The organism is Streptomyces sp. NPDC015130, assembly GCF_043080005.1.
Classification (GTDB): domain Bacteria; phylum Actinomycetota; class Actinomycetes; order Streptomycetales; family Streptomycetaceae; genus Streptomyces.
This window is the reverse complement of the sequence record NZ_JBIBVC010000028.1, coordinates 1-56,170: the sequence shown is the minus strand read 5'-3', so window position 1 is coordinate 56,170 and position 56,170 is coordinate 1. Positions and strand designations below refer to the sequence as shown.

50 protein-coding genes and 1 riboswitch (1 of these 51 cut by a window edge) are annotated in these 56,170 nt (G+C 73.4%); of the genes, 22 read left to right on the top strand and 28 right to left on the bottom strand.

Translation table 11 applies throughout. The features are described 5' to 3' along the window. Positions 1-2,305 carry the 5' portion of a SpoIIE family protein phosphatase gene (locus tag ACF08F_RS36335; protein WP_392302818.1) on the bottom strand. The gene continues 296 nt to the left of window position 1, outside the view, so 2,305 of the gene's 2,601 nt are visible here — the first part of the coding sequence; the start codon lies at positions 2,303-2,305; its stop codon lies beyond the left edge, outside the window. Between the two features lie 203 nt (positions 2,306-2,508). Here ACF08F_RS36335 and ACF08F_RS36330 point away from each other — a divergent pair, with 203 nt between their 5' ends. From ACF08F_RS36330 to ACF08F_RS36320, 3 genes are all read left to right on the top strand, one after another. Next, on the top strand, positions 2,509-3,273 hold the full coding sequence (locus ACF08F_RS36330) for an alpha/beta fold hydrolase (protein ID WP_392302817.1): 765 nt from the start codon (positions 2,509-2,511) through the stop codon (positions 3,271-3,273). Between the two features lie 221 nt (positions 3,274-3,494). Beyond that, complete coding sequence (locus ACF08F_RS36325) at positions 3,495-4,091, top strand: hypothetical protein (protein ID WP_392302816.1); 597 nt, start codon at positions 3,495-3,497, stop codon at positions 4,089-4,091. Positions 4,092-4,190: 99 nt separating this feature from the next. Continuing rightward, a complete protein-coding gene (locus ACF08F_RS36320; RefSeq protein ID WP_392302815.1) occupies positions 4,191-5,486 on the top strand; it encodes an alpha/beta family hydrolase in 1,296 nt (431 codons plus the stop codon). Between the two features lie 181 nt (positions 5,487-5,667). On the opposite strand, the gene ACF08F_RS36315 is transcribed toward ACF08F_RS36320, so the two are convergent. Next, complete coding sequence (locus ACF08F_RS36315; protein WP_392302814.1) at positions 5,668-6,570, bottom strand: transglycosylase SLT domain-containing protein; 903 nt, start codon at positions 6,568-6,570, stop codon at positions 5,668-5,670. Between the two features lie 4 nt (positions 6,571-6,574). Further along, positions 6,575-6,758: riboswitch (cyclic di-AMP (ydaO/yuaA leader) on the bottom strand. 366 nt (positions 6,759-7,124) lie between these two features. Between ACF08F_RS36315 and ACF08F_RS36310 the strand changes: the two genes are divergently transcribed. Next, a complete protein-coding gene (locus tag ACF08F_RS36310; protein ID WP_392302813.1) occupies positions 7,125-7,781 on the top strand; it encodes a hypothetical protein in 657 nt (218 codons plus the stop codon). Positions 7,782-7,788: 7 nt separating this feature from the next. Here ACF08F_RS36310 and ACF08F_RS36305 read toward each other — a convergent pair whose 3' ends face one another. Further along, positions 7,789-9,816 (bottom strand): phosphocholine-specific phospholipase C, encoded by a 2,028-nt coding sequence (locus ACF08F_RS36305; RefSeq protein WP_392302812.1) that lies wholly within the window; start codon positions 9,814-9,816, stop codon positions 7,789-7,791. A gap of 190 nt (positions 9,817-10,006) precedes the next feature. Further along, positions 10,007-10,810, bottom strand: a complete 804-nt coding sequence (locus ACF08F_RS36300; RefSeq protein ID WP_392302811.1) for a DeoR/GlpR family DNA-binding transcription regulator — start codon at positions 10,808-10,810, stop codon at positions 10,007-10,009. 150 nt (positions 10,811-10,960) lie between these two features. Between ACF08F_RS36300 and ACF08F_RS36295 the strand changes: the two genes are divergently transcribed. Together ACF08F_RS36295 and ACF08F_RS36290 are read left to right on the top strand one after the other, a co-directional pair. After that, positions 10,961-11,884 (top strand): SIS domain-containing protein, encoded by a 924-nt coding sequence (locus ACF08F_RS36295; RefSeq protein ID WP_392302810.1) that lies wholly within the window; start codon positions 10,961-10,963, stop codon positions 11,882-11,884. 96 nt (positions 11,885-11,980) lie between these two features. Beyond that, positions 11,981-12,817 (top strand): ketose-bisphosphate aldolase, encoded by an 837-nt coding sequence (locus ACF08F_RS36290; RefSeq protein WP_392302809.1) that lies wholly within the window; start codon positions 11,981-11,983, stop codon positions 12,815-12,817. A gap of 95 nt (positions 12,818-12,912) precedes the next feature. Here ACF08F_RS36290 and ACF08F_RS36285 read toward each other — a convergent pair whose 3' ends face one another. Then, positions 12,913-12,981 carry an excalibur calcium-binding domain-containing protein gene (locus ACF08F_RS36285; RefSeq protein ID WP_392302842.1) on the bottom strand — a complete coding sequence of 23 codons (69 nt, stop codon included), beginning with the start codon at positions 12,979-12,981 and terminating at the stop codon, positions 12,913-12,915. A gap of 269 nt (positions 12,982-13,250) precedes the next feature. On the opposite strand from ACF08F_RS36285, the gene ACF08F_RS36280 reads away from it, so the two are divergent. After that, positions 13,251-13,784 (top strand): GNAT family N-acetyltransferase, encoded by a 534-nt coding sequence (locus ACF08F_RS36280; RefSeq protein ID WP_392302808.1) that lies wholly within the window; start codon positions 13,251-13,253, stop codon positions 13,782-13,784. A gap of 40 nt (positions 13,785-13,824) precedes the next feature. Here ACF08F_RS36280 and ACF08F_RS36275 read toward each other — a convergent pair whose 3' ends face one another. After that, positions 13,825-15,081: a serine hydrolase domain-containing protein gene (locus ACF08F_RS36275; protein WP_392302807.1), complete on the bottom strand. Its 1,257-nt coding sequence runs from the start codon at positions 15,079-15,081 to the stop codon at positions 13,825-13,827. A 293-nt stretch (positions 15,082-15,374) separates the two neighbouring features. On the opposite strand from ACF08F_RS36275, the gene ACF08F_RS36270 reads away from it, so the two are divergent. The 3 genes from ACF08F_RS36270 (at position 15,375) to ACF08F_RS36260 (ending at position 18,621) form a co-directional block, all read left to right on the top strand. Next, a complete protein-coding gene (locus tag ACF08F_RS36270; RefSeq protein WP_392302806.1) occupies positions 15,375-16,331 on the top strand; it encodes a GlxA family transcriptional regulator in 957 nt (318 codons plus the stop codon). A gap of 142 nt (positions 16,332-16,473) precedes the next feature. Continuing rightward, on the top strand, positions 16,474-17,472 hold the full coding sequence (gap, locus tag ACF08F_RS36265; protein ID WP_392302805.1) for a type I glyceraldehyde-3-phosphate dehydrogenase: 999 nt from the start codon (positions 16,474-16,476) through the stop codon (positions 17,470-17,472). A 300-nt stretch (positions 17,473-17,772) separates the two neighbouring features. Further along, positions 17,773-18,621 (top strand): acetylxylan esterase, encoded by an 849-nt coding sequence (locus ACF08F_RS36260; RefSeq protein ID WP_392302804.1) that lies wholly within the window; start codon positions 17,773-17,775, stop codon positions 18,619-18,621. Between the two features lie 59 nt (positions 18,622-18,680). Here the strand turns inward: ACF08F_RS36260 and ACF08F_RS36255 are convergent, their stop codons facing one another. The 3 genes from ACF08F_RS36255 to ACF08F_RS36245 are packed head-to-tail and all read right to left on the bottom strand — an operon-like array spanning position 18,681 to position 21,423. After that, a complete protein-coding gene (locus ACF08F_RS36255; protein ID WP_392302803.1) occupies positions 18,681-19,181 on the bottom strand; it encodes a hypothetical protein in 501 nt (166 codons plus the stop codon). Next, positions 19,178-20,698, bottom strand: coding sequence for an ATP-binding protein (locus ACF08F_RS36250; protein WP_392302841.1), 1,521 nt, complete (start codon positions 20,696-20,698; stop codon positions 19,178-19,180). The genes ACF08F_RS36255 and ACF08F_RS36250 overlap by 4 nt, the downstream gene beginning before the upstream one ends. Before the next feature lie 29 nt (positions 20,699-20,727). Further along, a complete protein-coding gene (locus ACF08F_RS36245) occupies positions 20,728-21,423 on the bottom strand; it encodes a response regulator transcription factor (protein ID WP_392302802.1) in 696 nt (231 codons plus the stop codon). A 134-nt stretch (positions 21,424-21,557) separates the two neighbouring features. On the opposite strand from ACF08F_RS36245, the gene ACF08F_RS36240 reads away from it, so the two are divergent. Genes ACF08F_RS36240 through ACF08F_RS36225 form a run of 4 tightly spaced genes read left to right on the top strand, consistent with a single transcriptional unit; the run spans position 21,558 to position 25,175 of the window. Continuing rightward, positions 21,558-22,211 carry a hypothetical protein gene (locus ACF08F_RS36240; RefSeq protein ID WP_392302801.1) on the top strand — a complete coding sequence of 218 codons (654 nt, stop codon included), beginning with the start codon at positions 21,558-21,560 and terminating at the stop codon, positions 22,209-22,211. Continuing rightward, positions 22,208-23,284, top strand: coding sequence for a peptidoglycan-binding protein (locus tag ACF08F_RS36235; RefSeq protein ID WP_392302800.1), 1,077 nt, complete (start codon positions 22,208-22,210; stop codon positions 23,282-23,284). The genes ACF08F_RS36240 and ACF08F_RS36235 overlap by 4 nt, the downstream gene beginning before the upstream one ends. After that, the gene (locus tag ACF08F_RS36230; protein WP_392302799.1) at positions 23,281-23,985 is read left to right on the top strand and encodes an ABC transporter ATP-binding protein; all 705 of its coding nucleotides are present in this window, start codon (positions 23,281-23,283) and stop codon (positions 23,983-23,985) included. Before ACF08F_RS36235 ends, ACF08F_RS36230 begins: the two co-directional genes overlap by 4 nt. Then, entirely contained in the window at positions 23,982-25,175 is a 1,194-nt protein-coding gene (locus ACF08F_RS36225; RefSeq protein WP_392302798.1) for an ABC transporter permease, read from the top strand. Before ACF08F_RS36230 ends, ACF08F_RS36225 begins: the two co-directional genes overlap by 4 nt. A gap of 74 nt (positions 25,176-25,249) precedes the next feature. Here the strand turns inward: ACF08F_RS36225 and katG are convergent, their stop codons facing one another. Further along, positions 25,250-27,475, bottom strand: coding sequence for a catalase/peroxidase HPI (gene katG / locus ACF08F_RS36220; RefSeq protein WP_392302797.1), 2,226 nt, complete (start codon positions 27,473-27,475; stop codon positions 25,250-25,252). A 208-nt stretch (positions 27,476-27,683) separates the two neighbouring features. Here katG and ACF08F_RS36215 point away from each other — a divergent pair, with 208 nt between their 5' ends. After that, positions 27,684-28,094, top strand: coding sequence for a Fur family transcriptional regulator (locus ACF08F_RS36215; protein ID WP_055639589.1), 411 nt, complete (start codon positions 27,684-27,686; stop codon positions 28,092-28,094). 75 nt (positions 28,095-28,169) lie between these two features. Here the strand turns inward: ACF08F_RS36215 and tpx are convergent, their stop codons facing one another. Beyond that, positions 28,170-28,670, bottom strand: coding sequence for a thiol peroxidase (gene tpx, locus ACF08F_RS36210; RefSeq protein WP_150263860.1), 501 nt, complete (start codon positions 28,668-28,670; stop codon positions 28,170-28,172). A gap of 360 nt (positions 28,671-29,030) precedes the next feature. On the opposite strand from tpx, the gene ACF08F_RS36205 reads away from it, so the two are divergent. Next, on the top strand, positions 29,031-30,188 hold the full coding sequence (locus ACF08F_RS36205) for an alginate lyase family protein (protein WP_392302840.1): 1,158 nt from the start codon (positions 29,031-29,033) through the stop codon (positions 30,186-30,188). 41 nt (positions 30,189-30,229) lie between these two features. Here the strand turns inward: ACF08F_RS36205 and ACF08F_RS36200 are convergent, their stop codons facing one another. The 9 genes from ACF08F_RS36200 to ACF08F_RS36160 all read right to left on the bottom strand — a co-directional run bounded on the left by ACF08F_RS36200 (position 30,230) and on the right by ACF08F_RS36160 (position 39,072). Beyond that, complete coding sequence (locus ACF08F_RS36200) at positions 30,230-30,811, bottom strand: hypothetical protein (protein ID WP_392302796.1); 582 nt, start codon at positions 30,809-30,811, stop codon at positions 30,230-30,232. Between the two features lie 147 nt (positions 30,812-30,958). Next, positions 30,959-32,152 carry an NADase-type glycan-binding domain-containing protein gene (locus ACF08F_RS36195; protein ID WP_392302795.1) on the bottom strand — a complete coding sequence of 398 codons (1,194 nt, stop codon included), beginning with the start codon at positions 32,150-32,152 and terminating at the stop codon, positions 30,959-30,961. Between the two features lie 4 nt (positions 32,153-32,156). Further along, a complete protein-coding gene (locus tag ACF08F_RS36190; protein WP_392302794.1) occupies positions 32,157-32,726 on the bottom strand; it encodes a phage tail protein in 570 nt (189 codons plus the stop codon). Beyond that, positions 32,723-34,714: a putative baseplate assembly protein gene (locus ACF08F_RS36185; RefSeq protein ID WP_392302793.1), complete on the bottom strand. Its 1,992-nt coding sequence runs from the start codon at positions 34,712-34,714 to the stop codon at positions 32,723-32,725. Before ACF08F_RS36185 ends, ACF08F_RS36190 begins: the two co-directional genes overlap by 4 nt. An 11-nt stretch (positions 34,715-34,725) precedes the next feature. Further along, positions 34,726-35,124 carry a GPW/gp25 family protein gene (locus ACF08F_RS36180; protein ID WP_392302792.1) on the bottom strand — a complete coding sequence of 133 codons (399 nt, stop codon included), beginning with the start codon at positions 35,122-35,124 and terminating at the stop codon, positions 34,726-34,728. Between the two features lie 13 nt (positions 35,125-35,137). Continuing rightward, complete coding sequence (locus ACF08F_RS36175; RefSeq protein WP_392302791.1) at positions 35,138-36,979, bottom strand: VgrG-related protein; 1,842 nt, start codon at positions 36,977-36,979, stop codon at positions 35,138-35,140. Further along, positions 36,976-37,716, bottom strand: a complete 741-nt coding sequence (locus ACF08F_RS36170; protein ID WP_392302790.1) for a LysM peptidoglycan-binding domain-containing protein — start codon at positions 37,714-37,716, stop codon at positions 36,976-36,978. The genes ACF08F_RS36175 and ACF08F_RS36170 overlap by 4 nt, the downstream gene beginning before the upstream one ends. Before the next feature lies 1 nt (position 37,717). Continuing rightward, entirely contained in the window at positions 37,718-38,155 is a 438-nt protein-coding gene (locus tag ACF08F_RS36165; RefSeq protein ID WP_150263851.1) for a phage tail protein, read from the bottom strand. A gap of 86 nt (positions 38,156-38,241) precedes the next feature. Beyond that, the gene (locus ACF08F_RS36160; protein ID WP_392302789.1) at positions 38,242-39,072 is read right to left on the bottom strand and encodes a hypothetical protein; all 831 of its coding nucleotides are present in this window, start codon (positions 39,070-39,072) and stop codon (positions 38,242-38,244) included. A 442-nt stretch (positions 39,073-39,514) separates the two neighbouring features. Here ACF08F_RS36160 and ACF08F_RS36155 point away from each other — a divergent pair, with 442 nt between their 5' ends. Both ACF08F_RS36155 and ACF08F_RS36150 read left to right on the top strand, forming a co-directional pair. Beyond that, entirely contained in the window at positions 39,515-39,643 is a 129-nt protein-coding gene (locus ACF08F_RS36155; RefSeq protein ID WP_392302788.1) for a hypothetical protein, read from the top strand. A 276-nt stretch (positions 39,644-39,919) separates the two neighbouring features. Then, positions 39,920-40,645 (top strand): hypothetical protein, encoded by a 726-nt coding sequence (locus ACF08F_RS36150; RefSeq protein ID WP_392302787.1) that lies wholly within the window; start codon positions 39,920-39,922, stop codon positions 40,643-40,645. A gap of 702 nt (positions 40,646-41,347) precedes the next feature. Here ACF08F_RS36150 and ACF08F_RS36145 read toward each other — a convergent pair. From ACF08F_RS36145 to ACF08F_RS36130, 4 genes are all read right to left on the bottom strand, one after another. Continuing rightward, entirely contained in the window at positions 41,348-41,500 is a 153-nt protein-coding gene (locus tag ACF08F_RS36145; RefSeq protein WP_017242135.1) for a DUF6760 family protein, read from the bottom strand. After that, entirely contained in the window at positions 41,497-41,916 is a 420-nt protein-coding gene (locus ACF08F_RS36140; RefSeq protein WP_392302786.1) for a hypothetical protein, read from the bottom strand. The genes ACF08F_RS36145 and ACF08F_RS36140 overlap by 4 nt, the downstream gene beginning before the upstream one ends. Next, positions 41,916-42,359, bottom strand: a complete 444-nt coding sequence (locus tag ACF08F_RS36135; RefSeq protein WP_392302785.1) for a phage tail protein — start codon at positions 42,357-42,359, stop codon at positions 41,916-41,918. Before ACF08F_RS36135 ends, ACF08F_RS36140 begins: the two co-directional genes overlap by 1 nt. Positions 42,360-42,445: 86 nt before the next feature. Continuing rightward, positions 42,446-44,026 (bottom strand): phage tail sheath subtilisin-like domain-containing protein, encoded by a 1,581-nt coding sequence (locus ACF08F_RS36130; protein ID WP_392302784.1) that lies wholly within the window; start codon positions 44,024-44,026, stop codon positions 42,446-42,448. 216 nt (positions 44,027-44,242) lie between these two features. Here ACF08F_RS36130 and ACF08F_RS36125 point away from each other — a divergent pair, with 216 nt between their 5' ends. Continuing rightward, complete coding sequence (locus tag ACF08F_RS36125) at positions 44,243-45,943, top strand: hydrolase (RefSeq protein WP_392302783.1); 1,701 nt, start codon at positions 44,243-44,245, stop codon at positions 45,941-45,943. A gap of 112 nt (positions 45,944-46,055) precedes the next feature. Here ACF08F_RS36125 and ACF08F_RS36120 read toward each other — a convergent pair whose 3' ends face one another. The 4 genes from ACF08F_RS36120 to rox form a co-directional block, all read right to left on the bottom strand. After that, positions 46,056-48,056: an AAA family ATPase gene (locus tag ACF08F_RS36120; protein WP_392302782.1), complete on the bottom strand. Its 2,001-nt coding sequence runs from the start codon at positions 48,054-48,056 to the stop codon at positions 46,056-46,058. Positions 48,057-48,060: 4 nt separating this feature from the next. Further along, positions 48,061-48,729 (bottom strand): DUF4255 domain-containing protein, encoded by a 669-nt coding sequence (locus ACF08F_RS36115; RefSeq protein ID WP_392302781.1) that lies wholly within the window; start codon positions 48,727-48,729, stop codon positions 48,061-48,063. Then, on the bottom strand, positions 48,729-49,382 hold the full coding sequence (locus tag ACF08F_RS36110; RefSeq protein ID WP_392302780.1) for a LuxR C-terminal-related transcriptional regulator: 654 nt from the start codon (positions 49,380-49,382) through the stop codon (positions 48,729-48,731). Before ACF08F_RS36110 ends, ACF08F_RS36115 begins: the two co-directional genes overlap by 1 nt. A 292-nt stretch (positions 49,383-49,674) precedes the next feature. Next, positions 49,675-51,105: a rifampin monooxygenase gene (rox, locus tag ACF08F_RS36105; protein WP_392302779.1), complete on the bottom strand. Its 1,431-nt coding sequence runs from the start codon at positions 51,103-51,105 to the stop codon at positions 49,675-49,677. Between the two features lie 220 nt (positions 51,106-51,325). Here rox and ligA point away from each other — a divergent pair, with 220 nt between their 5' ends. The 3 genes from ligA to ACF08F_RS36090 all read left to right on the top strand — a co-directional run bounded on the left by ligA (position 51,326) and on the right by ACF08F_RS36090 (position 55,994). Then, entirely contained in the window at positions 51,326-53,401 is a 2,076-nt protein-coding gene (ligA, locus tag ACF08F_RS36100; protein WP_392302778.1) for an NAD-dependent DNA ligase LigA, read from the top strand. 105 nt (positions 53,402-53,506) lie between these two features. Continuing rightward, the gene (locus ACF08F_RS36095) at positions 53,507-54,217 is read left to right on the top strand and encodes a TetR/AcrR family transcriptional regulator (RefSeq protein WP_392302777.1); all 711 of its coding nucleotides are present in this window, start codon (positions 53,507-53,509) and stop codon (positions 54,215-54,217) included. Positions 54,218-54,371: 154 nt separating this feature from the next. Further along, positions 54,372-55,994, top strand: coding sequence for an MFS transporter (locus ACF08F_RS36090; protein WP_392302776.1), 1,623 nt, complete (start codon positions 54,372-54,374; stop codon positions 55,992-55,994). Positions 55,995-56,170 lie beyond the last annotated feature (176 nt).

Below are 56,170 nucleotides of genomic sequence, written 5' to 3'. Positions count from 1 at the left end.
GCTCCGTCGTGCCGTCCGGGCGCAGCAGCAGCGGCTGGGGGTGTCCGGCCCGCACCGCCCGCACCTCGCCCGAACCCGGGTCGAGGAGGACGTAGCAGCAGCTCGCGAACTGGCCGGGATCCAGGTCGATGAGGAGCCGGTTGGTGCCCCGCATGACGTCCTGCGGCCGGTGGCCGCCCAGCGCGAAGGCGCGCACCGCGCTGCGCAGCTGCCCCATCGTGGCCGCGGCCGCCACCCCGTGCCCCTGGACGTCGCCGATCACGAGCGCCAGCCGGTCGTGACCCGTCTCGATCACGTCGTACCAGTCGCCGCCCACGTCCATGCCCTCGGTGCCCGGCAGATAGCGGCCGACCGTCTCCACCCCGGCCCGCACCGGCAGTTGGTGCGGCAGCAGTGCGTCCTGGAGCCCCCGCGCGACCGCCGACTCCGTGTCGTACCGCTGCGCCCGGGACAGTGCCTGTGCGATCAGGCCCGCGAGGGCGGTGAGCACGGTCCGTTCGTCCGCGGTGAACGTCCGCGGGCGGTCGAAGCCGAGGATGCAGGAGCCGACGGGCCGACCCGAGGCGATCAGGGGCAGGAAGGCCCGGGCTCCCGTGTGGGTGTCGAGCGGGAGCCCCGGGTACGCCGTCCTCAGCTGGTCCATCGACTCGAAGAAGAGCGGCCGGCCCGTCGTCAGCGTCTCCACGCCCGGCATCCGGGAGTCCAGCGAGACCCCGTCGAAGGGTTCGAGGAAGCCCGGCGGGAAGCCGGTCTCCCAGGCGAGGTACAGGCGCCGGTCGCTCAGCAGGTAGATCGCCAGCTGCCGTCCGCCGAAGGCCGGCAGCAGCTCCTCGGTCACCACGGCCGACACCTGGCGCGCCGTCACGGCCTCCGAGAGGGCGATGGCCAGCGCCACCGGCCGGTAGAGGGCAGCCGCCCGGTCGCCCTCGTCCCCGATCCCGTCGTCCGCCTCCCGGTGCGGACGGTCAGGAAGCTCCGCCCCGTCCGGCCCGTCGGCACCGGGCGCCCCGTCCGGGCGGCCCGGCGCCGTGCCGGGTGCGGACCCCGTCGGGTCCTCCTCCGGGACGAGGACCATGGTCACGCCGTCCCGCCCGGGGTGCAGCGAGACCGTGAGCCACCGGCCCCGCTCCGGACGGGCCAGGAAGCGCACCGGCTCGTCGGAGAGCAGCGCGGCGCGCAGCTGCTCCTCGTGGAAGGGGAGGCCGAACCAGGGCAGCGCCTCCCACAGGGGCCGCCCCGCGAGCGCTCCGCGCGGCCGGCCGAGGAGCCGCTCCGTGCGTTCGTTGAGGTACGTGATCCGGCCCAGCCGGTCGATCGCCAGGATCGCCCGGGGCAGCCGGTCCGTCGCGTCCGAGCCGACCAGGCCCGTGCCCAGGTCGACGAGCGTGCCGGTGAGGTGCCCGCCTGCACGGGGCGGATTTCCGGCCTCCTGCGCGTCCCGCCGGGCCGTGGCGGTCACCTCCAGGAGGTGCAGGCCGCCGTCCGGGCCCTTCAGCCGGATCCTGCGCACGGCGGGCCGACCGTCCTCGCCCGTCGCCTGCAGCGCCGCCGCCCACAGCGCGTACGCGTCCTCCGCGTCCAGCCGCGAGGTGAGCACCTCGATCGAGCAGGGCGAGGTCACCCCGGCCCCGAGGATCTCCCGCAGCCCGCCGTCCATGCTGACCGTGCCGGAGTCCAGGTCCCAGTCGAAGGAGCCGAACCGCACGGGCGGAGCGTTGCCGGTGGAGAGCTGTACGCAGATGGGGTCACCGTTCCACTCGGCCGCGGTCCCGTGCGCCGTGAGGGCGGCCAGGTTCTCGCCGAGCCGGACGGCGGCGCTGGTCATCCGGGCCCGGTCGCGCGCGCTCACCCCCTCGCCCCGTCTCGGCGCCCGCAGCACCACGAGGACCCCGAAGCGCTCGCGGCCCGCGACCACGGGCGCGTACAGCGAGGCGAACGGGAACGGCAGGCTCGCCACCAGCTGGGGGAACCGCCGCATCGCGTCCTCGACGTCGTCGAGGTGGACGGCCTGCCCCGAGCGATGGACCTCCGCCACCGGGAACGGCCTGTTGGTGTGCATCCGCCACCAGGGACGGAACAGCGGCCCGGGCAGCCCCACGAGGATCGCGAGCCGCAGCAGACCCGGTGTCTCCGACCGCATGTACACCCCGCCCGCGTACCCGCCGACCGACTCGACGGCCCGCAGCGAGGTGTCCGCGAGGGCTCGTGTCAGCGCGCCCGAAGCGGGCCCGTCGGCAGTCCCGTACCCGGACGGACGCCCGGTACCGCCCGCCGGGCCGGGGCCGGACGTGCCGTGCGAGGTCACACAGCCAGGATGCCCCTGCCGTGAAAGGCGCCGCATCTCGGGCACGGCGCGTGAGACCGCCCGAGCGCCCCGTTCGCGCCCCGTGCGCACCCCGTGTCCGTCCGGCCTTGTTGACCACACGCGCTCGTCCCGTCACACTCGGTCGTCGACCATGGGCGCCGCCGCGGACGCGCGGCGCCACCACCTCGCTGCCAGGGGGCACGATGACGGGCCGGGTTCTTCCGTACGACGTTCAAGGCGAAGGCCCCGGCCGGGCCCTCGTCCTCCACAACTGGTTCGGCGACCGCACCAGCTTCGCCCCGCTGCGGGCCCATCTCGACGACACCGCCGGCACGTACGCCTTCGTCGACTGCCGCGGCTACGGCGAGGCCCGCGACACCGAGGGCGCCTACACCATGGAGGAGGTCGCCGCCGACGCCCTCGCCGTCGCCGACGACCTCGGCTGGGACTCGTTCTCCGTCATCGGGCACTCGATGGGTGGCAAGGCGGCCCAGCTCATGCTCCTCGACGCGCCCGACCGCGTCCGCTCCCTCATCGGCATCTCACCGGTCTCCGCCGCGGGATTCCCGCTCGACGGGGAGACCTGGGAGCTGTTCGCCGGCGCCGCCGGGTCCCCGGCGAACCGGCGGGCGATCATCGACAACACCACCGGCGGCCGGTACGACGACTCCTGGCTGAGCGCCCTCGTCGACCGCTCCGTCAGCCGCTCCTCGGAGACGGCGTTCCGCGCCTACCTGGACTCCTGGTCCAAGCCCGACTTCCACGAGCGCGTCCGCGACAACCCGACCCCCGTGCTCCTCGTCGTCGGCGCCCACGACCCGGCGCTCGGCAGCGAGGCGATGGAGGCGACCTGGCTGCGCTGGTACCCGAACGCGCGCCTCGAAGTGCTCAAGGACGCGGGCCACTACGCCCCCGAGGAGACCCCGCAGGCCCTCGCCGAGGCCATCGAGGCATTCCTCGCCGCCTGACGGGACCGGCCTGGCCGCCTGACGGGACCCTTCGGGCCGCCTGACGGGACCGGTCGGGCCGCCCGACGGACTTGCCGCGCCGGGAACGACCCCATCCGAAGGTCGACGCGGTCCGCGACTTTCGAGGACAGCGGCGGACCGCCGCCGCATCGGATCATCGTGCTCTCATCCCCACGGGACGGTCACCGACCGACCGTCCAGGAACGGCAGGAGCACCACCGATGGGCCTCGCACAGTCGCAGCACCGCTTCCTGGTGCGGCAGAAGGTCACCCTGATGGCCAACCGCTACCTGGTGCACACCATGGGCCCGGACGGGGAGGAGGGAGAACTGGTCGCCTTCGCCCACCAGAAGCGGATGGCCTTCAAGGAGCACGTCACCTTCTACACCGACGAATCCATGCGTCAGGTCCTCTTCACCTTCCGGGCCCGGCAGGTGATCGACCTCGGCGCGACCTACGACGTCCACGGGGCGTCCGGCACGCGGCTGGGCGGCTTCCGCAAGGACTTCGGCCGGTCCCTGCTGCGCAGCACCTGGCACCTGGAGCGGGAGGGCGAGCCGCAGGAGACCACCGGGCAGGAGCGGAACGCGACCGTGGCGATCCTGCGGCGCGGCTGGGAGTTCCTGCCCTTCACGGAACTGCTCCCCTTCGTCGTGCCGTACCACTTCGACTTCGCCGAGGCGGGACGGCACGTCATGTCCGTGGAGAAGCGCCTCTCGGTCGTCGACAAGTACGTCGTGGACATAGCCGACGCGGCGCTCGACCGGCGGCTCGCGATAGCCCAGGCCGTCGCCCTGGACGCCCTGCAGTCGCGCTGACCTGTCCCGTCGCGGCGAGCCGTCTACCCTGGAGAGACGGGCAGGGCGGCGCACACCGTTCCTCCCGCGCCCGGGCCGCGTGCGGAAGGGCGGCGGACCATGGACTTCAGCGATCGCACCGACGCGGGCCGCCGGCTCGCCGCCCGCCTCGGCCACCTCAAGGACCAGGACGTCGTGGTCCTGGGGCTCCCGCGGGGCGGCGTACCGGTGGCGGCCGAGGTCGCCGACGCGCTCGGCGCGCCCCTCGACATCTGCCTCGTGCGCAAACTGGGGGTGCCGGATCAGCCGGAGCTCGCGATGGGCGCACTGGGGGAGGGCGGGGTGCGGGTCCTCAACGAGCGGGTGCTGCGCGAGACCGGCGTGGGCGAGCGGGACCTCGCGGCCGTGGAGGAGCGCGAGCACGTCGAGCTGGAACAGCGCACCCGGCGCTACCGGGGCGACCGTCCGCCCGTTCCGCTCGACGGCAGGACGGTCGTGGTCGTGGACGACGGGCTGGCCACGGGCGCGACGGCGCTGGCCGCCTGCCGGGTGGTCCGCGCCAAGGGTGCCGCACGGATCGTCCTCGCCGTCCCGGTCGCCCCGCCCGGCTGGAACGCCCGCCTCGGGGGAGAGGCCGACGAGACCGTCAGCGTCCGTGAGCCCGACTTCTTCTACGCGATCGGCCAGTTCTACCGCGACTTCACGCAGACGTCCGACGAGGAGGTGCTCGACTGTCTCGCCCGCGGCCGGGCCGCGCGCGGCCCCGTCGTGCGGGACACGGACGTCCGCATCCCGGCGACCGGTGCCACTCTCGCCGGGCGGCTCGCCGTCCCCGACGGCGCGACCGGCATCGTCCTCTTCGCCCACGGGAGCGGCAGCAGCCGGCACAGCCCGCGCAATCGCGCGGTCGCGGATGCCCTGAACCAGGCGGGGCTCGGGACGCTGCTGTTCGACCTGCTGACCGAGGCCGAGGCCACCGACCGGGCACGCGTCTTCGACACCCCGCTGCTCGCCGGACGGCTGACGAGCGCCACGGAGTGGCTGGCCGGACGTCCCGAGGGCGGCGCGCTGCCGCTCGGCTACTTCGGGGCGAGCACGGGCGCGGCCGCCGCCCTGTGGGCGGCGGCCGATCCCGCCTCCGATGTCGCCGCCGTCGTCTCGCGCGGCGGCCGGCCCGACCTGGCGGGCGAGCACCTGGCCCGGGTGCGGGCCCCGACCCTCCTCGTGGTGGGCGGCCGGGACGCGCTCGTCCTGGACCTCAACAAGCGTGCGCAGGCCCTGCTGCGCTGTGAGAACCGGCTGACCCTCGTCGCCGGCGCCACTCACCTCTTCGAGGAGCCCGGGGCCCTGGAAGAGGTGGCGGAGCTGGCCACGGACTGGTTCGCCGAGTGGTTCGGGCGTCGCGAGGTCCGTTGACGTCCTAGGGCGTGTTGCGAAAGTCCCGCCTGCCCGACGGCGTCTGGCACGCACGCTCGCCGCGTTGTCGGGATCACCCCGATACATCCAGTATCGGGGCGACCCTCCGCCTTGCGATCGCACGCACCAGACGCCGTCGGGCCCGCCCTTCGGGCGGCCGGCGCTACTTTCGCAACACGCCCTAGTAGGGGCCGTTGACGTTGTCGATGGAGCCGTAGCGGTCCGCCGCGTAGTTGCAGGCGGCCGTGATGTTGGCGACCGGGTCGAACAGGTCCGTGGACGTGCCCGGCACGTGATAGGCGTCGAAGGTCGGCTGGATCACCTGGAGCAGGCCCTTCGACGGGGTGCCGGCCGCGGCGTTGGAGTCCCAGTTGTTGATGGCCAGCGGGTTGCCGGAGGACTCGCGCATCACGTTGCGGAGGATGCCGTCGTACGAACCGGGGATGCCGTTGCGGGCCATGATGTCCAGCGACTCGCGGATCCAGCCGTCGAGGTTGTCGGCGTACCGGGCGGCGGCGACCGGTGCGGCCTGGACGGCGGGCGCGGCGGCGGAGGCACCCGAGACGGCGGCCGGGGCGGCGGCGCGGCGCTCGGAGCGGCTCGCCCGTTCGGCCGACGCGGAGCTCTTCTTCGGAGCGGTCTTCGGCGCGGTCTTCTGGGCGGTCTTCTTCTGCGCGGCGGCGGGCGCGGGGGCGGACTTCGCGGAATCCCGACGAATCGTCAGTTCCAGACCGGGGTGAATGAGTGACGGATTGTCACCCACGGCGGACTTGTTGACCCGGTAAAGAGACTTCCAGCCGCCCTGAATTCCCTTCTTCTGGGCGATCAGGGAAAGCGAGTCGCCGCTCACCACGGTGTACGTGCGCGCGGCTGCGGGGGCCGAGGGAGCGGCGGCCGGCGCGGCGACGGGCTGTGCGGCGAAGGGCTGCGCGACGGCCTGCGGAGCGGCCGAGACCGTCTCGGCGCCGGCCGTGGCGGGGATGACCAGCGGAAGGGCCAGGGCGACGCCGCCCGTGCCGGCGAGGGCGAGGCCCCGGGAGACGGTGCGGTGTCGGGGGCGGCGGTGCTTACCGTGTGCAGGCATGACGGATTCCTCTCCGGCGCCTGCGGGGTGAGCTGTCGGGTTCGGACGGGAGATGTCCGGCCGCGCACACGCGGCTTCACCCCGAGCCGTTCCGGAATCCGGACCGGCGAATTCGTGGGTCCCCCGCTCCTGCCGTCGGGTGAAAGGGAGGTGTTTCGAACGGCGGCAGGATTAGGCGTTCCGCTCGAATGGGGGTGACCGTAGGCCAGCATTGCGGCGGATAACAAGAGGATCAGTTCGGCCGCTCATGGAATTGGATCTCCGAATTCGGAGAATTCAAGATCGACCTGACCGCGGCCCCGGTGAACTTCCAAGTGCGGTACGGCCTGCGGGCGTGCGGCCGTCCGACGGGGGCCGGGGAAAGTGAACCGCGTCACCACGAGAGCAATGTCCGAATATGGGCTGTAATTCCGTTGGTAAGTAAATGGGTGGAAATTGGCCCCGGTGAGCCGTTCGTCCGCGTCGGGGTGGAAGGGGGCGAGTCGGGTGCGCAAAAGTCGCAAACCAGACATTCATCTTGAAAGATGGAGGCACCCGACACAGGAGTCATCCGCATGCCGACCCCCTCCGCCCCGCTCAGCCCGGACGCCCTCGACCGCGAGGCCGCCGCTCTCTTCGAGAGCGCCACCTGGCAGCGGATCGTCACGGACTGGACCACCCCCGCACCCGCCCCCGCACCCGCCTCTGCTCCGGTCCCGGAGGCCGCCCCTGTGCCCGCACCCGGCCGGCCCGCACCCGCCGACTGGAGGGCCCTGCTCAGCGTGCCCGTGGACCGGCTCGTCTCCGACGCGCTTGACGCGCTGCCGCCGCCGGCCCCCACCGGACGCACGCTCCCCGGCCGGATCGGAGCCGTGCTCCCGGACCGTCTGCACGCCTGGCGCCGGATCGGCAGCCCCGAGCTGCGCCCCTCGGTCCACCTCGGCTACGCGCGGCTGGTGCTCACCGAATGGGGCTGGCAGAACGCCCCGTACAAGCTGCGCGACGTGCGGGGAGCGCGCTGCGTCTGCGGCGCGCTCCTCGCCGCCCACCGCCTCGGCTACGGCAGCGCGGACACCATGAACGAGGCGGCGGCCTGGATCATGGCCGAGCTGCGGTCGCAGGGGTGGCGCGAACTGATCGGTCCCTGGAACCGGGCCCCGGGCCGGACGGCCGCCGAGGCGCTGGGCCTGCTCGACGCGACGATCCGCCGCGCCGAGCAGGCCGGCCGGTGAGCGTCGGTCAGCCGGTGACGCTCGGCGACCCGGTCTCGATGTGGCCGGTGTACCGGCGCGACCAGGTCCCGTCGATGTCGGCGAGGATCGTGAAGTCGTACCAGCCGTTGTTGTGGGCCACCGCGTTGAAGAAGTCCTCGCGGCTGGAGTTCGCCGGGACCGTGTACGTCCACGGCCCGTCCGTGCGGTAGGCGTTCGAGCGGATCGTGAACGTCACCGGTCCGGCCGAGGCGTTGGTCATCCTGAACCACAGGGCCGTCCGGCCCGTTCCCGACTCGGGCGCGAACCGGGCGGCGACCTCCACGGCCTTGCCCGCCTTCGAGGCGTCGCCGATGAACCGCCGCAGGAAGCGGTTGGGGCCCATCATCGAGATGTCGTACTTACCGGAACCCGAGCCGAGGCCGATGTTGAAGTAGTCGGAGGCCGTGCCGCCCGGGTCGACCGTGTACTGCCAGGCGGCCGTGTCGCGGTGCTGGTGCGGGTGGATCGAGAAGTGCGCCGCCCGCTCGGCCTCCGCCCCCTGGTTCGTCATCGAGAACCAGGCCAGGATCTTGCCGGCGGCGCCGAACTCGAACCGGTCCAGATTGCCGTTCACCTGGTACGGCAGGGCGCGCGCCGGACGGCTGCCGGACTCCTGCGCGGGCAGGGCGTTGTTCTGGGGCGCAGGGTTCGGCAGCGGGGCGCAGGTGGCCTGGCCGATCACCTTCGCCGTGGAGGGCAGGCCGGCCGGCACTCCGTACACCGGGTTGGCGAAGTCGAAGACCCCGGTCAGATCACCCGTCACCTTCCTGCGCCAGGCGCTGATGTTCGGGCAGGTGGCCGGTGTGCCGAGGGCCGCCGTCCAGGTCTCCATGAAGCGCAGCACGGAGGTGTGGTCGAAGACCTCGGAGCTCACCCAGCCACCCCGGGTCCACGGGGACATGACAATCATCGGGACGCGGAAGCCCAGCCCGATCGGCACGCCGTCGAGGTACTCGCCCGGTGTCCCCGGCGGGGCGACGGGCGGCGGTACATGGTCGAAGAAGCCGTCGTTCTCGTCGTAGTTGAGGAACAGCACCGTCGAGTCGAAGACCTCGGCGTCGGCGGCGAGCGCACGGTAGACGAGGTCGACGAAGTGGGCGCCGTCCCCGGGCGGCGCGTACGGGTGCTCGGAGAACGCCTCGCTCGCCACCACCCAGGAGACCTGCGGCAGCGTGCCCGCGACGACGTCGGCGCGGATCGCCGCGGCGATGTCGTCCGGCGTCGAGCCGGTGACCCTGGGGACCGAGCCCATGCCCCGGTCGTGCAGCGGATCGCCGGGGCGCGCGTCGGTGAACTTCTTGAAGTAGGCGAGGCCGTTGTCGCCGTAGTTGTCCTGCGCGTTCTGGTAGACCTTCCAGCTGACCCCGGCCCGCTGGAGCGCCTCCGCGTACGTCTCCCAGGTCAGCCCCGACTCCTCGCCCCCGTCCTTGCTGGAGCCGTCGATCTTCCCGCTCCACAGGAACGTCCGGTTCGGGCCGGTGGCGCTGAGCGCCGAGCAGAAGTACGCGTCGCAGATCGTGTAATGGTCGGCGAGCGCGTGATGGAAGGGGATGTCCTCCCGGTCGAGATGGCCGAGCGTCCGGGTGTTGCCCACGCCCATGACCCAGTTGTCCATCCGGCCCTTGTTCCAGGCCGCGTGCTGGGACGTCCAGCTGTGGGGCAGGTCGCCGTTGCACTGCGCGAGCGTCTCGCCGTCGACGCCGCCCGCGGGCGGGGTGTCGCTGAGCTTCCACGGGTAGTGCCGGCCGCCCCAGTTGGGCTGGTTGAACATGCCCCAGCCGCCGGGGAGATTGCCGGCGGCGCGGTCGCCGAAGCCCCGTACGCCGCGCAGCGTGCCGAAGTAGTGGTCGAAGCTGCGGTTCTCCTGCATGAGGATCACCACGTGCCGGACGTCGGTGGTGAGCGTGCCCGTCGCGGCGCGCGCAGCGGCCGACGCCCGGCCGGGCGGCAGTGCGGCCCCGGCGACGAGTCCCGCACCGATCCCGACGAATCCCCTGCGGCTGATGGGAAGCATGCCCCGCCTCTCCTGTCACGGCGTGCCCGCGCGGCACGTCGGGAGACATGATGGGGGAGGGGAGCTTAAAGGTATACAGCCGTGCGGTAATTGCTTGGACAACAGTGCGCGGCCTGAGAAAGTCAACGTGGGGATTGGTCCGACCTCATACCAATACCGATGGTGGTCGGGTTCGGGATCCACCGCCGGGTCAGACGGTGAGGACCTCCACCCCTGCCTCCGTCAGCTGCGCCGTGGCCTCCGCGGAGATGTCCTTGTCGGTGACCAGGAGGTCGATCCGGTCCAGACCGCAGATACGGGCGAACGCGCGGCGGCCCATCTTGGAGGAGTCGGTCACGACGACGACCCGGCTCGACCGCTCGGCGAACAGCCTGCTGATGCTCGCCTCGTCCTCGTGATGGGCCATCACGCCCAGCTCGGGGTCGACCCCGTCGACGCCCAGGACCACCACGTCGAGGACCACCTCGTTGAGCACCCCGACGGTCAGCGGGCCGACCAGCTCGTACGTCTGGGGGCGGGCCACCCCGCCCGTCGTGACGATCTTGATCTGTGGGCGGACCGCCAGCTCGCCGGCGATGTTGAGCGCGTTGGTGACCACGGTCAGCGCGGGCCCGGCCGTGGCCGCGCCCGGCGTCTCCGCGCGGCCGCTCGCGAACCGCAGCGCGAGGGCCCGGGCCACCTCCGTCGTCGTCGTGCCGCCGTTGAGCCCGACGACCTCTCCCGGGGTCACCAGATCGGCGACCGCCGCGGCGATCCGCTGCTTCTCCGAGGCGTGCCGCGCCGACTTGTAGCGGAGCGGGAGCTCGTACGACACGCCGTGCGCGACCGCTCCGCCGCGCGTCCGTACGAGCAGCTGCTGCTCGGCGAGTTCGTCGAGGTCCCGGCGGATGGTGGCGGCGGAGACCTCCAGCATGGTCGCCGCCTCCTCGACCTCGACCTTCCCCGAGGCCGCGAGCAGCTCCAGGAGTGCGTTCCACCGCTCGTGCTTGGACATGGGTCCATCCCCTCCCGATCGTGCGCGCGTCCGATTCTATCCGCCGACACGCGTCAACCCTGGCAGCGGCATGCTCGGATCTGCTTGAATGAGTCCACCTTCACGCATTTTCGAACAAGCATCGCGCACACTTCTTGCAAGGAGTCCCGCATGACCACCTCTCGCACCGCCGTGGAGATCGATTCCCAGCCGGCCACCTGGCGCCAGGCCGCCCGCACCCTTCCCCAGCACGCCGCCGCCCTGCCCCGCCGCGGTGAGCGCGTCGCCGTCATCGGCTGCGGCACCTCCTGGTTCATGGCCCTGGCCTACGCCGAGCTGCGCGAGGCGGGCGGACACGGCGAGACCGACGCCTTCGCCGCCTCCGAGTTCCCCTACGGACGCCGCTACGACCGGGTCGTCGCCATCACCCGTTCCGGCACCACCAGCGAGGTCCTCGCCGTTCTCGCGCGACTGCGCGGCACGGTGCCCACCGGCGCGCTCACCGCCGACCCCACGACCCCCGTGATGGACCTCGCCGACGAGGTCGCCGTCCTCGACTTCGCGGACGAGGAGTCGGTCGTCCAGACCCGCTTCGCGACGACGGCGCTCGCGCTGTTCCGGGCGCACCTGGAGGCCGAGGACGCCCTGCCCGCCGGGGTGCGCTCCCTGGCGGAGGCCGTCGAGGACGCCGAGCGCGCGCTCTCGGTCCCGCTCGACGAAGCGGTCCGCACCGCCGAGCAGTTCACCTTCCTCGGCACCGGCTGGACCTACGGCCTCGCCCTGGAGGCCGGGCTGAAGATGCGGGAGGCGGCCGGGGCGTGGACGGAGTCGTACCCGGCGATGGAGTACCGGCACGGACCGATCAGCATCACCGGCCCGGGGCGTGTCGCCTGGGGCTTCGGCGCCTTCCCGGCGGGGCTCGCGGACGAGGTCCGCAAGGTCGGCGGCACGGTCGTCGAGAGCGACCTCGACCCGCTGGCGGACCTGATCCGGGCGCAGCGCCTCGCGGTCGCGGTGGCCGAGGCGCAGGGCCTTGACCCCGACACCCCCCGGAACCTGACCCGTTCCGTGGTCCTGACCGACCACCATGCCTGACCGCGCCGGAAGCGCCGTCGGCGCGGCCCCCCGCGCCGACGGCTCCGCCCACGTCCCCGCCCGCACCGACCGTTCCGACACCCGCGAAGGAAGACCATGCCGCTGACGCCGACCGATGAGATCGTCCGCCGGGCCCGCGCGGCCGGGGTGGGCGTGGGGGCGTTCAACGTCCTCCAGCTCGAACACGCCCAGGCCATCGTCGCCGGTGCGGAGGCCGCCGACCGCCCGGTGGTCCTCCAGATCAGCGAGAACACGGTTCGCTACCACGGCGCCCTGGAGCCGGTCGCCCTCGCGTCCCTCGCCGTCGCCCGCGCCGCGAAGGTGCCCGTCGCCGTCCACCTCGACCACGCCGAGAACCCCGACCTCGTACGCGAGGCGGTCACGCTCGGTCTGGGCTCGGTGATGTTCGACGCCTCCAGACTGCCGTACGCGGAGAACGTGGCCGCGACCCGCGAGGTCGTCGAGCACTGCCATCAGCACGGCGTCTGGGTGGAGGCCGAGCTGGGGGAGATCGGCGGCAAGGGCGGCGCCCACACCCCGGGCGTGCGCACCGACCCCCAGGAGGCCCTGGCCTTCGTGGCCGCGACCGGCGTCGACGCGCTCGCCGTCGCGGTCGGCAGCGCCCACCAGATGGTGACCAGGGACGCCGTCCTCGACTTCGACCTGATCGCCCGTCTGCGCGCGGCGGTCGACACCCCGCTCGTCCTGCACGGCTCCTCGGGCGTCTCGGACGCCGACCTCGCGGCGGCGATCGCGGCGGGCATGACGAAGGTGAACGTCTCCACCCACCTGAACAAGGCCTTCACACAGGCGATCCGTACCCATCTGGCGGAACATCCCACCGCGTTCGACCCCCGCCACTACCTCACCCCGGCCCGCACGGCGGTGGCCCAGGAGGTCTCCCATCTCCTGACCGTCCTCTCCCCGTCCTGACGGGCCGACAGAGCGCCGAAGCCCCCGCTCGGCGCGGAGCGGCGCGGAGCGGCGCGGAGGGAGGGGGCTTCGGGCCAACACGGGGGATCTGGGTACTACTCGCAGGCCACGCCGTCTCCATCACGGTCGAGATGGGTGCCATAGCCCGGGTCGCCGCGGCGGATCGGATCGGCGCCCGCCGCGCGGACCGCCGAGCAGTTCCGGTAGTAGACGTTTCCGCCCCTTGAGCCGGACGGTCAGATAGACCACAGGGACCATCGACGAGATCGGAGACCGGCGGCCGGGCGCTGGAAGCAGACGCCCCAGCTGTCGTACGCCGAAGGGGGCTCGACGTCCTTGTAGGCGGCGTAGGCGCGGCCCAGTCGCCGTAGCCTCGTCCGGCTGTGTCCGACCGATGGCGTGGGGGTCCCGCTTCATGGGTCAGGATGGGGGCATGACCGAGATCCGTACCCCCCGCCTCATCCTCCGACGCTGGACCGACGACGACCTCGTCCCGCTGGCCGAGATCAACGCCGACCCCGAGGTCATGCGCTGGATCGGCGACGGATCGGTGCGGGACCTGGACGAGACCGCCGGGGACATCGAGCGGTACGAGGAGGAGTGGGACGACGAGGGGTTCGGGCTCTTCGCCGTCGAGCTCCTCGCCTCCGGCGAGCTGATCGGCTTCGCCGGGCTGTCCGTGCCCGAGGGGCTGCCGGACATGGTCCACGAGGTGGAGATCAGCTGGCGGCTCGGCAGGCCCTTCTGGGGCCAGGGGTACGCCTCCGAGGCCACCCACGCGGTCCTGGAGTTCGCACTCCAGGACCGGGGGCTCGACCGGGTCGTCGCCGTGACCCACATCAGCAACACGGCCGCCGAGAACATCCTCGGCAAGCTCGGCATGACCGCCGAGCGCGAGACGAACCACCCGGCCCTGGACGTCCCGCTGCGCGTCCACGCCATCGACCTCACCGAGTACCAGGCCTGACCGCTTTCCTCGGGCCGGTCAGGCCTGGTCCCGGCTTCGGTCAGTGGCGCTCGGGCAGGTCACGCTCCGCCGGCAGGTCCGTGGCCGAGGGCGCGGTCGTCGCGCGGGCGGTCGCCGCCGGCGGCTTCCCGCAGAACGCCGCCTCCAGCGTCCCGCCGAGCGCGGTGTTGGCCGCGCCGTGGTTCGAGGTGTTCGCCACCGCCGAGAGGCTGCGCATGCCGTCACGCGTCGCGAAGGCATACGTGTAGAAGCCCTGAACGGTTCCGGTGTGGCCGAAGATCTGCGTGCCGCACGAGAGGTCGTAACGGCGCAGGCCCAACCCGTAGAAACGGGTGTTGGCGGCATCCGTCGGCGTCACCGTCGTCATCTCCTTCATCATCGCCGGGGACAGCAGCCGGCCGCGCATGAGCGAGATGGTGAACATGTTCAGATCGCCGGGGCTGGAGATGACGGCCCCGGCGGACTGCGCCCACGAGACCGTCTGCTCCGTGGAGTCCACGAGCGGCGCGCCGGCCTCGTCCGGGTGCAGGTAGCCCCGCACGTGCAGCCCCTTGATCTGGGTGGACGGGTGCACGTACGAGGTCTGGCGCAGCTTGAGCGGCGTGATGATGCGGCGCTTGTACGCGTCGGCGACCGGACGGCCCGTGGCCTTCTCGATCAGCATCCCGACCACCACGAAGTTGGCGTTCGAGTACTTGTAGGACACGCCGGGCTCGGTGGTCCGGGGCAGCGCCAGGGACAGGTCGAGCAGCGCCTGGTAGGAGAACACCTTGTTCCGCACCGCTTCGAAGCCGGGCACGGTGCTGTTGAACATGGCGTCCGTGTAGTCGGCGAGACCGCTGCGGTGGGTGAGCAGGTGCCGGACCGTGATGCGGTCGTCGGGGAGCGCTCCGGGGAGGTACTTGTTGACGGGAGCGTCGAGCGCCAGCTTCCCCTCCTGGACCAGCTGGAGCAGGACGACCGTCGAGAACGTCTTGCTGACGCTGCCGATCCGGAAACGGGCGTCGACGTCCATGGACGCGCCCGAGGCGCGGTCACGCACGCCGGCGGTCCGGCTCCGGATCCCGTCGGGGCCGACGTACCGGGCCATGGCGCCGGGGGCGCCGTTGGCCATCGCCGCCTTGAGCGCGGCGGTCACACCCTCCATGTCGGGGGCCGGAGCGGCCGCCGGCGCGACGGCGGGGGCGGGGGCCGCGGGGGCGGCGAAGGCGTTGGTGGCCGGGGCGAGGCCCGCGGCGAGGGCGGCGACCAGGGTGGCGCTCACGGCCAGACGACGGCGGTGGGACGTCAGGGTCACGATGGGTTCCTCGGCTTCTTCCGGTTCTTCCGGATCGTTCGGATCGCGCGGACCGGTGGGATCCGCTCGGATCGGTGGGCTCGTTCGGCGCACGGCGGCGGTGGGCCGCGGGGACCCGGGGCACGCCACCGATGCGGTGCGACCCCTGACGCCCATGGATCATGACTGCCAACGCGCGAGAACGGTTCCTGACACGGGCGACGGGTTTTGGAGGGTGACCTTCCGGGTGCCCCGGGGGCCGGTGGGCCGTGCGGGTACGCGGTCGGCCGAAGGGGCCACGTACCCTCGAACACGTGCCCAGTTCCCATCCGCATCGCGTCGCCGTCCTCGTCCTCGAAGGCGCGAAGCCGCTCGACGTAGGCATCCCGGCGCAGGTGTTCACGACCCGCGCGAGCATGCCGTACGAGGTACGGGTCTGCGGCGCTGAGCCCGGAACCGTCGCGGGCGGCGACGGGCTCTCGTACCACGTCGCCCACGGCCTCTCCGCCCTCGCCTGGGCCGATATCGTCTTCGTCCCCGGCTACCGCTTCCCGGACCGCGAGGACCCGCCGCCGGCCGTCGTGGAGGCGCTGATCGCCGCCCACGAGCGGGGCGCGCGCCTGGCCGCCATCTCGACCGGGGCGTTCGCGCTCGCCGCCACGGGCCTCCTCGACGGCAAGCGCGCGACGACGCACTGGCACTACGCCCGGGCGCTCGCGGCGAAACGCCCCCTCGTCCAGGTCGACGAGAACGTCCTGTTCGTCGACGAGGGCAGCGTCCTGACCTCGGCGGGTGCCGCCTCGGGCATCGACCTGTGCCTGCACATCCTGCGCGGCGACCTCGGAGTGGCCGCCTCGAACCACGCGGCCCGGCGCCTCGTCGCGGCCCCCTACCGCAGCGGCGGCCAGGCGCAGTACGTACCGCGCAGCGTGCCCGAGGCCCTCGGCGAGCGGTTCGCCGCCACCCGCGAGTGGGCGCTGCACCGGCTCGGCGAGCCCCTCACCCTGGAGATACTCGCCCGGCACGCGGCCGTCTCGGCACGGACGCTCTCCCGCCGCTTCGTCGAGGACACCGGGTACACCCCCATGCAGTGGGTGATGCGCGCCCGGATCGACATGGCCCGCGAGCTGCTGGAGCGGTCCGGGCGGGGCGTCGAGCAGATCGCCGCCGACGTCGGCCTCGGCACCGGGGCCAATCTGCGGCTCCACTTCCAGCACATCCTCGGCACCACTCCGAGCGAGTACCGGCGGACCTTCGCGCAGGGCGAGTAGCGGCGGACCTTCGCGCAGGGCCGGCAGCGGCCGCTTCCGCCGCCTGGCGCGATCCTTGCGGACCGTGGCGATCACGCCGCTGTCACAGGCATGTTTCGTGCGCGAGTCTGGGGTCGCAACGGAACGGAAGGGACCCCGCCTCATGACCCGCATCGCCATCAACGGATTCGGTCGCATCGGACGCAACGTGCTGCGCGCACTGCTCGAGCGCGACAGCGACCTCGAGGTCGTGGCCGTCAACGACCTCACCGAGCCCGCCGCCCTCGCCCGGCTGCTCGCCTACGACACGACGTCCGGTCGCCTCGGCCGCCCGGTGACCGTCGAGGGCAACACCCTCGTCGTCGACGGCCGCCGCATCACCGTGCTGGCCGAGCGTGAGCCCGCGCAGCTGCCCTGGGCCGAGCTGGGCGTCGACATCGTCCTCGAGTCGACCGGCCGCTTCACCTCGGCCAAGGCCGCGCGTGCCCACCTCGACGCCGGTGCCAAGAAGGTCCTCGTCAGCGCCCCGGCGGACGGCGCCGACGTCACGCTCGCGTACGGCGTGAACACCGACGCGTACGACCACGAGCTGCACACGATCGTCTCGAACGCCTCCTGCACGACCAACGCGCTCGCGCCGCTGGCCTCGGTCCTCGACGACCTCGCCGGCATCGAGCACGGCTTCATGACGACGGTCCACGCCTACACGCAGGAGCAGAACCTCCTGGACGGCCCGCACCGCGACGCCCGCCGTGCCCGTGCCGCCGCCGTCAACATCGTGCCCACGACGACCGGTGCCGCCAAGGCCATCGGCCTCGTCCTGCCGAACCTCGACGGCAAGCTGTCCGGCGACTCGATCCGCGTCCCGGTCCCGGTCGGTTCGATCGTCGAGCTCAACACCACCGTCTCCCGCGACGTGACCCTCGAGGACGTCCTGGCCGCGTACCGCGCCGCCGCCGAGGGCCCGCTCGCCGGCGTCCTGGAGTACTCGGACGACGCGCTGGTCTCCTCCGACATCGTGGGCAACCCGCACTCGTCGATCTTCGACTCCGCCCTCACCCGCGTCGAAGGCCGCCACGTCAAGGTCGTCGCCTGGTACGACAACGAGTGGGGCTTCTCCAACCGTGTGATCGACTCGCTGGAACTCCTCGCGGGTCGCTGACGGCAGACCTCGGCCGGGCAGGACCGCACACCTGCCAGGCCCTCCCCAGAGCGCTCCGGCCTCCCCCGGCCGGAGCGCTCAGCCGTTTCCCCGCCGTTTCCCTGGGCGGATGCCCAAGCCGGTCGCGGCAGCTCTGGGCTCCTGCCGGGGGACAGCCGCGCCGGGGACCCCGACCATGGGCACGGGTCGCGATTGCGAGGACGCGCAACGCGCCGTATCCGTGGAGGAGTTCCCGTGTCGGAGATGTCAGAGGTACAGCGGAGGCCAGGGAAGTCCGGGGCGCCGGGGAGGCTCGGGCGGGTGCTCGGATCAGCCCTCCTCGCCGTCGTGCTCGCCGCCGTCGCCACGCCCGGTGCCGCCGTCGCCGCGGAGGAGCCGACGGGCCGGATCGCGTCGCTCGGCACCGACTGGGGGCAGACCGGCCCCTACGAGGTGAACGTCGACATCGGCGTCGTGCACACCTTCTACCACCCGCGCGACATGGGCCGGTCGGGCGAGCGGCACCCCGTGGTCATCTGGGGCAACGGCACCGGTGCCGTGCCGGGGATCTACAGCTCGCTGCTGCGGCACTGGGCGAGCCAGGGCTTCATCGTCGCCGCCGCCAACACCCCCACCTCCAACTTCGCCGTCAGCATGCGGGCCGGCATCGACGTGCTGGAGAAGTGGAACGCCGACAGCGGCAGCCCCTTCCACGGCAAGGTGGACCTCGAACACATCGGCTCCGCCGGCCACTCGCAGGGCGGCGCGGCGGCCGTCAACGCAGCGATCGACCCGCGCGTCGACACCGCCGTCCCGATCCAGCCGGGGCCGATCGCCGACCCGGACCTGATGGACGAGCCCGTCTTCTACCTGGCCGGCCAGCGGGACCTCACCGTGTGGCCCGCCCTGGTGAAGGCGCTCCACCGCGACTCCGACCACGTCCCCGCCGTCTACGGCGAGGTCCGCAGTGCCGGACACCTCAGTTCCATCGGCGACGGCGGGGACTTCCGCGCCCCGACCACCGCCTGGCTGCGCTTCTGGCTGATGGGCGACGAGCGGGCCCGGGGCGCCTTCTTCGGCCCCGGCTGCGGCTACTGCCCGGCCGACGACCTCTGGTCCGGCTGGCACCGCAACGCCGAGGCGCTCCGGATCCCCGGCCCCTCCGCCTGACGAGCGCCCCCGCGCCGCACGCCGGCGCGCGCCCGAGGCCCGTCCCTCCCGGGCGCGCCTCAATCGTCGAGGAACTCCGCGCACCGGTACGGCCCCAGCACCGCCCCCTCCGCCGGCCGCACGCTGACCTCGACGTCGTCCGTCCCGACCTCCGGTTCGAGGACGGACTGGGCGCGCGCCAGCGTGCACACCAGTTGCCCCGTGCCCTGGTCGCGCCCCGACAGCGGGTACGGGCCGTCCATGTGGATCGTGACGCGCACCCCCGTCCCGGTCACCGTGTAGCCGCCGATCTCCTGGACCAGGGAGGTGAGCCCGTCACGCCGCTCGGCCTCCCCAGGCCCCTGGGCGAGCAGCTTCATCACGGAGGCGAGGTTCTTCACCCGCGGGTCCAGCAGCGGCACCCCGCGCAGACCGCTGTCCGAGGCGTAGTACAGCCGCATCCCGCGGGTCAGCCCCGACGCGGGCTCGCCCGCGCCTATCACTCCGGTCGGCTGGACGCCGCAGCCGGCGAGGGCGAGCCCCCACAGCGGGACGAGGGCGGTTCTCCGACGGACCTTCACTCCGCGTCCTCTCCGGTGGGCCGGTCGTCCGTATGCGGCAGGGGCAGGCGCAGGGTGAACACCGCACCGCCCTCCGGCCCGTCGCCCGCGTCGATCGTGCCGCCGTGCAGCCGGGCGTTCTCCAGCGCGATCGCCGTGCCGAGGCCGCTGCCCTGCCCGCTGTCGTCGGCCGCGCCCCGCGTACGGGCCGCGTCCGCCTTGTAGAACCGGTCGAAGACCCGCTCCCCGGCACCCGGCGGCAGCCCGGGACCACGGTCGGCGACCTCCAGCGTCACCCACTCCCCGTCCTGTGCGACGGCCGTCCCCAGCGTCACGGTGACCGGCGGGGCCCCGTGCCGCAGCGCGTTCCCCACCAGGTTCGCGACGATCACGTCCAGGCGCCGCCGGTCGACCCTCGCCCGCACACCCTCGGCGAGGTCCGCCCGCACCCGGTCCGTCCAGCCGCGCAGCGCCAGCGACGCCCGTACGGCCTCGGCGAGATCCGTCCCGGTCGCGTGGAGCCGTACCGCCCCCGCGTCGAAGCGGGAGATCTCCATCAGGTCCTCGACCAGCCGGGACAGCCGGGCCGTCTCCGCGCCGACCGTCCGGGCCGCGCGCGCCGCGTCCGGCGGCAGCTGGTCCGCGTCCTCCTCCAGCACCGTCGCCACCATCGTCATCGCCGCCAGGGGCGTGCGCAGCTCGTGCGAGACGTCCGCCACGAACTGCCGCGCCTTCGCCTCCTGCTCGCGCAGCTCCGCGTCGGAGGCCTGGAGGGCGTCGGCGGTGTCGTTGAACGTCCGTGCCAGATCGGCGAGTTCGTCGTGCCCCGTGACGGCGACCCGGCTGCCGAGGTCCCCGGTCGCCAGCTCCCGCGTCGCCCTCCCCAGCTCCCGTACCGGACGGAGCACCGTCCGCGCGGCGAGCAGGGCCAGGACGGCGGCGAGGAGCACCACCGGCACGACACCCGAGCGCACGGAGTCGAGCAGTGCGGCGGTGTCGTCGCGCTCGGCCCGCAGGTCGGTGATCGAGAAGACCTCCAGGCCGGAGGTGCGGCGGTCCCCGTCGGCGTACGTCACCGGCATGCCGACGACCAGATAGGGCTCGCCCCGCCACGTCACCCGCTGGAACAGCGCCCCGGACCCGGTGCGCACTGCGGTGCGCAGCCCGGGGCCGATCCGGCCGTCCGTGTCGGCGAGCGAGTCGGAGACGGCGACCAGGTCCTGGTGGCGGGCGACCACGATGCGGCCGCCGAGACCGTCCGAGACCTTCGCCGCGAAGCGGGACAGGGAACGCTGGTCGGGCGGCACGTCGAAGTCGGCGGCGACCGTGGAGACCCGCTCCCGCAGGTCGTTCACGGCGGCGTTCTGGGTGCGCTGGAGCACGGCGGTCCGCGCGTCCCGGTAGGCGAGCGCGGTCGAGGTCACGGCGCTGAGGAGCGCGACGACGACGAAGGCGACGACGAGCCGCGTGCGCAGCCCGCCCACCAGCCCGCCGAGGAACCGGCCGCGCCGCCGTCCGCTCCGGGCCCCGCCCCGCAGACCGTCGCGCGACCGCCCGGACCGTCGGCTCACAGCGGACCGAAGCGGTAGCCGAAGCCCCGCACCGTCTGCACGTACCGCGGCTTGGCCGGTACGTCCTCCAGCTTGGCGCGCAGCCGCCCGACCGCCGCGTCCACGATCCGCGAGTCGCCGAGGAAGGTGTGGTCCCAGACGGACGCGAGGAGCTGCTCGCGGCTGAACACCCGGCCCGGGGAGGCCGAAAGCTCCAGGAGGAGCCGCAGCTCCGTGGGCGGAAGCGCGATCGGGGCCCCGCGCTTGGTGACGGTCAGTCCCGCGCGGTCGATGACGAGGCCGGCGGGGTCGGACTCCGCCCCGCGCACCGGTCCGGAGGGCTCCGCCCGGCGCAGCGCGGCCCGGATGCGGGCCTCCAGGACGGGCGCCGTGACCGGCTTGACCACGTAGTCGTCGGCGCCCGCCTCCAGCCCCGTCACGATGTCCCGGTCGTCGCCGCGCGCGGTCAGCATGACGACGGGCAGGGTGGCGGTCCGCGCGCGGATCCGGCGGCACACCTCGAAGCCGTCGATGCCCGGCAGCATCAGGTCGAGCACGGCCAGTTCGACCCGCGCGCCGCCCGGGCCGTCCAGCAGGGCGAGCGCCTCCTCGCCGGTGGCCGCCGTGTCGACGTCGTACCCGTGCCGGCGCAGCACGAGCTCCATCCCGTCCCGTACGGACGCGTCGTCCTCGATCAGCAGTACATGCGGCATGGGAACGATTATGTGCACGCCCTTGAGCCCTCACGCGCCGGGGGAAGGGGCGGATTCGCAGGTCGGGGGCATTGTTACGTTCTCATCATGTGGCCATGGACAGGCCATCACGTGGCCTGGCGAGGGTGGGGCCCATGAACCCCACGACGACGTCCCGCGCCACCGCCCGGCTGCGCCTCGCCGCCCTCGCCGCGCTTCCCGTCCTGTTCCTCCCGGCGGCCTGCGGCAGCGGCGAGGACAGCGCCGGCGGTACGGGGAAGAGCGACGAGATCGCCTCCGCGCCGGAGACCGCCCCGGCCTCGCGACCGGCCGACGGCGGCGGCGCCCCGAGCACCGCGCCCGCCGGGAAGAGCGCCTTCTACGACGCCCAGCTGACCTACGTCCGCTGCATGCGCGTCAAGGGCGGCTACAAGGACTACCCGGACCCGAAGCTCAGCGGACACCTCGACTGGACGAAGATCGAGGAGATCTCCTCCCGGCCCGGCCAGAACGAGGCCGCCAAGGGCGGGAAGAACGGCGTCTGCGCCCCCGAACTCATGAAGGCCCTGCAGGCGGAGCCCGAGCGCGACCAGCAGAAGGACTACGAGTCGATGCTCGCGCACGCCAAGTGCATGCGCGACAACGGCGTCTCCCGCTTCACCAACCCGACCATGAGCGGAGGCAACGCCCAGCCGGGCGGCGACCCCGACCCGGCCTCGCCGACGATCGACATGAACTCGCCGGCGTACAAGCAGGCCCGAGAGGCGTGCGCGACGAAGCTGCTCGACGGTCTGGACGGCATGCAGTGAAGCGCCGCCCCGCCCTCCTCGTGCTCGGCGCGACGGCCGTCGCCGCCGCGGTCACCGGGGGCGTCCTCGTCCTCGACCGCGGTGGGCAGGCGGAGGCCTCCGGCAAGGGCGGCGACCTGCCGCCCGCCACCGCGACCGTCGTCCGCACCGACCTCGTACGCTCCAAGACGGTCGACGGAACGCTCGACTTCGCCCAGCGGCGCACGGTCAGGTCGGCCGTCGAGGGCACCGTCACCGTCGCCGCCCCGGAAGGGCGGACCCTCGCCAGGGGAGAGGCCCTGTACGAGCTGAACGACAAGCCCGTCACCCTGCTCTACGGACCGGTCCCCATGTTCCGCGAGATGAAGGAGGGCGACCGCGGCAGCGACGTCCTCCAGCTGGAACGCAACCTCCGCGAGCTCGGCTGGGGAGCCCACCTGTACGTCGACGCGCGGTACGGCAAGGACACCGAGGCCGCCGTCAAGCGGTGGCAGAAGTCCCTCAACCGCGAACCGACCGGCCGGGTCGGGAAGGGGGACGTCGTCTTCCAGCCCGGCAAGGTCAGGGTGGTCTCCGCCGACGCGGCCCTCGCCGACCAGGTCGCCCCGAACGGCGCCGTCCTGACCGTCGCCTCCACCCGGCCCGTCGTACGGGCCCGCCTGGACCAGACCGACGGACCGCTCACCTCGCGCGGCACCAGGGTCGAGGTCACCCTGCCGAGCGGGAGGACCGTGGCCGGACAGGTCGCCGGAACGGTACGCCCCGAGGACACCGAGGCCGGTGCCGGCGCCCAGGACGGCATCACCGTCGAGGTCGTCCTGGACGGCGGGGCGGCGAACGCCGCGAGCGGCGAGGACGCCAAGGCCTCGGCGAGCGTGAGGTTCGTCAGCGAGGCACGCAAGGGCGTCCTCACCGTCCCCGTCGAGGCGGTGATCGCGCTCCGCGGCGAGAACGGCGGCTACGGCCTCCAGATCGTCCGGGGGACCGGCTCGACGACCGTGCGCGTCGAGACGGGCATGACCGCCGACGGACGCATCGAGGTCACGGGCCCGGACCTGCGCGAAGGCCTGAAGGTCGGGGTGGCGGCGTCATGACCCCGGCCGCGGTCGTCGAACTGCGCGACACCGGAAGGACGTACCCCGGCGGCGTCCACGCCCTGCGCGCGGTGAACCTCACCGTCGAGGAGGGCGAACTGCTCGCCGTCGTCGGCCCCTCCGGCTCCGGCAAGTCCACGATGCTCAACGTCATGGGCACCCTCGACAAGCCCACCACCGGCACCGTCCGCGTCGCCGGCCACGACGTGTCCGCGCTCTCCGACTCCCGGCTCTCCGCCCTGCGCGCCCGGCACATCGGCTTCGTCTTCCAGCACTTCCACCTGGCGGCCGGCCGCGACGCGGTCGACAACGTCGCCGACGGACTGCTGTACGCGGGCGTGCCGCTCAGGCAGCGGCGCACGCGCGCGCGTGAAGCCCTCGCCCGGGTACGGCTCGACCACCGCGGCTCGCACACCCCGAACGAGCTCTCCGGTGGCGAGAAGCAGCGCGTGGCCATCGCCCGCGCCCTGGTGAAGGAGCCGAGCCTGCTGCTCGCGGACGAACCGACCGGGGCGCTGGACACCGCGTCCGGCGCGATCGTCATGGAGCTGCTGCACGAGCTCAACGCGGCCGGCACCACGATCTGCGTGATCACCCACGACCACGAGATCGCGGCCTCGCTGCCGCGCCGGGTCCGCTTCAAGGACGGCGAGATCGTCGCGGACACCCGCGGTCCGCAGGGTGTGGAGGCGGGTGCATGACACGCGACCTCAAGCCCTCCCGACTCGCTCCCGGTGACGTCCTCCGCGTCGGCGCGGTCGGCCTCCGCGCCCGCCGCGCGCGCGTGGTCCTCTCCGCGCTCGGCATCGCCATCGGCATCGCGACCATGGTCGCGGTCGTCGGGCTGTCCGAGTCGAGCCGCGCGGACCTCATGGCCCGTCTCGACCGCCTCGGCACCAACCTCCTCACCGCGGAGGCGGGCAAGGACGCGACGGGACAGGAGCTCAAGCTGCCGAAGAACGCGGTCGCGATGGTCGAACGCATCGGGCCCGTCCGGCACGCCACGGCCACCGGCGACGTCGACGCCCGTGTCCGGCGCAGCGACGTCGTCCCCGAGGAGCGGACCGCCGGCGTCACCGTCCAGGCCGCGGGCACCGACCTGCTGGCGGCGCTCGGCGGCGAGGTGGCGAGGGGGGTGTGGCTGGACCCGGCGCGGGAACGGCTCCCGGTGACGGTCCTGGGCGCGGTCGCCGCGGACCGCCTCGGCATCACCCGCACCGGCGAGACGATCATGCTGAACGACACGCGCGTGGTCGTCGTCGGCATCCTCGCGCCGCTCGAACTGGTCCCCACCCTGGACCGGGTGGCCCTGGTCGGGTTCCCCGCCGCCGAGCGCTGGTTCGGCTTCGACGGTCACCCCTCGACCGTCTTCGAGCGCTCCACGGACGCCTCGGTGGAGGACGTACGGGCGGTACTGGCCCGCACCATCAGCCCCGGCCACGAGGGCGGGGTGAAGGTCTCCCGCCCCTCTGACGCGCTGGCCGCCAAGGCCGCCACCGACGAGGGCCTCACGACCCTGATGCTCGGCCTCGGGGCGGTGGCCCTGCTGGTCGGGGGTGTGGGCGTCGCCAACACGATGGTCATCTCGGTCCTGGAACGCCGTCAGGAGATCGGCCTGCGGCGCGCGCTGGGCGCGACCCGGAACGCGATCCGGCTCCAGTTCCTGACCGAGTCGCTGCTCCTGTCGGCGCTGGGCGGCGTCACGGGCGGGCTCCTGGGGGCGGCGGCGACGTACGCCTTCGCCCGGGTCCAGGGCTGGACGGCGGTGGTCCCGCCCTGGTCGCTCGCGGGCGGCCTCGCCGCGACGCTCCTGATCGGCGTGGTCGCGGGCCTCTACCCGGCGGTCCGCGCCTCACGGCTGCACCCGACGGTGGCGCTGAACGCGAGCTGAACGCCGAGACGACGCCCCCGGCAGGCCGGACGAGCCGGTCTGCCGGGGGCGTCGAGAGCGTCACGCCATGCCGATCAGGCGATGTCGAACCGGTCCAGCTCCATCACCTTGTCCCACGCCGCCACGAAGTCGGTCACGAACTTCTCCTTCGCGTCGTCGCTCGCGTAGACCTCGGCCAGCGCGCGCAGCTCGCTGTTGGAGCCGAAGACCAGGTCGGCGCGGGTCCCCGTCCACTTGACGTCACCCGTGGCGGCGTCGCGGCCCTCGAAGAAGGTCGCGTCCTCGGACGTCGCCTTCCAGACCGTGCCCATGTCGAGCAGGTTGACGAAGAAGTCGTTCGTCAGGGAGCCCGGGGTGGTCGTGAGGACGCCGTGCTTCGACTGCTGGTGGTTCGCGCCGAGGACCCGGAGGCCGCCGACGAGGACCGTGAGCTCCGGGGCGCTCAGGGTGAGCAGGTTCGCCCGGTCGACGAGCAGGAACTCGGCCGGGAGACGGTTGCCCTTGCCGAGGTAGTTGCGGAATCCGTCGGCCACCGGCTCGAGCGCGGCGAAGGACTCGACGTCGGTCTGGTCCTGCGCGGCGTCCACCCGGCCCGCCCGGAAGGGGACCTCGACCGCGACGCCGGCGTCCTTCGCGGCCTGCTCGACGCCCGCGGCGCCGGCGAGCACGATCAGGTCGGCGAGCGAGATCCGCTTGCCGCCGCTCTGGGCGCCGTTGAACGTCTCCCGGATGCCCTCCAGGGTGCGGAGCACCGTGGCGAGCTGGTCGGGGTCGTTGACCTCCCAGCCGGCCTGCGGCTGGAGACGGACGCGGGCGCCGTTGGCGCCGCCGCGCTTGTCGCTGCCGCGGAAGGACGAGGCCGACGCCCAGGCGGTGGAGACCAGCTCGGAGACCGTGAGGTCCGAGGCGAGAACGCTGCTCTTGAGGGCGGCGACGTCCGAGGCGTCCACGAGCTCGTGGTCCACCGCGGGCAGCGGGTCCTGCCAGAGCAGGACCTCGGAGGGGACCTCCGGGCCCAGGTAGCGGACCACCGGGCCCATGTCACGGTGCGTGAGCTTGTACCAGGCGCGGGCGAAGGCGTCCGCGAACTGCTCCGGGTTCTCGTAGAAACGACGCGAGATCTGCTCGTACGCCGGGTCGAAGCGCAGCGACAGGTCGGTGGTGAGCATCGTGGGGAGGTGCTTCTTCGACGCGTCGTGCGCGTCGGGGATGATCGCCTCGGCGTTCTTCGCCACCCACTGGTTCGCGCCGGCCGGGCTCTGCGTGAGCTCGTACTCGTACTCGAAGAGGTGCTTGAAGAAGTCGTGGCCCCACTGCGCGGGAGTGGTGGTCCAGGTGACTTCGAGACCACTGGTGATCGCGTCGGCACCCTTGCCGGTGCCGTACGAGTTGGCCCAGCCGAAGCCCTGCGCCTCGAGGGGCGCGGCCTCGGGGTCGGCGCCCACGTTGTCCGCGGGGCCGGCGCCGTGGGTCTTGCCGAAGGTGTGGCCGCCGGCGATGAGGGCGACGGTCTCCTCGTCGTTCATCGCCATGCGACGGAACGTCTCGCGGATGTCGCGGGCCGCGGCGACCGGGTCCGGGTTGCCGTTGGGGCCCTCGGGGTTGACGTAGATGAGGCCCATCTGGACCGCGCCGAGCGGGCTCTCCAGCTCGCGGTCACCGGTGTAGCGCTCGTCGCCGAGCCAGGTGGTCTCGGGGCCCCAGTAGACGTCCTCGTCGGCCTCCCACACGTCGGCGCGGCCGCCGGCGAAGCCGAAGGTCTCGAAGCCCATCGTCTCCAGGGCGACGTTGCCGGTGAGGATCATCAGGTCGGCCCAGGAGATGTTCTGGCCGTACTTCTTCTTCACCGGCCACAGCAGACGGCGGGCCTTGTCCAGGTTGCCGTTGTCCGGCCAGCTGTTGAGCGGCGCGAAGCGCTGCTGACCCGCCCCGGCGCCACCGCGACCGTCGCTGATGCGGTACGTGCCGGCGCTGTGCCAGGCCATCCGGACCATGAGCGGGCCGTAGTGGCCGAAGTCGGCGGGCCACCAGTCCTGCGAGGTGGTGAGCACCTCGGCGATGTCGCGCTTCACGGCAGCGAGGTCGAGGGAGTTGAACGCCTCGGCGTAGTCGAACTCCGCGCCGAGCGGGTTCCCCACGACGGGGTTCGTGGCGAGGATCTTCAGGTTGAGCCGGTTCGGCCACCACTGGCGGTTGCCGCCGCCCTGGGTCGGGTGCGCGGCGCGCGTGTGCGCGACGGGGCAGCCGCCGGCGCCCTCCGCCTTCGCGTCTCCGACGATTGCTTCATGGTTCTCAGACATGCGGAATCCTTCCGGACCTGGCAGATCGCGGTGCTCAGGAAGTGCGACGACACGTGCGGGATGGTCCGTCACGTCGCCGTCTCCCGCCGTGCTGGAGGCTTCCTGTCCCTTGGCCGTCAACAGAACAGATCCTACGATGGACGTAGTCCAAGTCAAGAACGACGCAAAATCCTGTCCGACGGCTGGCGCGCCGAAGAGGTGAGTAGACATGAGTGACCTGCTCGAGCGATTGCGAGCACGAGGCTGGCGGATGACGTCCCAGCGGCGTGTCGTCGCGGAGGTCCTGGCCGGCGACCACGTACATCTCACTGCGGACGAGGTCCACGCCCGGGCCGTTGCCCGGCTGCCCGAGATCGCGCGGGCGACGGTCTACAACACCCTGGGCGAGCTGGTCGCGCTGGGAGAGGTCGTGGAGCTCTCCACGGACGGGCGGGCGAAGCGCTACGACCCGAACGCGCACCGTCCGCACCAGCACCTGGTCTGCTCGGACTGCGGCATCATCCGCGACGTCCACCCGACCGGTGACCCGCTGGCCGTCCTTCCGCCCGGCGAGCGGTTCGGCTTCAGCGTGTCGAAGGCCGACGTGACGTACCGGGGGCTCTGTCCGGCCTGCTCCTGACGCCCTGATGCGACGGGAGACGCAGAGGAGCCCCTCCGCCGGTGTCCGGCGGAGGGGCTCCTCTGACTGCGGGGACTACTTCAGGACCGAGAGGGCCTCGTCGTAGACGGGCTCGTCGGCGATCTCGCCCACGAGCTGCGCGTGCAGGACGGTGTCGTTCTCGTCGAGGACGACGACGGCGCGCGCGGTCAGGCCGGCCAGCGGGCCGTCCGCGATCTCCACGCCGTAGTTGGTGTGGAACTCGCGGCCGCGGAGGGTCGAGAGGTTCTTGACGTTCTCCAGGCCCTCGGCGCCGCAGAAGCGGGCCTGGGCGAAGGGCAGGTCGGCGGAGATGCAGAGCACGACCGTGTTGTCCAGCTGACCGGCCTTCTCGTTGAAGGCGCGGACGGAGGAGGCGCACGTCGGGGTGTCGACGCTCGGGAAGATGTTGAGGATCTTGCGCTGGCCCGCGAAGTCCTTCAGCGACTTGTCGGCCAGACCCTCGGCGACGAGCGTGAAGTCGGGAGCCTGGCTCCCGAGGGGCGGCAGGGCGCCGTTGACCTGTACGGGGCTGCCCTTCAGCGTGACCTGGGCCATGGGAGATCTCCTTCGGACGGTGTGAGTGGCAACGCGGAAGATCGTACGGCGTCCGGGCCTTGAGGAACGACTCGGGCGGTGGGGGCGAGCGCCCGGTCAGAGGGTGGTGACGACTCCAGATCGGTTCATGTATGTGAACTCTAAAGTCGCTCCGAAGTGCTCCGTCGGTGAGGGGGTGATCGCCGTCAGGCTTGCAGCCGCGAAACCTTATGGCTTGGCGCCACTGGTTCAGACCTTTAGGTTCCCGACTCGACGACTATCCCACGTTCACATACATGAAGAAGGGGTAACTCCTTGTCCAGATGGCGCGATGAATCCCGCACGGCACGCATCCGCAGGCGTTCGCTGTTCGCCGCACCCCTGCTGCTCGTCACCCTCCTCGCCGGCCTGCTCGCCGGCCCCGCCGGCGGTCGCGCCGAGGCGGCCCCCGCGACCTTCGTCCACCCCGGTGTCCTGGTCTCCCGGGGCCAGCTCGACTTCACCCGGGAGAAGGTCAACGCCGGGGCGCAGCCCTGGAAGGGGGCCTTCGACCAGATGATGGCGAGCAAGTACGCCTCGCTGTCCCGCGTCCCGAAGCCCCGCTCGGTGGTGGAGTGCGGCTCGTACTCGAACCCGAACCTCGGCTGCACCGACGAGCGCGAGGACGCCATCGCCGCGTACACGCTCTCCCTCGCCTGGTACATCACGCGCGACGGCCGGTACGCCCAGAAGGCCGTCGAGATCATGGACGCCTGGTCCGCCGTGATCACGGACCACACCAACTCCAACGCGCCCCTGCAGACCGGCTGGGCGGGCTCCTCCTGGCCGCGCGCCGCCGAGATCATCCGCCACACCTCCACCGTCTGGCCCCAGGCCCGCGTCGACCGCTTCAGGACGATGCTGCGCACCGTCTACCTCCCCGAGGTGACGAACGGCTCCCACTCCAACGGCAACTGGGAGCTCAGCATGACCGAGGCCGCGATCGGCATCGCCGTCTTCCTGGAGGACCGCGCCGCGTACGACAAGGCCGTGGCCAAGTTCCGCGGCCGGGTCCCCGCGTACATCTACCTCACGAGCGACGGCGCCCTCCCGAAGGCGGCACCCGGCAGCGGACTCGACACCCGCGACGAGCTCGTCCGGTACTGGCAGGGGCAGACCACCTTCGTCGACGGGCTCACCCAGGAGACCTGCCGCGACCTCACCCACACCGGCTACGGCCTGGCCGCGATATCGGACATCGCCGAGACGAGCCGCATCCAGGGCCAGGACCTCTACCCCGAGGTCGCCGACCGGTTGCGCCACGCCCTCGGCCTCCACGCCAGGTACGAACTCGGCGAGCCGGTCCCGGGGTGGCTCTGCGGCGGCACCCTCCGCGACCACCTCGGACCGGTCACCGAGGTCGGCTTCAACGCGCTGAACCACCGCATGGGGTACGCCATGACGAACACGCAGCGGCTCACCGAGGCCAACCGTCCGGCGGGCAGCAACAACCTCTTCGTTGCCTGGGGCACCCTGACCCACGCCGCCAACCCCCGCTGAGGACGGGCCGACGCCGGGCCCGCCCGGCCGCTGACCCGCCGTCAGCAGGCCTCGCGGGCCAGGTCCTCGAACTCCTCCTTCGTCATGGTGCCGCGCAGGGTCAGCACGTCACCCGGGCGCACCTTCGCGAGCTGCCCCGCGTCGAACGTCACCGTGCCGGTGTAGGCGTACGAGTCGTCGGGATCGGCGAACGACAGCTCGTACGAGCGGCCGGGCTGCGGGCTCCGCGGCCCGCGGGCCTCGGCCGCCCATGACGACGGCGGTTCGAACAGCGGAAAGTCCGCGGCCTCGTGCGTTCCCAGGGCCTCCCAGCCGATCCACGGCTCCGCGACGGCGGATTCCTCGGGAGCGGCGCCCTCGGGAGCGGCGCCCTCGGGGGAGGAGACGTCCTCCGAGGTGGGCGTCGGGCGGGGCACCGTGCCGTGCAGCGCGGGGCCCCGCACGCGGCCGTCGTCGTCGCAGGACCTCAGCAGGGCGTGCGCGACGCCCCGCTCGTCCACGTGCACCGCGACGAGGGGGCGCTGCGCGGGGGAGCACCCCGCCGACGCCAGCATGACCGCCCCGCCCAGCAGCGCGGCCAGGCACCCCCGCCGTGTCCTCGCGCTCGTTCCGAACCGTCGCATGTCGCCCCTCCCGTGGCAGCCCGCTCCTCGCACAACCGTCGGCCCGCGTCAGTCTCGCACGCGTGTGCGCGCGTCCGGGCGCGCGTCCGGGCCCACGCCGGGCCGCAGTTGGGCCGGAGCCTGGCCGGAGTCGAGCCGGAGCCTTCGTCAGGAGACGGACCTGCCGAAGAACTCCAGCTCGGCGACGGCCACCTGCTTGCGCGGGTCGGCACGCCACGCCGTGCGGAGCACGAGCCGGACCGACAGGGCGTCGCGCACCCGCAGGTCGACGCGCTGGGTGCCGCCGTCGTTGATGAGGTGGTGCGAGACGCGCGTCTCGCCCGAGGCGTCCTTGACCACGAGGTCGAAGGTGCGCGGGGTCGCCTGACCGTCCGCCTGCGTGGTGTTCTTCGCACTGCCCGGGGTGATGAGCAGGGACAGCAGGTCGGTCGGCTCAGCGAACCCGGCCTCCAGGTACTGGCCCGCCGAGTCGCCCGCGTATCCCGTGCCCCACCAGGTGTTGGAGTACCCGTCGCCCGCCAGCTTCGGGTCCTGCTTCGGCGCGGAGTGGGAGGCCGCCCAGGAGACGGGGTGCACCGGGACGCGGGTGGCGAAGTGGTCCTGGACCGCACGGGCGGCGGGCGGCCCGCCGACGACACCGCCCACGACCACGGCGACGACCGCCGTCGCGATCAGCGCGCGGACCACCCAGCGGCTCCGGTCGCGGCCGAGCCCGGGCCGCCGCCCCGCGTACGGGCCCTCGGCCGTGGAGAGCCGCTCGGGGACCATCGGTGTGGCGCAGTACCGGCAGAAGTGCCGCCCCGGCGTGTTCGCGAGCCGGCAGGCCGGGCAGGGCGTGCCGCCCTCGACGGGAGCGGGCGCCTCCACCGGCCGCGGCGCGGGCCGCGCGGCCTCGGGGCGCGCGGGGAGCACCGGAGCGGCGACGGCCGGCTCGGCGGGGCTGTTCCCCGGCACGGGGACGAGAAGGGAGCGCACGACGGTGTCCGAACGGTCCTCGGACGCCGGGCGCGGCTCCGGCCCCCGCTCGGGCACCGGGGTCTCCTCGGGGGCCGCGGTCGCGGCGGGCAGCGGGGCCGTGACCTCCTCGGAGCGGGCGGCGGGCCGGGCGTCCGCGCCGTCCGGGGTGTCCGGGGTGTCCGGGGCGCTCTCGGCCGGGCGCGCCGGGGACTCGTCCCGCGGCACGGCCGCGGCTTCCTCCGCCCGGTCGGCGGCCGCGTCCGGCACCGCCGCCGGGGCGTCCCAGCGGAGGAATGCCCCGCAGCTGTCGCAGAACGACTGGTCCGCCGCGCGGACCGGGCTCGCGCAGTCCGGGCAGGGACGGGACAGGGGCGCGTCGGTCATGGGGTCAGGCTCCTTCGGCAGTACGGGAAGTGGTCACCGAGACCGTGAACGGCAGGTGCGCGGGGCGGGCCGCGCCCACGACCGCGCGAAGTCGGTGCGGGTCCACGGCGGCCGGGTCGGCGACCCGGAGGACGACGTGCAGCCCCGCCTCGGGCGCCCCGGGGAACGGGCCGAGCGGGCGGGCCGACCAGCTCGCGCCGCCGCTCTCGGTGATCTCCGGCGGGACGCCGAAGGCGAGCCGGACGGCCGCCGCGAGACCCTGCCGGGTGCCCCGGACCCGGTGCAGCGCCACGGCCGAGGCGACCGCGTGACGCCGCAGTGGAAGCGGCTCCGTGCCGTCCAGCTCCGCGCCCACCCAGGTCGCGAGGTAGTCCACGAAGTCGGCCGGCGCGAGGGCGGGCGAGAAGTACGCCTCCAGCGAGTCCAGGACGTTGAAGAGCGGCGCGAGGACCACGTCCAGGCCCGCCACGAACCGCTGCCCGAAGTCGTCCTCGGCGTACACGGCGGGCAGCGCCGCCCCCAGCGGGTACGGGGTCGCGAGCCCCGGCACCGTACCCCGCGCGGACCCGCTCACCGCGCCTCGATGACACGCACGCGGTGGTCGAACGGGAACAGCAGCGCGGACGGCGCCAGCTCGATCCGGTCCGTCGTCTCGCCCCGCCGGCCCGTCAGCGGATCGGCCGGATGCAGCAGGACCTCGTCCACCAGCTCCACCCCCGGCACCCGCTGGAGCGCCGCGAAGACCTCACCGGCCCGCAGCGGGCGCCCGAACGGCCAGCCCTCGCCGTGCGCCCCGCCCGTCAGCGGGTCCAGGTACGCGTACAGCACGTCCAGCGCCTCGGCCCGTACGCGCTCCGCCTCGGCCGCCCGGAAGGAGTGCAGCGTCGCCACCACCGTCACCCCCTGGTAGAACGGCGGCCCCACGGCGAGCCGGGTGCCCAGCGGGCGCCGCTCGTCGAGGAAGCCGGTGACCCGCGACAGGAGCTCGTCGCCCGGCACGAGCTGCTCGAACCGCAGCCGCCCGCCCCGGTCCGGCACCGCCTGCGGGACCACCAGGACCCGGACCGCGTTCTCCCCGGACTCGGCTGCGTCCGCCGCCAGACAGGCGATCCGCGCCGCCTCGGGCGCGGCCCGCCGCGCCAGCTCCTCGTAGTCGCGGGCGGTGACGGCCCGCTCCTGCGCGCGCAGCGTGATCGGCGCCCGGGCCTTGGCCTCCTCGACGGTCTCCCCGTCGACCCCGCCACGCGCCGCCTCGCGGTTCTCGACCCGTGCGATGTACGGGATGGAGCTGCGCAGCACGGTGATCGTGGAGCGGGCCACATTGCCGGCCCGGCCGCCCCCGGTGCCGTACCGGGCCGCGCGGATCGCCGCGCCCTTCGGCGGCACCGCGCCGAACTGCCGCAAGGTGCCGTCCGGTTGCCGCACGCACGGCCCGAAGGCGATCTCGCCGGTCGTCGCGTCCAGCGTGTAGTGCCGGTCACCGGCGCGCGAGGCAGCGAAGTCGCGGACGGCCGTCCACTCCTCCCAGCCGCCCTCGGGGTCCTCGTCGTCCACGCCGCCGCCCGCCGCCCGCTCCGCGACCTGCAGGAGCAGCGGCGGCCGGTCCACGACCGGCGCGTGCGCCAGCCGCACCCGCTGCCCGGGAACGCCCTCGGAGTCGCCGAGACCCTCGCTCCGTACGGTCTCGGAATGCGCGGCGAGGACCGTGCCGCCGATGGTGAAGGCGGCCGCCGCCCGTACGGTCGGCGACTCGCTGTAGGACGGCAGCCCCTCGGCAGCGTCCACGACCCGGCAGCGCACCCAGCCCGCCGTGTGCCCGCCGAGCCGGGACACCGCGTGCCCCGACGGCATGTGCAGCACCACCTCGCCCGGCCGGTTGAGCCCGCCCGTGGAGTCCTCGTCGACCTCGCACACCGTCCAGCCCTCGGCCGCCGACCACGCCTCCCACACCAGCGGAGGCCGACGCGGATCCACCCCGACGCCGTCGACCCGGCTGTCCAGGTCCAGGACGAGGACGCAGTCCGGCACGGCCGCCGACAGCCCCAGGAGCAGCAGATCGCCGACCCGCGGCAGCGGGGAGAACGCGGGGACGTCCGCACCGCCCCGGAGGTCCTGCGAGCGGTCCTCCGGCGTCCCCCCGGCCTCCTGCCGCAGCAGTCGGATCAACTCGCAGGGCACGACGGTCAGATCGGCGCCGGTCGCGAAGACGACGGCCTCCTCCGTCTCCGTACGCCCTGTGGAGACCTCCGTGCCCGCGGGCAGCAGCACCGGCTCGGGCTGCGGAGCCGACAGTCGGAACGTGATCTCGGCACGGGCGGCGGCGGGCGGGAACAGCGTCACCCCCAGCAGGTCCAGGAAGGCCAGGTGGTTCTTCTCCGGGACCCGGTTGAGCCGGTAGACGAGCTGGTCCGCCATGTGCGCGACGGCCTCCACCAGGGTCACCCCGGGGTCCGAGACGTTGTGGTCGGTCCACTCGGGGCACGCCTGCTGGATGTAGCGCTTGGCGTCGTCGACGAACTGCTGGAAGCGGCGGTCGTCGAGATGGGGTGCGGGCAGGGCCATGGGTGGCTCTTTCAGTCCTCGGAGGGGATGACGTAGAAGGGGAAGACGAGATTGCGCGGGTTGTTGGCACCGCGCACCCGGTATCGGACGTCGATGTACAGCGTGGTCGAATCCGTGGGCGCCGGAGCGACCGTGACGTCCTCCACCTCGATGCGCGGCTCCCACCGGTCGAGCGAGGACATCACCTCGTACCGGACCCGCCCCATCGTCGCGTCGTTCACCGGGGAGAACACCAACTCGTGCACCGCGCAGCCGAATTCGGGCCGCATCGGCCGCTCGCCCGGCGCCGTGGCCAGCACCAGCCGCATCGACTCCTCGATCTCGCGGTCACGCCGCACGAGCGCGATGGAACCGCTCGGACCGGTGCGCAGCGGGAAGGCCCAGCCCGCACCGACGAAGTGCTCACTCAAGGGACGGTCCTCCTCAGAACAGCGGCAGGGCCGCGGCGACGGGGTTGAGCAGCGGCGGCGTCGAGGTGTTGAAGACCGGTGTGCTGACGGCGGCCTGGAGCGTCGCCGCGACCTTGAACTTCAATCCTGCCTTGATGTCCACGCCGCGCCCCGCGTCGAGGGTGATGATCCCCTTCGCGGAGAGCGTCAGATCGGTCCCCGACTCGACCGTCACGCCCCGGGCCCCGGAGACGGTGACCCCCTTGGCCCCGGAGATCGTCACCGTGCCGTCGCTCGCGATGGTCAGCTTGGTCCGCGCCTCGTCCAGCTCGACGCTCAGTCCCCCCTTGGCCGTGCGCAGCCGGATGCCGTGCGAGGCGCGCGTCCGGCCGACCTCCTCGCGCAGCTCCACCGTGTGACCCGTACGCGACGTCATGGCCCGCCACTGCGCCCGCCCGCTCGTCGGGTCGACCGGCGGCACCCGGTCGGTCGCCGGGGTGTGCCGGTCGACGCCGTTGTACAGCCCCGCCAGAACGTACGGATGCTCCAACGAGCCCCGGTCGAAGGCGCACAGCACCTCGTCGTCCACCTCGGGCAGGACGAGACCGCCGCCCCCGCGCCCGCCGAGCTGCGCCACCCGGCACCAGCCGCTCTCGTACGTCGCCGAAAGCCACGGGAACCGCAGTCTCACCCGGCCCAGCGACAGCGGGTCCTTGGTGTTCGTGACCAGGGCCACCGCCACACCCGGCATCGGCGGCGCCGGCTCGCCACCGCCGGATGCCGTCCCGTACAGCGACCGGAACTGCCGCCCGGACACGGTCAGCCAGGTGGTGAACTGCCGCCCCGAGGCGAAGACATGACGCACACCCGTCGCCGTGTACCGCCCCTCGAAGGGGAAGCCCGCGCCCTTCACGGCCACCGGCTGCCCCGGCTTCAGCGCCGGGTTGCCGGTGACGGCCACCTCGACCTCCGCGAACGAACCGGTGACGTCGTCCGCCAGCGCCGCGGCGGCCTGCGCCACCTCCGACTGCGTCGTGAACGGCGTTCCCGTCGCGGCCAGTTCGGCCGGACCGAAGGGCCTGACGAGCTCCGCCGGTGTGATGTCGGAGACGATCTCCTTGCTCGCCACGGCGGGGGTCGGCGCGGTCAGCGCCTGCTTCGTACGCGGGTCCCAGCCGCGCACGTCGACCTTCCCGACCTGCCCGGCGGCCGTGACCGACACCCGGCTGTGCAGCGTGTTGGAGCCGAAGTCCAGGACGTACGGGCTCTGCGCCGCCGGAGTCGTGTCCGCCGGCGCGGCGGAGGCCGGGGGCAGCGCGGCGAAGACCAGCCGGCCCGCCGGGTCCAGCGAGAGCCGGACGTCGTTCTCCCGCGCGAGCCGGGACAGGAAGTCCCAGTCCGTGATGTTGGGCTGCGTCGCCAGCTCGTACACCGTCGGCGTGGCGTCGACCTTGCCGAGCGGGATCCGGTTGAGCGCGGCCAGCTTCCGCACGATGTCGGAGGCCGTCATGTTCGGATACCCCTCGACACGCCGGCTGCGCAGGAGCCGGTGCCCGGGGTCGTACCCCCGCACGATCAGGTACCGGCCGTGACCGGGCGCCGCGTCCACCTCGACGGCCGTGACCTCGCCGGTGAGCATGGGCTCGCCCAGCCGGCCGTCGGTGAACGGCGACAGCACCGCCATGGCCCCGATCTTCAGATACGGGAACTTCGCGGTGAGCGTGCCGTCCTTGTCGCTGAAGGTCAGCTGGAACGCGGACGGGACGTTGACACTGGCGTCCACCCAGCCCTCGGTGAGACGGACCGCGAGCGGGTCCGGCAGCGGCGTGCCGTCGAGCTGCACGTGCAGGACGGTCGTGAAGGTCTTCTCGCTCATGAGGTGCCCTCGGTCTCCGGCGTTTCGGTGGTGGACGGGAGCAGCAGTTCCGTGCCGGGGCGCAGCCGCATCGGGTCGTCGATGCCGTTCGCGTCGGCGATGACCCGCCAGAGGGTCGCGTCGCCGTACTCCCGCCAGGCCAGCGAGGCCAGGGAGTCCCCGGCGACCGTGCGGTGCACCCGACGGGCCGAGAGCGCGCCCGAGGTCGGGTTCTGCCCCTTGGTGGCCGTCGAGACCTCGGTGAGGGAGAGCGAACAGGTGGCGCGGATCGGAATGCCGCTCGGGCTGAAGAGGGTGTACGTCGCCGAGACGGAGGTCACGTACGCGACGAACCGCACCGTCGAGAACGACCCCCAGGAGAACTTCACCCACGGCGGCGACGGGGCCTTCGCACTGATGCTCTGCTGTGTCACCTCGCAGCAGGAAAGCAGCAGTTCGACCTGCTGCTGCACGTCGTTGGAGGTGGGGTCGTCGGAGCGGTCGAGGAAGACCTCCACCTCCAGCTGGGCCGGCTGGCTGCCGGTGAACTTCGGCGGCGCGCCCCGCGTGTAGGCCACGGCCGGCTCGGTGTGCCAGTTCGCCGACCGGCTCAACTGCAGCTGATCCGGGTTGAACTGGAACTTCACCTCACCCAGCCTGCCGCCGATGGAGCCGCCGAGATCGGTGGGCGGCTGATGGATGGCGAGCGAGGCGCGCGAGAGGCCGCGCGCGGCCAGGGCGCCCAGGATCCCCGCCATCTCAGGCGCCCCCCGCGTCGGTGAACCCGTGGTGCGCGATCTCCAGGGTCTCGGTGGCGACGGCCGGGCTCGCCGGGTCGAGCGTCGGACCGGTCCAGCGGACCGGCAGCACCTCGACCAGCCCCCACTGGGCGACGATCGACCCGTCGGCACGCAGGGCCGCGATCTGCGCCGTCGGGCGCGTGATGCCGGTGGCCAGGGACGAGATCCAGGCGGCCACCTTCGCGGTGTCGGGCGTCAGTGGGCGGGTGAGACGGATGGTGGAGAAGGTGACCCGCGTGGGGAGCTGCCAGACGAATCCGTTGACGCCGCCCTCCTGGCGCTGCTCAACCTCCACCTCGGAGGAGAGGCCGTCGCAGCCGTTGAACAGGCCGAGGTCCTGGCCGTCGATGGTGAGCTTGAAGAAGACGGTGGAAGCGGGGTCCGGCTGCGTGGGCATGGTGGCGGGTCTCTCGGGTAGTCGGTCGTGGTCGGGCGGCGGAGGAGGAGGCGGAGGCGGCGGGCGTGGTCCGGGAGGGCCGACCGTCAGCGCCCGTGGTCCCGGAGCCGGCCCACCCGCTCGCGGTCGGCGCGGAGCTCGGCGCGCAGGAGCCGGGAGAGCGGGGTGACGAGCCTGCGGGCCAACTCGTCGAGCTGCGTGGGCGATTCGGCGTCGGTGGCCGAGGCGTGCGCGGAGCCCGGGGCGGTGGCCGGTGGGGTGCCGGTGCGCTGCACGGAGGGTGGCGCGGAGGGACCGGTACGGCTGACGGTGGTGGCGCGGGGTGCCGGTGCCGGTGCCGGTGACGTGCGGGCGGGCCTCGGCGGGGCCTGCGGAACCGGTACGGCGGTGGCGGCGGGCGCGGGACCGGCCGTCGGACCGGCCGGCGGGACGCTCTGGCGCTGGACGGAGACCGGCTGGGCCACGGACCGTGCCACGGGGGGCGAGGTGATCGGGACCACGGGCCGGGGCCGGGCGGCGGCGGGCGCGGGGACGCTGGGCCGCGCGGGGGCCGGTGGCGGAGTGGGAGCGGGCTTGAGGAGGGGGACGACGGGGGTGACGGGCGCTTTCGCGGGGGTGTTTCCGTGGGTGTTCGCGGGGGCGCCGACAGGACCGCCGGGGCGGTGACCGGCGGGACCGCTCGCAGGGCCGCTCGTGGGAGCGTTCGCGGGGGCGCCAAGGCTCGGGGCGAGTGGCCGGGTGGAGGCGAGAGGCCGCACGGACCGACGCTGCACGGTGGCGGGCGCGGTGGCCCGGGGGACGCCGGTGACGGTGACCCGGGGGACGTCGGTGACGGTGGCCTGGGGGACGGACGTGGCCGGTGCCGGAGCGGAGGGCTCGGCGGGGGACGGCGTGGGGGTGGCCGGGGAGTGGCGCACGACGGGAGGGACCGGTGCGGTGGGCGTGGGCGTGGGCGGGTGGAGACTGGTGGAGGGAGCCAGAGCGGCGGGGCGCGGCGTTGTGCCTGTCGTGCCCTTTGAGTTGGGCGTGTTCTGCGTTCCCGGTGTGTTCGGCGATCCCGGCGTGGGAGATGAAGGCGCGGCCATGCGCTGGACCGGCGGGGGCGTGAGCGCGGGCTCTCCCTTGGTGCGCAGCGGCGATTCAGGGCTCGTGGACGCAGGCGTGATCGGCGCACCGATCGGGGACCGTCGCGCAGCCGGATTCGCCCGAGGCGCGGGCGCGGGCGCGTCCGGCGCGGAACGCTGGGACGGGGTCCCGAGTCCGGGCCGGACAGGGGGCGTCGGGCGCGTGGGCGGTACTTCGGCAGCCGGACGCGCCGGCGCGTCGGCGGCGGCGCGCTGCACGGCGGGAGGTGCCGGGGTGACCGGTGCCGGGGTGACAGCGGTCGGCGGCGTCACCGGGCTCTGGCGGGTCGGCTCGGCCGAGGGGCGTGCGGGCGTCGCCGGGCGTGCCTGTGCGGCGGTCGACGTGGTGGTGGTCGGGGTCTGAGGTGCTGCCGGGACCGGGCGCGTCGGCTCGTTCGACGGACGTGCGGGTGCCGGCGGTGGCGCCTGTGCGGCGGTCGGCGTGGTGGTGGCAGGCGTCGGTGCGGATGCCGGGCTCGGGCGCGTCGGCTCCGCCTCGGTGCGCGAGGGTGCTGCCGGAGGTACGTGCGCCTCGGTGGCGGTGCGCTGCACGACGGCGGCGCGTCCGGGTGGGGTGGGAGTCGTCGCCCGGGCCGGAGTGACCACCGTGCTCGTGTGCGGTACTTCGGTCGCAGGGCGCGTGGGCGTATCGGCGGCGGCGCGCTGGACGACGGGAGGCGCGGCGGCGGGGGTCCGCGGGGCCGCCGGGGTGGCGCGGGGCGCCTCGGCCGACGGGCGTGCCGGTGCGGCCGGGGTCGTACGGGCCGGCGGGTTCGTGCGGGAGGCCTCGGCGGCCGGGGGCGCGGGGGCCACGGGCACGACCGGCGCGGCGCTCGGCGCGGGCGCCGGGGGCGGCGCCGTCGTGCTCCAGTCGGCGCCCGGGGCGCGGCGGGAGCGTCGTACGGGAGGACGGCGCTGCACCGGAGCGGAGGGCGGGCCGTCCGGCGTGGAGGGTGTCCCGGGCCCCGCGGGGGGAGCGGAGCCCGGGACGTTCTGGGGCCGCACGGGAGCCGAAGCCCCGGGTGCGGCGGTCGGCGGCGCCCCTGCCGGCGCGGTGGATCCGCCCTCGGGCGTACGCGAAGGGGCTGCCGCACGCTGGACGGGCGCCGTGCCCGGCGTCGCCGTGCCGCCGTGCCGGACCGCGGCGGCCGGGGCCAGCTGCCGGGGCGGCTGCACGGGCCGCGCGGAGACGAGCGGCGAGCGCCGGACGGGCGCGGGCCGGACGGCTCCTGGGTGCGTGGCACCGGCTGCCGGCGTCGCCGGAGCCGGGACCGCGGCGACCGTCGGCACGACGGTCCCGGCCTGGGGCACGGACTGCCCGGTCGTCGCCGGTACGGGAGCGCCGACGGGTCCTGCGGCCCGCTGAACCGCGCGGGGACCCGACGGGGCCGACGAGGCCGAGGCGGCACCGGAAGGCGAAGGCACGGACGGCACGGCCGACGCGCCGGACGCGGTCGCCGGTCGGGGGGCGGACCCGCGCCCGGTCGTGCGCGGCGCGCTGTCCTCGCGTACCGGAGAGGAGGCCTCGACACCCCGTACCCGAGGCCGGTTCGCCGTCCCCGCGGAGGCCGTCGCGCGCTGCACCGCCGCCTGGGGGGCCCGGACACCGTCCGGCCCCGGGACGGCGGCCGTGCCCGCGACCGGCAGCCGCAGCCCCGGCAGTTCGGGCGGCTCCGTGCCCTCCGGGCGGGGCGCCTCCTGCCGTACGGGTCGCACCGCGTCCAGGAGCAGGCCCCCGGGCGCGTCGGGCACCGCGCCGTGGCCGAGGTCGCTGTGGAAGGAGGGGTTCCAGTGGGTCGCGAGCGACGCGGAGAAGCCGTGCTCCGCGATCGTGCGAGGAGAGTCGACGACCCGCTGCACGGGAGGCAGTGCCCGCCACGCGTCCCCGGGCGCCGCGGCAGGGCCGACCGCCGCCGCGCTCTCCGCGGCGGCACCGGCCCCCGCCTCGGACGACCTCCGCGCCCGCCACTTCCCGAACATGCCCATCCTCTCCGACCTCCCTTCCCCGTCCCGCGCTGACGCCTGTGATTCAGGCCTGTGACTCACGCCTGTGACCCACGCCTGCGACTTACGCCTGTGACCGCTCCACCAGCGAGGCCACCTGTGCCACGTACCTCCGCCGGTCCGCGTGCTCCAGGTCGAGGATGTCGTCCATGCCCCAGTGGAAGTGGAAGGCGAGGTACGCGGTCTCCTCCTCGATCCGGTCGACCGCGTACGTCACGATTCCCCCAGGCGGCTCCCGGCCAGTTCGACCTCGAAGGACTCCTCGCAGTGCGGGCAGGCGACGGCGGCCCTGGTGTGGCCCTCCGCGTTGATCTGCCGGTAGAAGTCCTGGAGGAACGCCAGGTCGGAGGCGAACATGTTCTCCACCGTCCCGTCGTGGACCGACGGGAGCGTGCCCAGCCGGGTGATCACCCGGCCGAGCAGCACCACGGACAGGTAGGCCGGGTTCTCGCGGACCCGGATGTCACGCAGCGGGAGCAGTTCGTCCCGCGCCGTGGCCAGCCGCATCGCCCCGTTGCGGTGCACCGTGCCCGCCTCGTCGACGAACCCGCGCGGCAGCTCGAACTCGAACTCCGTGCGGAGGGGCTCCTGTTGGCGGTGCTGCTGGGTTCCCGCCGGTCCTTCGCGTCGCATCAGCCGAGGGTCAGCTCTTCGAAGGTGATGGTGACCTGCTCGGTGAGGGCCGCCGCGTCGCCGGCCTTGGTCGCGCCCAACTCCACCTTCGTGCACCAGGCGTTGCGGAGGTTGTAGCGCTTCACCTCGCTGAGCTGGTAGTCGAGGAAGATGATGGACGCGTCCTTGCGGGCCGCCCCCATGTCGCCGGCGATGGAGGACGCGATCCACTCGGTGAAGGCGGCGGACTGCGTCGCCCCGCGGGTCACCGTGCACTCGCCGGCCTTCTTCACGCCGGGAAGCTTCTTGATCATCGGCTTGCCGTCCGCCGAGACCTGCTGGAACTCGATGACGTCCTGCTCCATCGAGAGGCCGCTGATCTCCTGGAGGGTCTCGACCATGACGCCGTCGATCTGCAGGCCGAAATTATGGGTGGTGAGGGCGTCGCCGGTGTCGAGGGACATGCGGGATCACTCCTGTTCGTGTGGCGTGTCGGTATGAGGGGGAGCAGAGAGTGGTGCGGTGGCGGGGAAGGAGAGCAGGCCGGGGCCTACTCCTCCAGGTCGCCGCCCCCGCCCTGGAACTGCGCGAGACGGAAGACGACGAACTCGGCCGGCTTCACGGGCGCGATGCCGATCTCGCAGACCACCCGGCCGAGGTCGACCGACTCCGGGGGGTTGGTCTCGGCGTCGCACTTCACGTAGAAGGCGTCCTCGGCCCGCTGGCCGAACAGGGCTCCCTGGCGCCATTCGTTGACGAGGAACGCCGAGATGTTGCGGCGGATCCGCGCCCACAGCGACTGGTCGTTGGGCTCGAAGACGACCCACTGCGTGCCGACGAGGATGGACTCCTCCAGGTAGTTGAAGTAGCGGCGCACGTTCAGGTAGCGCCAGGCCGGGTCGGACGCCAGCGTCCGCGCGCCCCACACCCGGATCCCACGGCCGGGGAACGCGCGGATGCAGTTCACGCCGATCGGGTTGAGCAGATCCTGCTCACCGCGAGTGATCTGGAGCTCCAGGTCGACCGCGCCGCGCACGATCTCGTTGGCGGGGGCCTTGTGGACACCGCGCTCGGCGTCGTTGCGGGCCCAGACGCCGGCCATGTGGCCGGACGGCGGAACCGTACGGGTCTGGCCGGTCGCCGGGTCGAACGACTTGATCCACGGGTAGTAGAGCGCCGCGTACCGCGAGTCGTAACCGGCCGTCTCCTGGCGCCAGGTACGGATGTCACGGGCGTTGAGGCCGGGCGGCGGGTCCAGGATCGCCATCCGGTCGCCCATCAGCTCGCAGTGCGCGATGAGACCGAGCTGGACGGCCTTGACCTGCTCCAGGTCGATGAGCCCCTGCTGGTAGGCGGCCATCAGGTCGGGCACGGCGACCATGTTGATCTCGTCGTACGCCTCAAGCCCGCCGAAGCCGGTACGGTCCGCGGAGTCGCCGATGAACCGGCCCGACTCCAGCGCGGCGGGCCCGCCGGCGCGCGCGGCGACCGGGGCGGGAAGCTGCGCGGGCGGGGCGAGGGTCACGGCCTGCGCCTCGGGCCGTACGAGCTGCGCGCCGGCCGCTGCCTCCTCCAGGACGATCGTCTTGGAACGCTGCTTGACCTGCGCCACCACGTAGTTGCGGGCGCTCTTCTTCGCGGAGGCGTCGAAGGACTCGACGACCTTCTCGCCGTCCTTGACGACGAGCTTGAAGCGCTCGGCGTCGCCCTCGACGTCCTGCACCTCGACGGTGAGCGCCCCGCCCGCCTCCGAACCGGCGGTGATCGCCGCGACCCGGAAGGCGCCGAGGCCGACGGCCTCACCGGCGACGAGCTGCGGCTCGGCGGGCGCGGCGGAGGCGATGGCCTGCGTGGCGCCCGGCGTGTCCCCGCCGCCGACGCGCACGACGTAGGCCGCCGTGCCGCCGTTGTTGAAGAACCCGTAGACGGAGTGGGCGAGGTAGTACCCGTCCGTGAAGTCGCCGAAGGCGGCCACGTACTGCGACCAGTTGGTGACGAGCACCGGTTCGTCGAGCGGTCCGACGGGCGCCAGGCCGACGAACGCGGCGACGGAGGTCCCGACGCCCTCGATGGGACGGGAGCCGCTGGCGACTTCCTCGACGTAGACGCCGGGGGACAGGTACGTGGGCACGGTCGGTTGCTCCTCGCTGGTGGGGTCGCCACCGACTCTCCTCCGCGACGGGTTCGCGCGGGAGGAGTGAACGGGCGGGCACGGGGGCAGGAGAACGTGCCCGAAAGTCCCGCTCCCGGAGGGTCGGACGGAGGGGCGGAGCGGGCACGCGAACGTGCCCGCGAACAGGGACTTTCGGGCAGGCGCGCACCCCGTCCGCGCCCCTAGCCTTCGCCCATGACCATGTGGACCTCTCTGGACCCGGCCGATGTGACCGTCGAGCCAGGGGCCCGGACCTCCGCCCGCCTGCGGGTACGCAACACCGGGGACACCGTCGAGGAGTACCGGCTTTCGATCGTCGGCAAACCCTCGGGCTGGTCCCGGGTGGAGCCGGACGTCCTCCGCCTCTACCCGGGCAGCGAGGGGACCGCCGAGATCTCGTTCGCCCCGCCCCGCTCCTCGGACGTCGAGGCCGGACCCGTCGCGTACGGCATCCGCGTCGATCCCCGGGAGAACAGCGGCGCCCGCGACGTGCTGGAGGGCCGGCTGACCCTCACCCCCTTCACCGAGACGCGCGCCGAGCTGCTGCCGCCCGCGCTCCTGGGCCGCTTCCGCGGCCGGGCCCGGATCGCCGTGGACAACCTCGGCAACACTCCGCTGACCGCGTCCCTCGTGGCGCGCGACGACGCGAACCGCCTCACCTTCGACGTACGGCCCAACGCCGTGCAGATCGCCCCGGGCCGTGCCGCGTTCGGCGAGCTCGTGGTGCGGCCGCAGGCCGTGCGCTGGACCGGCGCCGAGGAGTCGCACCGCTTCACCGTGTCGGTGCGACGGGCCGGCGACGACACCGCGCTCGACCTCGACGCCACCTTCGACCAGCGCCCCGTCCTCGGGAACTGGCTGGTCATCGTGGGCGGGCTCCTGCTGACCGCCGTGATCGCCTTCGTCGTGCTCTGGTTCAACTTCTCCCCGAAGATCGTCAGCGCGGCGAAGGAGATCCGGTCGAGCGACGCGCCCAGACCCGCTCCGCAGGGCAGTGGGGACACGCTCCCCGAGGCACCCCCGCCGCCCAGCGACAACGGAGGACCGCCGCCCGGTGGTGACAACCCGCCCGACGGCCCCCCGCCCTTCACTGACGGAGCGGCACCGCCGCCTCCCGGCGATGACGCCGGCGGGAACGGCGGTGGCGGAGGCGTCGGCGGCGGAGGCGGTGGCGGAGGTGGCGACGAACGAGAGGGCGGCGCCCCGACCGAACCAGCGCCGCGCGAGGGCGACCCGACCCAACCCCCGCAGGACGGCGTCGCTCCGACCGCGCCCCCTCCGGGTGGCGGCGACGGCGGGAACGAGCAGCCTCCGGCACCGCCGGCCCCGGTGCGGAACGAACCCCCGTGGCGGAGCGGCGACGCGCCGGAGATCGTCGTCGAGTTCGCCCAGGAGCGGCTGGCCGCCCTCGGCAACGCCTGCAAGCTCGCCTCGGGTTGGACCCGGGGAGTGATCGACGGGAAGACCCGCGCCTCCCTCGCCTGCTACCAGGACCTCGTCGTGTCGGACAGCGTGAACAAGGGGAAGAACTCCGGGGAGATCCTCGACCACGACACGAGGGGCGAGCTCGGCCGGTCCACCCTGACCTCGCTGTGGGCCCAGGGCATCACACCCGACTCGGTGAAGGCGGGCTCCACCACCTGGGAGACCACCCAGCTCATGGCGGCCTTCTGGTGGGCGATCAACCGCGGCTTCGACTCCGGCGACATGACCGTGGCACGCACCAACGCCCAGTACGGCATCGACCACTTCCGGCACGACCGGGACAGGACCAGCACGTACAGCACCCAGGTCGCCGCGCACATCAAGCAGTACCAGTCGGCCGTCGGCCTGCAGGCGACCGGGACCGTCAACTGGGACACGCTCAGAAAGATGGTCGGCGGCAGCGTGTACTGACGAGTGGCACGCTGGAAGCGAGAAGTAGGAGCGCGTAGTACGTAGCAACTGGCAACGAGGAACGCTCTGAGGGAGCCATCCCCCCGGATGGCTCCCTCAGAGCGTGCAGGCGTTACGGCGCCCAGGGCGCGCCCGCGTCCGGCACCAGCCGGCCCGCCTTCTCGTACTCGCGCCGCGCCCCGGCCCGTACGTCCGCGCCGGTCACCGCCGTGCCGCGGGCCGCCGCCAGGTACCCGGCCGTCACCGCCGCCGAGCGGATCGCCCCGCCCGCGAGCTCGAACTCCGCCGCGCAGCGCGCGATCTCCTCGCCGAGGTCGTCGGCCTTCGGCGTGCCCGCCAGGCAGGAGTGCCAGAGCGCGACCCGCTGCGCGGCGTCCGGGAAGGGGAAGTCCACGACCAGGTCGAGCCGGCGGGTGAACGCCTCGTCGATGTTGGCCCGGAGGTTGGTGGTGAGCACCGCGATCCCCGCGAACGACTCCAGCCGCTGGAGCAGATAGGCGCTCTCCAGGTTGGCGTACCGGTCGTGCGAGCTCTTCACCTCCGAGCGCTTGCCGAACACCGCGTCCGCCTCGTCGAAGAGGAGCACGCAGTCGGTGCGGTCGACCTCGACGAAGATCCGCTCCAGGTTCTTCTCCGTCTCGCCGATGTACTTGTCGACGACCGACGAGAGGTCCACCACGTAGAGGTCCAGGCCAAGTTCGCCCGCGACGACCTCGGCGCCCAACGTCTTTCCGGTGCCCGACTCGCCGGCGAACAGCGCGACGACACCCCGTCCGCGCCCGCCGCCGGTGCGCAGTCGCCACTCGCCGAGCACGCGATCGCGGTCGCGGGCCCGCCCGGTGAGCTCGTGGAGCATGCCCAACGGCCCCTCGGGGAGCACGAGATCGGCGAATCCGACCGCGGGCCGGACGCGCCGGGCGTGGCTGTCCAGGAGAGGCGCGGAGACCAGTCGGGCGCTGCGCTGCACCTGGGCGAGCGTCGGTCCGGTGCCCTCGAAGGCCGCGAGCGTCCGCGCCGAGCGAGCCGCCCGGCGGACCTGGTCGCCGCTGAGGCGGTACGGGGCCGTTGCGGAGTCCAGGTCGAAGTCGACGTCCGCCACGCCCAGTTCACGCTGCCACAGGTCGGAGGGGACCGTCGCGCCGTCCGGGGCGTCGAGCGCGAGCAGCTCCGCGTCCGGTGCCCACCTCGGGTCGGGCGCCTCGGTCCCCGCGAGCACCACGGTCGCACCGGACGAGGCCAACACCCTGATCAGCGGCCCGGGTTGCGTCGGCAGCGGCTCCACGACCACGGCCGCCCCGCGCAGCCGGGCCTCTCGCAGCAGGGCCCGCGCCGCCGTGACGTCGACGCGCTCCGGCCGGTAGCGGAGTACGGGCCGCCCGGCGTCCCGCAGCGCGGTCACGACGGAATCGGTGGCGGCACCGGGGACGCGCTCCCGCAGGTGTACGGTGACGGGCCCGGCGGCGGCGACGCGCGCGCCGAGCGTCACCGCATCGGCAGCGGCTCCGGGCGCCTTCGGCCGGTAGGCCTTTGCCCCCGTCGGTTGCAGCAACTCCACCCCAGCTCCGAGAAGTTCGGCGTCCAACCGGCTGTCGTCGCCCAGCAGGTGCGCCACCACGCGCTCGGGTACGCGAAGCGCCCGTCCGGGGAGCGGCCGGTCCTCGTCCTCGACGACCAGCAGCCCTCCGGCGAGCAGCGGCGCCGCCGGGTGGAACCGGCCGCGGGCGGCCGGGTCGAGGGGGCCGGTGCCGGCGAGGTCGAGGGCGAGCGCCACGGTCGCGCGGCGTCGGCCCACGTCGTCGTTGAGGTACCCGTACAGCGCCTCGAAGCCGCGGTCCACATCGGGCGCGAGCGCCGCGAGGAGCACGTGCGCGTCGAGCGCGGACAGGCCGAAGGTCCGGGCCAGCGCCGCCAGACGGTCCGTCCCGCCGGGGTCCGGCAGCGTGGCGGCGGTGTCGTCCTCCGCCACGCCCACGGGCTCCGTCGCGATCCGGCGTGCCGTTTCCTCCGTGATGTACAGGCCGCGCAGCGGGTCCTCCGCCGTGGGGTCTCCGGCGGCGCGGGAGTCCACGAGTGCCGCGACCCGCGCGCGCAGCGCGGTGATCAGCTCCAGCACGCCGTCACCGTCCGCCCTCGGCACCCGCGCCGCTCGGGCCGGCCGCGGCCTTCGACGTGCTCGTGGTGGTGACCGAGCGCCGCATCATCCGGGGCCCGGAATCGCCCCGCGTACCGTCGGTCCCGCGGACGACGATCTGTCCCTCGGTGACCGGCGGTGCGACCTCGTACGCGGGGGTGACCGGGAACGGGGTGCTGACCACGACGTCCAGCGAGGGCTTGAGTTCGCCCCCGAGCGCCGACCAGATGTCCGCGAGCGAGCGCGACTCGGTGGGCGGCACCGCGACGGAGAGCGGAAGGGATGTCGTGATCGGTCGCACCGACTCGGGCACGGCGTCGCCGGTCAGCGCCTCGTGGGGAAGCAGCAGCGCCAACGCGCCGGACAGTAGCCGGTGTTCGTCCTCCGGCCGGGCCGTCCAGGCCGTCACCAGGTACGAGAGCCGGAACCACCGGGGCGGCTGACGTCTGCGCGTCACGATCCCCTGGGCGTCCCGCTCGGGGTAGGCGCCGCGCTCCCGCCGCGCCACGTCCTCCCGGATGTCGTACAGATAGGCGTTCAGGGTGGGGGAGTTGCGGCGCGCCGCCCACTCGCGGGTCGGCGCGTCGAAGGCGATGTCGCCCGTGACGGCCGGCGCGAGCAGACGGCGTAGCGCCCCGTCGATCTCGTGGATCATCAGATGTAGCCTTCGCGGAGCGCGTACGCGACGGCATGCGCCCGGTTGGTGAGCTGCAGACGCGTCATCAGCGCGTGCAGGATGTTCTTGACGGTGCGCTCGGAGTACGCGAGCTTCTCGCTGATCTGCCGGGTGTCCAGGCCCTCGGCGAGCAGCCGAAGGACGTCCACCTCGCGCGGCGCCATCCCGAAGAGCGGCACCGCCCCGCCGGTGGCCGCCCCTGTCGTGGTCGCGCGTTGGAGCCGCCCCACCTGGTTGAGGAGCCGGCTGACGAGGTCCGGCGGCAGCTCCCCCTCCCCACGGGCCGCGCTGTGCACGGCGCTCAGCAGCCGCTGCTCGGTGGCCTGGTGCCGCCAGATGATGGCGCGCACCCCGTACTCGACCACCGCGAGCAGGTCGGGCTCGCGCAGCTCCCGGGCGACGAGGACCACGCGCTGGTCCCTTCCGCGCAGCAGGCGCCGCAGTTCGGCCGTGGTGGGTTCGTCGATCCGGTCGGCGAGCATCACGGCCACCGCCGGGCAGGCGCGGTCCCCGCCGTCGTCCGGTTCGGGGACGAAGTCGACGGTCGGCTGATGCCGCAGGTGGCTGATGAGCCCGGCCCTGCTGAGCGGATCGGATGCGTGGACGGTCACCGTCACCCGCGTGTTGAGCACTCCGGCTACCTGCCCTTTCCCGCTCGCCGTGACGGTCCGGGTGGGGTCGGGCACCCGGGGACGGCGTTTGAAAAGGGCAGGCGGGTGTCTCGCGGCCGCTGGTCGGCGCGCATGGTGGGGCCCCCTGTGTCGAGCTGGAGCGTGGCCGGATCACCGGCCAGCGTGGTCCCTCACAGTCTCTTCGGCACTGCTCACGTCGCACTAACGTTCCGCTGCCGCCGATCGGACCCCGCGTCCGGGGGCCTGCCATCCCTTCTGGCGTGTGGCTCGCGTCACGTGGGACGGTCACCGCTCAACGGGCGGCCGCGCCGAACCACTTCGGCAGGAGGCCGGCCAGGTCCCGCTGCTCCGCGCCCACCCAGGCGACATGCCCGTCCGGCCTCAGCAGCACGGCGGGCGCGTCGAGTTCCGCGGTGGCGTCGACGACGTGGTCGACCCGGTCCGCCCACCCCTCCACCGACAGCCCGCCGGTCCGGTCCAGGAGCAGCCCGCGACCGGTGCGCATCAGCTCGTACAGGCGGCCCTGCTTCAGCCGCAGGTCCCGCAGTCGCCGACCGATCAGTTCGTGGCCCTGGCCGAGGTCGTAGCGGACGCCGACCGCGGTGATCGACTCGGTGACGTACCGGTTGACCTCCTCGAAGTCCAGGAGCTTCGAGAACAGTTCGCGCAGCGCCTTCGCGCCCGGCCCGTCCTCCAGGAGCACGCCCTGCGCGAGGGTGCTGGTCAGCACGCGCTCGCCTTCCGGGTGCCGCTCGGCGTGGTAGCTGTCGAGGAGGCCCTCGGGCGCCCAGCCGTTCACCTCGGCGGCCAGCTTCCAGCCGAGGTTGAACGCGTCCTGCACGCCGAGGTTGAGGCCCTGCCCGCCGGTCGGCGGGTGGATGTGGGCGGCGTCGCCGGCCAGGAGCACCCGGCCGACCCGGTACCGCTCCGCGAGGCGGCTCGCGTCGCCGAACCGGGAGAGCCAGTGCGGCGCGTGTGCGCCGAAGTCGGTTCCGGCGACCTCCCGGAGACGCTCGGTGAACTCCTCCATGGTCGGCGTGGCCGGCCGGTCCTCGCTCACGTCCGCGGCGGGCACGATCACCCGGTAGGTGCCGTCCGCGTTCGGGATCGTGCCGAACCGGACGTTGGTCGTGCGGATCCGTGCCGTGACCTCGGCGACGGTCGCCGGGTCCTCGGCGAGCCGCATCTCGCCGAGCAGCGTCTCGTTCCTGGCGGGCTCGCCGGGGAAACCGACGCCGAGGAGCTTGCGGACCGTGCTGCGGCCGCCGTCGCAGCCCACGAGGTAGCGGGCCCGCAGCCGGGACCCGTCGGAGAGTTCGGCGGTCACCCCGTCCTCGTCCTGGCCGAGCCCGACCAGCTCGCAGCCGCGCCGTATCTCGGCGCCGAGTTCCACGGCGTGCTCGGTCAGCAGCCGCTCGGTCTCCGTCTGCGGGAGCAGCAGCCCGTACGGGTGGGCCGTGTCGGCTGTCTCCGGCCATGGCTTGGTGAGGGCGGAGAACAGGGCGCCGACCGAGAACGGTTCGCCGACAGCGCGGAACCGGTCGAGCAGGCCGCGCTGGTCCATCACCTCGACGGTGCGCGCGTGGATGCCGCGCGCACGCTGCTGGAGCGTCGGCTCGGTCAGCCGTTCCAGGACGACCGTCCGCACACCGTGCAGCCGGAGTTCGGCGGCCAGCATCAGTCCGGTCGGTCCGCCGCCGGCGATGATCACGTCGGGCACCATCAGGATTCTTCCCCGTTTCCGCAGGTCGTGGCTGAGATCGCTGATTCTGCGTCATCCCCGGGGCCTTGCCGCAAGTCCCCCTGTGGGCTATACCTTGACGAAGGCGAGGAGAGCGTGCACTCCTCGCCTTCGTCGTTTCCGCCGCCGCGTCCCGGGCCGGGTCGCGCTCGCGCTCCTCGCGCACCGGGCGTTGTCAGTGGTGTGCGCAAGGATGATCCTCATGACGATCCCTTCCGCCGATGAGGCGTTCCTCAGCATGTCCGGCACCGCCGACCGAGCCGCGTACGAGGCCGCCGTCGAGCGCCTGCGCGAGGCGTCCCGCACGTACTACGGCGCGGGCTACAGCCTCATGGACGACGTCACCTACGACCGGCTGCGGCTGGCGGTGACCGCCTGGGAGGCGGACCATCCCGAGGCGGTCGCGGCGGACACGCCGACCGGTCAGGTCGCCGACGGAGCCGCCCCCGACGGCGACGTCGCGCACACCACCCGCCTGCTCAGCCTGGACAACGTCTTCACGCCCGAGGAGCTGGCGGCCTGGGGAGCGTCGCTCGGCCGCCGCCTGGGCCACGAGCCGGCGGGGGGCTTCACCGTCGAGCCGAAGATGGACGGCGCGGCCGTCGCCGCCCGCTACCGCGACGGACGGCTCGTCCAGATCATCACCCGTGGCGACGGCGCCCGGGGCGAGGACGTCAGCCACGTCATCGGCACCATCGAGGGCCTGCCCGAGCAGCTGCCGGTCCCCGCGACCTTCGAGGCCCGGGGCGAAGTCCTCTTCACCCAGCAGCAGTTCGAGCACGCCAACGAGGTGCGGACCGCGCACGGCGGCGCCGTCTTCGCGAACCCGCGCAACGGGGCCGCGGGCACCCTGCGCGCCAAGGACCGCCCGTACCGCCTGCCCATGACGTTCTGGGCGTACGGCGCGGTCGACCTGGACGGCGAGACGTTCCTCCCCGCCGGGGCCACCCACGCCGAGACGCTCGCCGCCGTGGCGCGCGCAGGTGTGCGGACGACGGCGGACAGCCCGGCCGGACTGCACGTGGTCGCCACGCTCGACGAGGCCCGCGAGAAGGTCGACGCCATCGCGGCACTCCGCGCCGGCCTGCCCTTCGGCATCGACGGCGTCGTCATCAAGGCCGACAGCGCCGCCGAACAGGCGGCGGTCGGCTTCGGCAGCCGCTTCCCGTACTGGGCCATCGCCTACAAGCTCCCGGCGGTCGAGCGGCAGACCGTGCTGCTGGACGTCGTCTGGGACGTCGGCCGTACGGGCGTGCTCGCGCCCACCGCGATCCTCGCCCCGGTGGAGCTCGACGGCTCCACGGTCACCCGCGCGACCCTGCACAACCCCGCCGACATCCTCCGCCGCGACCTCCACATCGGCGACACCGTCACGGTCCACAAGGCCGGCGACATCATCCCGCGCGTCGAGGCCGCCGTCGTCGAGCTCCGCCCGGAGGACGCCACCCCGGTCCCCCTGCCGGAGCGGTGCCCGCACTGCGCGGGGGACGTCGACAGGAGCCAGGAGCGGTGGCGCTGCGCGAAGGGCACCGCCTGCGCGCTGGCCCCGCTCGTCGAGTACGTCGCCGGGCGCGACGTCCTCGACATCGACGGCCTCGGCAAGAAGTACGTCGACGCGCTGATCGCCTCCGGCGACGTGCGTGATGTCGCCGACCTGTTCACCCTCACCGAGGAGCAGCTCACCGCCGCCTCCGGCAGCGCCAAGCGCGGGGCGAAGCTCGCCGAGCAGATCGAGCTCGCCAGGTCCCGCCCCCTCAGCCGGGTCTTCTGCGCGCTCGGCATACCGGGCACCGGGCGCCGCATGTCCCGCCGGATCGCCGCGCACTTCGGCACGATGGAGGCCATTCGCACGGCCGACGCGGCGGTCCTGCAGGACGTCGAGGGCATCGGCCCGGAGAAGGCCCCGATCATCGTCGAGCAGGTCGCCGCGCTCGCCCCGGTGATCGACAAGCTCATCGCGGCCGGCGTCACCATGACCGAGCCCCAGGAGCAGACGTCCGAGGAGGCCGAGGAAGGGCCGCTCACCGGGAAGACCGTGGTCGTCACGGGCAGGATGAGCGGACCGCTCGACGGCTGGGGACGCTCCGAGATGGGCGCGCTGATCGAGAAGGCGGGCGGGCGCGTGGGCAGCGGCGTCAACTCCCGGACCACCTACCTGGTCGCCGCTCCCTCCGCCAACGGCAAGCCGAGCTCGAAGGCCGTCAAGGCCCAGGAGCTCGGCGTGGAGGTCCTCACGCCGGAGGAGTTCGCCGCGCTCACGGCCGCTTATCTGGACTGATCCGCGCCACCGGACGGTCCGGGCGCACATGCCAGAATGAGACGCTTCCCTGCGCCCGCGCGACCCGCTCGTGGTCGTACTCCGCACCGACCCGCCGAGGTTCACGTGACCAAGCCCGCCGCCCGCCAGCCGCTGCGCCGCAACGCGCGGTCCAACCGGGCGCGCATCCTGGCCACGGCGCGGCGGGAGCTGGGGCGGAACCCGGACATCACGCTGGAGGAGCTGGCCCGTGCCTCGGGAGTCGTACGGCGCACGCTCTTCGGGCACTTCCCCGGGCGCGAGGCCCTGCTGGAGGCGCTCGCCGAGGAGGCCTCGGAGGCGCTGCGCGGGGCGCTGACCGCGGGGGCGAGGCCGGACGAACCAGCCGAGCGGTCGCTCGCGCACTTCGTGCTCTCGATGTGGCCCGTGGGGGACCGGTACCGGATGCTCCTTGCGCTGGCCCGCCGCGACCTGGGCGTCGAGCGCGTCGCAGAGATCCTGGCCCCCGCCCGCGCGGAGGTCACCACCATCCTGGAGCGGGGCCAGCGGGACGGGGTCTTCCCCGGGCACCTCCCGCCCGCCGTCCTGAGCGCCGGGCTGGAGGCCATGACGGTCGCGCTCCTGGAGGCGGTCAACACGGGGGACCTGGGGGACGAGGGGACGCCGGTCGCCGTCGCCGTACTCGTCGCCGCGGGCGTACGCGAGGACACGGCGCGCCGCGTGGTAGGCGAGGTCGCCCCGGAGGTGACTCCCCCGGAGACGGCCCTCCCGGAGACGGCCCTTCCGAAGACGTCCGTTCCGGAGGGGGACGGCCCGGAGGCGTTCCCCGCCGATTGACCCCTCTCCGATCAGCTCCTTCCCGACCCTGCCCCGGCGCACACCGCCGGGGCAGAGTCGTCTCCGGACCGCTCCCGCTATTTGCACACCCATGGGCAATAACCTAGCCTGCACATCAATGGGCAATTAACTCGTGCCGCTAGGAGCCCCCCTCATGCCCCCCTTCATCAACACGCCCGTCGAGAAGATGGACGGGCCGTACGCGCGACGCTGGTGGGCCCTGCTCGTCCTGTGCCTGAGCCTGCTGATCGTCGTCATGGCGAACACCTCGCTGATCGTGGCGGCGCCGGACATGACCCGCGACCTCGGCCTGAGCAGCAGCGATCTGCAGTGGGTCATCGACGGCTACACCGTCCCCTACGCGGCGCTGATGCTGGTGCTCGGCGCGATCGGCGACAAGTACAGCCGCCGGGGCGCGCTCGTCACGGGCCTGGTCGTCTTCGCGGCCGGCTCCGTGCTGGGCAGCCTCGCCGACGGGACCTCCTCCGTCATTCTGGCCCGCGCGATCATGGGCGTCGGCGCCGCCGTCGTCATGCCGGCGACGCTCTCCCTGCTGGTCGCGATCTTCCCCCGCGGCGAGCGCACCCGGGCCATCACGGCCTGGACCGCCACCTCGGGACTGGCCATCGCCGTCGGCCCGCTGGTCGCGGGCCGGCTCCTGGAGGACCACGCCTGGGGCTCGACCTTCCTGATCAACGTCCCCGTCGCCGTCCTCGCCGTCGCCGGCGCCCTCTTCCTGGTCCCGCCGTCGAAGGCCCGGGGCATGGGGCGGATCGACTACGTGGGCGGGCTGCTGTCCATCGTCTCCGTCGGCGCCCTGGTGTACGCGACCATCGAGGGCCCGCACTTCGGCTGGGGCGCGGGCCCGGTCACCGCCGCCGTGGTGGCGGCCGTGGCCCTGCCGGCCTTCGTGTGGTGGGAGCTGCGGCACCCGCACCCGATGCTCGACGTCCGCAAGTTCCGGATGCGCCCCTTCAGCGGCTCGATGCTGGCCGTGCTGTTCTTCTTCTTCGGGACCTTCGGCGCGATCTACTACGCGACGCAGTTCCTGCAGTTCGTCCTCGGCCACGGAGCTCTGGAGACCGGTGTCCGGCTCCTGCCGCTGGCCGGAGCCGTCTTCGTCGGCGCCGCGGCTACCGGGCGGCTGACCGCGAAGCTGGGCATGAAGGTCACGGTCGTGGCCGGGATGGTGATCGGCACGGCCGGTGTCCTGCTCCTCACCCGGATCGACACGGGCTCCACGTACACCGACTTCCTCGCACCGATGGCGATGCTGGGCCTGGCGATCGGCCTCAGCGTCTCGCCCGCCACGGACACCATCATGAGCTCCTTCCCCGAATCGGAGCTCGGCGTCGGCGGCGGGGCGAACGACACCGCGCTGGAGCTCGGCGGGTCCCTCGGCATCGCGGTCCTCGGCTCCCTGCTCGGTACGGCCTACCGGGACGAACTCGCCGACCTGGTCGGCAACCGCCTTCCCGCCGCCGCGCTCCACACGGCGCAGGACTCGGTGGGCGCCGGTCTCGCCGTCGCCGAACGGGTCGCCCAGGACCCGGCCGCCGGACCCCAGCAGGCCCAGGCCCTCGTCGGAGCGGTGCACGAGTCGTTCGCCCACGGCGTCTCCGCCACGAGCCTCGTCGGCGGGATCATCATGGCCGTCGGCACGGCGATCGTCCTCGTCGTCCTGCCCGGCCGCCGCCGCGCCGAGCGCGACCGGCCCTCGGCCGAGGCGGCGGCCCGGGCCACGGCGGGAACCGCCGAGCGCGTCGACGTCGCCTAGGGCGTGTTGCGAAAGTCCCGCCTGCCCGACGGCGCCTGGCACGCACGCTCGCCGCGTTGTCGGGATCGCCCCGATACATCGAGTATCGGGGTGACCCTCCGCCTTGCGATCGCACGCACCAGACGCCGTCGGGCCCGCCCTTCGGGCGGCCGGCGCTACTTTCGCAACACGCCCTA

Bases quoted from the DNA above. Each gene is read 5' to 3' on its own strand.
- ACF08F_RS36330 (WP_392302817.1), top strand. From the start codon at position 2,509: ATGACGGGCCGGGTTCTTCCGTACGACGTTCAAGGCGAAGGCCCCGGC.
- ACF08F_RS36325 (WP_392302816.1), top strand. From the start codon at position 3,495: ATGGGCCTCGCACAGTCGCAGCACCGCTTCCTGGTGCGGCAGAAGGTC.
- ACF08F_RS36320 (WP_392302815.1), top strand. From the start codon at position 4,191: ATGGACTTCAGCGATCGCACCGACGCGGGCCGCCGGCTCGCCGCCCGC.
- ACF08F_RS36315 (WP_392302814.1), bottom strand. From the start codon at position 6,570: ATGCCTGCACACGGTAAGCACCGCCGCCCCCGACACCGCACCGTCTCC.
- ACF08F_RS36310 (WP_392302813.1), top strand. From the start codon at position 7,125: ATGCCGACCCCCTCCGCCCCGCTCAGCCCGGACGCCCTCGACCGCGAG.
- ACF08F_RS36305 (WP_392302812.1), bottom strand. From the start codon at position 9,816: ATGCTTCCCATCAGCCGCAGGGGATTCGTCGGGATCGGTGCGGGACTC.
- ACF08F_RS36300 (WP_392302811.1), bottom strand. From the start codon at position 10,810: ATGTCCAAGCACGAGCGGTGGAACGCACTCCTGGAGCTGCTCGCGGCC.
- ACF08F_RS36295 (WP_392302810.1), top strand. From the start codon at position 10,961: ATGACCACCTCTCGCACCGCCGTGGAGATCGATTCCCAGCCGGCCACC.
- ACF08F_RS36290 (WP_392302809.1), top strand. From the start codon at position 11,981: ATGCCGCTGACGCCGACCGATGAGATCGTCCGCCGGGCCCGCGCGGCC.
- ACF08F_RS36280 (WP_392302808.1), top strand. From the start codon at position 13,251: ATGACCGAGATCCGTACCCCCCGCCTCATCCTCCGACGCTGGACCGAC.
- gap (WP_392302805.1), top strand. From the start codon at position 16,474: ATGACCCGCATCGCCATCAACGGATTCGGTCGCATCGGACGCAACGTG.
- ACF08F_RS36245 (WP_392302802.1), bottom strand. From the start codon at position 21,423: ATGCCGCATGTACTGCTGATCGAGGACGACGCGTCCGTACGGGACGGG.
- ACF08F_RS36240 (WP_392302801.1), top strand. From the start codon at position 21,558: ATGAACCCCACGACGACGTCCCGCGCCACCGCCCGGCTGCGCCTCGCC.
- ACF08F_RS36230 (WP_392302799.1), top strand. From the start codon at position 23,281: ATGACCCCGGCCGCGGTCGTCGAACTGCGCGACACCGGAAGGACGTAC.
- ACF08F_RS36225 (WP_392302798.1), top strand. From the start codon at position 23,982: ATGACACGCGACCTCAAGCCCTCCCGACTCGCTCCCGGTGACGTCCTC.
- katG (WP_392302797.1), bottom strand. From the start codon at position 27,475: ATGTCTGAGAACCATGAAGCAATCGTCGGAGACGCGAAGGCGGAGGGC.
- ACF08F_RS36215 (WP_055639589.1), top strand. From the start codon at position 27,684: ATGAGTGACCTGCTCGAGCGATTGCGAGCACGAGGCTGGCGGATGACG.
- tpx (WP_150263860.1), bottom strand. From the start codon at position 28,670: ATGGCCCAGGTCACGCTGAAGGGCAGCCCCGTACAGGTCAACGGCGCC.
- ACF08F_RS36200 (WP_392302796.1), bottom strand. From the start codon at position 30,811: ATGCGACGGTTCGGAACGAGCGCGAGGACACGGCGGGGGTGCCTGGCC.
- ACF08F_RS36195 (WP_392302795.1), bottom strand. From the start codon at position 32,152: ATGACCGACGCGCCCCTGTCCCGTCCCTGCCCGGACTGCGCGAGCCCG.
- ACF08F_RS36185 (WP_392302793.1), bottom strand. From the start codon at position 34,714: ATGGCCCTGCCCGCACCCCATCTCGACGACCGCCGCTTCCAGCAGTTC.
- ACF08F_RS36175 (WP_392302791.1), bottom strand. From the start codon at position 36,979: ATGAGCGAGAAGACCTTCACGACCGTCCTGCACGTGCAGCTCGACGGC.
- ACF08F_RS36170 (WP_392302790.1), bottom strand. From the start codon at position 37,716: ATGGCGGGGATCCTGGGCGCCCTGGCCGCGCGCGGCCTCTCGCGCGCC.
- ACF08F_RS36165 (WP_150263851.1), bottom strand. From the start codon at position 38,155: ATGCCCACGCAGCCGGACCCCGCTTCCACCGTCTTCTTCAAGCTCACC.
- ACF08F_RS36140 (WP_392302786.1), bottom strand. From the start codon at position 41,916: ATGCGACGCGAAGGACCGGCGGGAACCCAGCAGCACCGCCAACAGGAG.
- ACF08F_RS36135 (WP_392302785.1), bottom strand. From the start codon at position 42,359: ATGTCCCTCGACACCGGCGACGCCCTCACCACCCATAATTTCGGCCTG.
- ACF08F_RS36125 (WP_392302783.1), top strand. From the start codon at position 44,243: ATGACCATGTGGACCTCTCTGGACCCGGCCGATGTGACCGTCGAGCCA.
- ACF08F_RS36115 (WP_392302781.1), bottom strand. From the start codon at position 48,729: ATGATCCACGAGATCGACGGGGCGCTACGCCGTCTGCTCGCGCCGGCC.
- rox (WP_392302779.1), bottom strand. From the start codon at position 51,105: ATGGTGCCCGACGTGATCATCGCCGGCGGCGGACCGACCGGACTGATG.
- ligA (WP_392302778.1), top strand. From the start codon at position 51,326: ATGACGATCCCTTCCGCCGATGAGGCGTTCCTCAGCATGTCCGGCACC.
- ACF08F_RS36090 (WP_392302776.1), top strand. From the start codon at position 54,372: ATGCCCCCCTTCATCAACACGCCCGTCGAGAAGATGGACGGGCCGTAC.